The organism is Amycolatopsis rifamycinica (assembly GCF_000695625.1).
GTDB classification, from domain to species: Bacteria; Actinomycetota; Actinomycetes; order Mycobacteriales; family Pseudonocardiaceae; genus Amycolatopsis; species Amycolatopsis rifamycinica.
Genome location: NZ_JMQI01000002.1, coordinates 112,092 through 156,060, shown reverse-complemented (window position 1 = coordinate 156,060; position 43,969 = coordinate 112,092). Strand labels below are relative to the sequence as shown.

Below are 43,969 nucleotides of genomic sequence, written 5' to 3'. Positions count from 1 at the left end.
GTCTCCGCCTACCACTCCGCCGCCGTCCTCGTCCCCGACGCACTCGGCGCACTCGACGACGTTCAGGTCGGTCGCTGATGACCACCATGAACACGCGCACGGCGGCCCGTCCGCTCGCCGACGTCCTCGGGTGGAGCAAGGGGCTCGTCGACCCGGCGCTGCGGGCGGCCGCCGGGCGGCTGCCGGAGGCGATGCGGCGGATCGCCGCCTACCACTTCGGCTGGCAGGACGCGGCCGGCCGGCCGGCGACCGGCGACGGCGGCAAGGCGCTGCGGCCGGCGTTGGTGCTGCTGTGCGCGGAAGCCGCGGGCGGTGAGGCGGCCGACGCCGTGCCGGCCGCCGTCGCGGTCGAGCTGGTGCACAACTTCTCGCTGCTGCACGACGACGTCATGGACGGCGACGCCACCCGGCGGCACCGCGCGACGGCGTGGACGGTGTTCGGCACCGGGCCGGCGGTGCTGGCCGGGGACGCGTTGCTGAGTCTGGCGTTCGAGGTGCTGGCGCCGAGCGGGGCGGCGAACGCCCGGCTGCTGTCGGACGCGACGCTGGCGCTGCTCGAAGGCCAGGCCGCGGACCTGGACTTCGAGCAGCGCGACGACGTCACCCCCGCCGAGTGCGTGCGGATGGCGGAAGGCAAGACGGCGGCCCTGCTGGGCGCGTCCTGCACGCTCGGGGCGGCCTTCGGGCCAGCCGGTACGGACGGCTTCGGCGCGTTCGGCCGGGCGGTGGGCCTGGCGTTCCAGCACGTCGACGACCTGCTCGGCATCTGGGGCGACCCGGCCGTCACCGGCAAGCCGGTGTACTCGGACCTCCAGAACCGCAAGAAGTCACTGCCGGTGGTGACGGCCCTGAGTTCGGGCACCTCCGCCGGCGCGGACCTCGCGAAGCTCTACGCCCGGCCCGACCCCCTGGACGAGCCGGAGCTGGCCCGCGCGGCTTCCCTCGTCGAGTCCGCGGGCGGCCGCCAGTGGAGCCAGGCCCAAGCGGACGCGTTGCTGGCCAAGGCCCTGCGTGACCTCACCACGGCGGCCCCGCCTTCCCGAGCCACCGCCGAACTGTCCGCCCTGGCCCGCCTGATCACCACCCGCACCCACTGAACCCCGTACCGAAAGGGTTTCACGTGGAGTTGCCCCGTGGGGCCGGACACCTTGAATCCAGACAGTGGTCTGGAGGGAGGATGTCCTGATGTCTTCCAGGTCGAAGTATCCGGAGCAGTTCCGTCGGGATGCGATCGAGTTGGTGAACTCGAGTGATCGGCCGTTGCGGCAGATCGCTCGGGAACTCGGGGTCAACCACGAGACCCTGCGCTCGTGGGTGAACACCGCCAAGCAGGCCGCCGAGGCCGGACCGGTGGAGGACCCGGCCGAGGCCCAGGAGCTGCAGCGGTTGCGTAAGCGGGTCGCTGAGCTGGAGAAAGAGCAGGAGATCCTGCGCAAAGCGGCCGCCTATTTTGCGCGCGAGATGGATCGATGATCTACCGCTACCGGTTCATCTCCGAACACCGCGCCACCTACGGCGTGAAGCGGTTGTGCCAGGTCCTGGGCTTGCGCCGGCAAGGGTTCCATGAGTGGGTCGCCGCCGAGGCCGTCCGTGCCCGGCGGGCGGAAGCCGAAGCCGAGCTGGTCACCTTGATCGCGAAGATTCATGCTGAACACCGCAGTGCCTACGGGGTTCCGCGGATCACCGCCGAACTGCACCGCCGCGGCCATCTGGTGAACCACAAGCGGGTGGAGCGGCTCATGCGCGAACACGGCCTGGCCGGGATCACCCGCCGCAAACGCCGCACCCTGACCCGGCCCGCGGCCGGTCCGCTCACCCCGGCGGCTGACCTGATCCGCCGCGACTTCACCGCATCGGCGCCGGGACTGCGAATGGTCGGGGACATCACCAGCCTGCCCACCGTCGAAGGCTGGCTCTACCTGGCCACCGTCATCGACCTGCACACCCGCGAGGTCGTCGGCCACGCCATGGCCGAGCACATGCGCACCAGCCTGGTCTGCGACGCGATCAACCTCGCGACTGCCCGCGGCCTCATCCGGCCCGAGGCGGTGTTCCATTCCGACCGCGGTGTCCAGTACACCTCCGGTCAGTTCCGCACCGCGCTGGCCGAGCACTCGATCCGGGCGTCGGTGGGGCGGGTCGGGTCCTGTTATGACAACGCCGTCGCCGAAGCCTTCTTCGCCACCCTCAACACCGAGATCGGCACCGCCATCTGGCGCACCCGAGCCCAAGCCCGCCAGGATGTGTTCACCTGGCTGCGCTACTACAACCACACCAGGCTGCACTCCACCAACGGCCACAACACCCCAGCCGAAACCCGAACCAACTACGCTCAGGCCCTCGCTGCCTGAAAACCCGTGTCCGCCTCACCGGGGCAACTCCACACCCGTGACTGGAGAGGCATCACGCGTGACTGGAGAGGCATCACGCGTGATTGGCGGGGCATCACGCCGATGCCTCCTCGATCACGCGTGATGCCCGCGGGATCACGGGTGATGCCCCGGGGATCACGGATGGTGCCTGTTACTCGCCGGGGCGGGTGAGGCCGGATTTGCCGGCGCCGAGGCTCAGGACGTTCTTGTCCGTGTCGCGGAGGGCCTTGGTGACCGGGTCGGACGGCGGAGATGTCGACAAGTCGATCAAGCGGATGGGGGCTTCCAGGCGGATCAGGGTCGGGATGTACTCGGCCTTGCCGACCTTCCAGCGGTCGCCGTCGCGGACGAAGCGGAAGCGGGCCGCCACGCCCTCTTCCGTGTCGCCCTTGGGTTCGGAGTGGCGGGCGACGCTGTTGCCGAGCCCGTAGGCCACCCACTTGTCGCCGATCTTCTCGAACGGCTGGACCACGTGGGCGTGGTGGCCGATGATCAGGTCGACGTCGTCGGAGGCCAGGATCTTCTTGGCCTGCGAACGCTGTTCGGCCGTCGGCTCGTGCTGGTACTCCACGCCCCAGTGCAGGCTGGCGATGACGACCTGCGCGCCGGCCTCGCGGGCCTTGCGCGCCGCCGCCAGCACGTCGTCGACGTCGATCTGGTTGGCCAGCCACGGTTTCCCGGCCGGCACCTTGATGCCGTTGAAGCCGAAGGAGTACGACACCTGGCCGACCTTGATGCCGTGGACGTCGAGGATCAGCGGCTTCGCGGCTTCGGCGGCCGACCGCGCCGAGCCGGTGTGCCGGACGCCGACGCCGTCGAGCTTGTCCAGGGTGCGGGTGACGCCCTCGGCGCCCTGGTCGATCGTGTGGTTGGACGACGTCGAGCAGGTGTCGTAGCCGGTGTCCTTGATCGCGTCGGCGATCTCCGGCGGCGCGCTGAACGACGGGTAGCCGCTGTACGGCCCGCCTTCCGCCGCCAGCGGCGTCTCGAGGTGGCAGATCCCGAGGTCGGCGCCGGAGATCAGCGGCTTGATCCCGGCCAGCAGCGGCCGGTAGTCGATCTTCCCGCCGCCGTCGGCCTCGGCCTGCTCGGTGAGCGCCGGGTGGATCAGGACGTCACCGGTGGCGACGACGCTGAACGATCCGGTGGGGGCGGCGGCACTCGAGGAGCCCGTCTCCGGGAAGGGCGTCGGCGCCGGCCCCGGCTGCTGCGACGGGCTGCTGCAAGCGGCCGCCAGGACGGCGATTCCGGCGAGCGCTGCGACGCGGTGCTTCGTCATCGGTCTCCCTCACGTGGTCCGGCCATCCTGCCAGCCGGGCGAACCGGGCCGGGAGGGCCTCCCGATCGCCTGAAAGTTCCACCACAGTCGACAACACCGATCAGAACATTCGCACGAGACAAAACCGGACAACGCCCAGCCCAGGGGCGAAAAAATACGATAAATCACCCTGATGAGTGGCACCATGGGACTACGGAGAGTAGGTCTCGCTCCGCTAACTGCGCCTTGACGCTCCACGAACGGGTGTTTTGTAATACGAGTCACGTCGCGACTGCCCCGACCCACTCGACCTCGGCCCCCATGGGAGCACTCGATGTCCACATACCCGCACAGGTTCCGGACCTGGAGCGTTGTTGGTTGTTGTTTGATTTCCGGAGCCCTGCTGGCCTCCTGTTCCTCCGGCAAGGACACCGCGGCGCCGCAGCAGCAGGCGCCCGCCAACGGCAAGATCACCCTCTACTACCTGCAGAAACAGGGTGACCAGCAGTACTTCGTCGAGCAGGCCCAGGGCGCGCAGGAGAAGGCGAAAGAGCTCGGCGTCGAGCTCAAGGTGGTCAACCTCGGCCAGGACGCCAACAAGGCGATCACCGAGCTCGACGCCGCCGTCGCCCAAGGCGCCAACGGCGTCGCCATCGTCGTCCCCGACCAGGCCATCGGCCCGCAGGTGATCGACAAGGCCAAGAGCGCGGGCATCCCGCTGATCGCGTCCGACGACGTCATCAAGGACGGCACCGGCGCGAAGGCGCCGTTCGTCGGCTTCAACGGCAGCCAGATGGGCGACTCGGTCGGCACCGAGGCCGGGAAGCTGTTCAAGGCCGCGGGCTGGGCCGCCGCCGACACGAAGATCATCAGCGCCTTCAAGTCGGACCTGACCGTGTGCACCGACCGCGTCAACGCCGCGAAGGCCGCGTTCGCCAAGTCCGCGGGCGCCGAAGTCCCGGTGATCGACGTCGGCACCGACAACTCCCCCGTCGACGCGCAGAACCGCTCCGGCGCGGTGATCGGCTCCAACCCGGGCGTCAAGCACTGGGTCGTCTGGGGCTGCAACGACGAGAACGAGACCGGTGTCGTGACCGCGCTGGCCAACTCCGGCGTGGCGGCGAACAACATCATCGGCGTCGGGCTCGGCGCCTACCTCGACTGCAAGGACTGGGCCGCGAACAAGGACACCGGCAACAAGGCCGCGCTCTACATCTCCGGCGCCGAGGTCGGCCGCTCGGCGATCCAGGTGCTGGTCGACAAGGTGAAGAACGGCAAGGAACTGCCCGCGGAGACGATCGCCAAGACCACGATCGTCAACAAGGACAACTACAAGCAGGCCGGCGTCAACTGCACCTGACCGAACTCCCCCGCCACTTTCACGTGAAAGCTCCGCTTTGTCCCGCAAAGCGCCACTTTCACGTGAAAGTGGCGGGTTCTCCGAAGGGGCCCGCACATGTCCTCCTCTCCTCCCGCGCTCGCCGTCGAGGGCATCGGCAAGCGCTTCTCCGGCGTCACCGCCCTCGACGACGTCTCGCTGGAGTTCCGCTCCGGCGAAGTCCTGGCCCTGATGGGCGAAAACGGCGCCGGCAAGTCGACGCTGCTGCGCGTGCTGTCCGGCGACCAGGGCCCCGACGAGGGCCGGCTGCTCCTGGACGGCACTGAGGCCGCCTTCGACACCCCGCGCGCGGCGATGGCCGCCGGGGTGCGCGTGATCTACCAGGAACCCGAGATCATCCCGCACGTTTCGGTGGCGGAGAACGTCTTCGTCGGCGAACTGCCCGCGAAGGCCCGGGTGTTCAGCCGCCGCACGCTCACCAAGGCCACGCACGACGCGCTCGCCGAGTACGGCTTCGAGGGCGTCCTCGACCCGGCGACGCTCGGCGTCGCCCTCTCGCCCGCGCAGCGCCAGCTCGTCGAGATCCTGCGCGTGCTCACCGCGGCCACGCCGCCGCGGGTGATCGCCTTCGACGAGCCGACGTCGTCGCTGTCGGAGCACGAGGTCGAGGCGCTGTTCCGGCTGATCGGGCGGCTGCGCGACAGCGGGGTCGCGGTCGTCTACGTCTCGCACCGGATGAAGGAGATCTTCCGGCTCGCCGACCGCGTCGCCGTGCTGCGGGACGGGAAGCTGGTGGGCGTCCAGCAGGCCGCGGAGACCGACGAGGCCGGCCTGGTCCGGATGATGATCGGCCGCGACCTGTCCACTCTCGAACGCCGCGTCACCCAGGACACCGGTGACGTCGTGCTGAAGCTGGACGACGTCACGACCGACGACGTCACCGGGATTTCGCTGCGGGTCCGCGCGGGCGAGGTCGTCTGCCTGGCCGGGCTGGTCGGCGCCGGGCGTTCGGAGCTGGCCCGCGCGATCGTCGGCGACCTGCCGATCCGGTCCGGGACCGTGGAGCTCGACGGCAAGCGGCTGCGCGCGCACAACCCGGGTGACGCCGTCAAAGCCGGGATCGGCTTCGCGCCCGAAGAGCGCAAGACGGACGCGTTGCTGATGCAGCGGTCCGTACGCGACAACGTGTCCATCGCCGTCCTCGACCGGCTTCGCCGCTTCCGGGTCGTTAAGCGCGCGAAGGAACGCGAGCTTGTCGAGGAGTACGTACGCGAGCTTCGCGTGCGGACGCCGTCGATGGAGCAGGAAGTCCGCAAGCTTTCCGGCGGCAACCAGCAGAAGGCCGTCCTCGCGCGCTGGCTCGCGCGGCGGCCGAAGCTGCTGATCCTCGACGAGCCCACCCGCGGCGTCGACGTCGGCGCGAAGGCCGAGATCTACCGGATCATCGACGGCCTCGCCGCCGAAGGCATCGCGCTGCTGGTCATCTCCTCCGACCTGCCCGAGGTGCTGACGCTGGCCGACCGCATCCTCGTCATGCGCGCCGGGCGCCTGGCGGGCGAGCTCGGCCGCGAGGAAGCGACCGAGGAAGCCGTGCTGACCCTCGCCATCCCCGAAACCGAACCAGCCGTGGACGACGCCCAGGAGATCGGCGCATGAGCACCCCCACCAAAGAAACGTCGGCGCCCGCCGCGCCGCCCCAGCCGTCGGCCGCGCGCCGGGTGCTCACCGGCATCGGCGTGCAGAACTCCAGCCTGATCATCACGCTGATCGCGCTGGTCATCCTGCTGAGCGTGCTGAACGAGAACTTCCTGCGCACCAACAACCTGCTGCTGATCGGCAGCGCGATCACCATCATGGGGCTGCTCGCCCTGGTGCAGACCCTGGTGATCATCCTGGGCGCGCTGGACATCTCCGTCGGCTCGATGGCCGGGCTGGCCTCGGTCATCTCGGCGATGGTGTTCACCTCGACCGGCAACGCCGAGGTGGGGATCCTCGCCGCGGTCGGCGTCGGCATCGTCTGCGGCCTGGTCAACGGCATGATCATCATCTTCGGCCGGGTCAACCCGGTGGTCGCGACGCTGGCCATGCTCGCCACCTACAAGGGCATCGCGCAGGTGATCTCGAACGGCAAGGCGCAGGGTTACACCGGCGGCGACGACCTGTTCATCTTCCTGGCCAAGGGATCCGTGCTCGGGCTGCCGGCGCTGGTGTGGGTGTTCCTGATCGTCGCGGCGCTGCTGCACTTCCTGCTCAAGTACACCGACATCGGCCGCAACGTCTACGCCATCGGCGGCAACGACACCGCCGCGCGGCTGGCCGGCATCAACATCAACCGGTACATCATCGGCGTGTACGCCCTGGTCGGCGTGGTCGCGGCGATCGCGGGCGTGCTGATCACCGCCCGCACCGGCTCCGGCCAGCCGACGTCCGGCTCCGAGGGCCTGGAGCTGCAGGCCGTCACCGGCGCCGCGCTCGGCGGCACGATGCTCAAGGGCGGCCGCGGGTCGATCGTCTCGACCGTGCTCGCGGTGGTCATCCTGGGCGTGCTCGACAACGGCATGTCCGGGCTGGGCATCAACCCGTTCTGGCAGAACGTCGCGCACGGCGCCCTGCTGGTGATCGCCGTCGTGCTGCAGCAGCTGCGCAGCGGGGAACGGCGCGTCGGCCTGCCCGAGTAGCGGTGAACCTCCACGCCCGCGTCGTCGACGAACTGGGCAGGCTCATCGTCGAAGGGGTCCTCGGGGACGGGCAGCCGCTCGTTCCCGAGGAACTCGGCCGCCGGTTCTCCGCGTCCCGGACGGTGGTCCGCGAAGCGTTGCGCGTGCTCGAGTCCAAGGGCATGGTGACCGCGCGCCCGCGGGTGGGGACCTGGACGCTGCCCCCCGAAGCGTGGGACGCGATCGACCCGGACGTCATCGCCTGGCGCGTCGGCGGGCCCGACGGCCACGAGCACCTGCGCGAGCTGTTCGAACTGCGGCTGGCGATCGAACCGCAGGCGGCGCGGATGGCCGCGCGGCACCGGCGGCCCGACGAGCTGGCGGCGATGGCGGCGGCGTACGCCCTGATGGCCGACGCCGACGGCCCCGCGGACTTCCGGGCCGCCGACGCGCGGTTCCACGCGGCGCTGGTCCGCGCCTCGGGCAACGCGCTGATCGCGCAGCTGCAGGTGCCGGTGGTGGCGGCGCTGCGGGCGCAGGGCGAGCCGGCGGACACGCTCGTCGCGCATTCCCGCGTGCTGACGCGAGTGCTGGCGAAGGACGCCGACGGCGCCGAGTCCGCGGCCCGCCGGTTGCTGGAAACCGTTGCGGCGTACCGCTGATCGGTACCTTGACACGGTTGCCGGGAGGCGCTTCACTCGCTGCGGATGACCGCCGCCATGAGCTGAGGAGGACGCTTTCATGCGTTTCCCGGGAATGCGCGGTTCCGGCGTGCTCGCGGCCGCGGCGGTGGCGGCCGGCCTGTGCACGGCTCCGGCGGCGACCGCCGCGACCTGCACGATCGCCGGCGAAATGGTGTCCGCGGGCAACTACTGGGTCACCAACGGGACCCACCTCGAAGCGCCGGACTGGCAGAACGCGACGTTCCACGTCGGCAACCTCGCACTGGTCCGGACCACCGGCCAGTCGAACCACAAGACGTTCCCCTGGGCGCAGGCCAACGAGTACCGGCTCCCCGACGACCCGCGGCGGCCGTTCTTCCCGGACAACCAGGCGGCCGGCGAGGCGTACCTGGACCTGTACACCTACTTCCACCCGGAAATCCCCCTGGATTCGATCCGCACGCGGATCCGCGACGAGGTGGCGTCCGTGCGGGCGGGCCACCGCGGCTACTGGAACTACGTCGACGCGCTGAACATGGCGATGCCGTCGTTCGCCCGGATGAGCCTGATCGACCACGATCCGTCCTATTTGGACGCCATGCACACGCTGTTCTCCGACACCGAGCACAAGCTGTTCAACGAGTTCACCGGCCTGTGGTACCGCGACGCGCGGTTCACGGGCTCCGGCGTGTTCTGGTCGCGCGGCAACGGCTGGGCCCTGGCGGCGGTGACGAAGGTGCTCCAGGTGCTCCCGTCCGACGACCCCCGGCGGCCGGAGTACCTGCGCGTGTACCGGAAGATGGCGGCCACGCTCGCGCTGGTCCAGCGGCGTGACGGCTTCTGGAACTCCGACCTGCTGAACCCGTGGGACCACGGCGGCCCGGAGTCCAGCGGCACGGCGTTCTTCGCGTTCGGCCTCGGCTGGGGCGTCAACGCGGGCGTCCTGGACGCGGGCCGCTTCCGCCCGGTGGTCGACAAGGCCTGGACGGCGCTGTCGACGAAGGCCCTGCAACCGAGCGGCCTGGTGGGCTACGTCCAGCCGGTCGGCGACCGCCCGGCCACCGCTCGCTCGACGGACACCGCGGCCTACGGCGTCGGCGCGTTCCTCCTGGCTGGCCAGGAAGTGGCGAAGCTGCAGGGCTGCTCGGCCGAGTAGCCCCCGGGTCAGCGCAGGCAGTCGCCGGGATCACCGCGGGTCAGGGCCGGATCGGTCTGGGGGAAGGTGCGGGCCACGCCCGGGCCGGAGGACCGGTGCTCGAACCGGACCGTCACCCGGCCGTGGCCCGCGCCCTGGACCCACCCCGTGCCGAACTCCGCGTGGACCACGTCGTCGCCCTGGCGCCACTCCGAAGGCGCCGCGGGGGCCGGCGCCGGCGCGGAAGACACCACCGTGGGCGCCGAAGGAGCGGCCAGGGTGAACAGCGCGTCCTGGTGCGGCACCGAAAGCCCGCTGTACGCGACGCCCGCCAGCCGGACGCCGCCGAACTCCGCCGGGTCGATCAGCAGGCGCTCCGCCGTCGCCGACAGCTCGGCCAGGTCGTCCGTCGGCGCCGAGATCGTCTCCGAGCGGGTCACCGTGTGCATGTCCGTGTGCCGCAGCTTGATCACCACCGTCCGGGCCACCCGGCCGGCCTTGAGCAGCCGCTGGTGGGCACCCACCGCGATCCGGCGGACCTCCGCCCGCAACGTCGGCAGGTCCTTGATGTCGGTGTCGAACGTCGTCTCGGCGCTGACCTGCTTGGTCTCGGCGCGGCCGGCCACCGGGCGGTCGTCGGCGCCGGTCGCGAGCCGCCGCAGGTCGCGGCCGACGACGCCGCCGAGGGTGGCCACGGCGTCCGCTTCGGACAGTGCCGCCAGCTGGCCGAGGGTCTGGACGCCGATGAACCGCAGCTTGCCCTCGGCGACCGGGCCGATTCCCCACAACGCGCGGACCGGCAGCGGCGCGAGGAACTCCCGTTCGGTGCCCTGGGGCACCACCAGCAGCCCGTCCGGCTTGGCCTCGTCGGAGGCGATCTTCGCGATCTGCTTGCCGTTGCCCGCGCCGATCGACGCCACCAGGCCGGTTTCCGCCCGGATCCGCGCGCGCAGCGAGGCGCAGAACTCCGTCACCTCCTCGAAGGACGCGCCGACGAGCGAAGGCGGTTCGGCGAAGGCTTCGTCGAGGGAGATCTTCTCCAGCACCGGCGCGACCTCGGTGACGACCGCGAAGACCTCCTGGCTGAGCCGTTCGTAGACGCGGAACCGCGGCGGCACGATCACGCCGTTCGCCGGCAGCAGCCGCCGGGCCTGGGCCATCGGCATCGCCGAGCGGATGCCGAACGCCCGCGACTCGTAGCTCGCGCCGGCGACGACCCCGCGCGGGCCGAGCCCGCCGACGAGCACCGGGCGTCCGGCCAGCGTCGGGCGGGTGAGCTGTTCGGCCGAAGCGTAGAAGGCGTCCAGGTCGAGGTGGATCACCCAGCGGCCCACGTCAGTCCCCGCCGGTGGCGTCCAGCAGCCGGTGGAGCGCCTTGGTGTAGCTCTCGAACGCGGCCCGGCCTGCCGCGGTCAGCCGGACCAGGGTGACCGGCGTGCGGTGCTCGTAGGCCTTGGTGATCTCGACGTACTCGGCGTCCTCGAGCTTGCGCAGGTGCGTCGAAAGGTTGCCGGCCGTCATGTCCAGCAGCTGCTGCAGCCGCGGGAACGTGATCTGGTCGCCGGGGCGCAGCCCGGCGAGCGCGACCGTGACCCGCAGCCGCGCCTGGGCGTGGATGACCGGGTCGAGCTGCGGCAGGTCGGTCATCGGCCGGTCTTCTCGCGCACGAAGTACACGATCGCGCCGAGCAGGAACCCGCCGCCACCGCAGACGGTGAGCACGAGGAAGTTCGCCGGGTACCCGACCAGCACGCTCAGCGCGGCCGACACGATCATCCACGCGCCGAGGCCGTACATCAGCTTGTCCTGCCACACCATGCCGCCCGCCAGGTACATCACGCCGGTGAGCAGCAGCCACGTGCCGGTCCACAGCAGCGACACCTGATCGGTCGAAAGCGCCTGGAACTGCGTGATCCGGATGTCGACGACCATCAGCCCGATCGAGCCGAGCGCCCAGCCGTAGCCGTACATCGCCCCGACCGTGCGGGACGGCCCGCGGATCCCCCGGCCGCTGCGGATGCTGGTGTAGGTCGTGTAGGCGACGGCGCCGAGGAACAGCAGCGGGACGACGATGCCGCCGCTGACCCAGCCCGGCACGCCGGCCCCGGGCAGCGTCGTGACGTACGTGAAGCCCCAGCCGACGATCCAGGCGAGGGCCCAGGCGGCGAGCATCCGCGCCGGGCCCCCGCCCAGTTCCCGGCGGGTCCGCCGGTTCTGCTGGGCGATCAGGTTCAGCGACTCCTCCGCCGACAACGGCTCGTCATCCACCTGGCTCGCCCTCCTCCCGTGCAGACCCCTCACCACTGCACGGAAGTTAACACGCGTTCAGAGCCGCGCCGTGTCCAGCCGGAAGCGGCGCACGACGATCAGCGCGGGGACGACCAGCCAGCCCGCGAGCACGACCACCGCGAGCCCCATCCCGCCGGCGTGCGCCAGCGGTTCCAGGCCGACGCGCCCGAGCCAGTACGTCGGGAAGAAGTGCGCCAGGGTCGCCATCCAGTCCGGGAGGACGTACAGCGGGATCCACAGGCCGCCGAGCATGCCCAGCGGCATCATCAGCGCGCCGGTGACCGCGCCGACCGTGTCCCCCTTGCCGAACAGGCCGATGGCCAGGCCCAGCACGGCGAACGGGAGGACGCCGAGCCAGAGCGACACCAGGACCAGGCCCCACTGGGCCGCGGTCATCTCGACACCCATCGCCAGCCCCGCGGCGAACAGCACCACGAGCACCGGCAACGCCACGGCCATCGCCGAGAGCACCTTGACCACCAGGTAGCCGGGACCGCGCATCGGCGTGAGCCGCAGCTGCCGCTGCCAGCCGTCGGTGCGTTCCTGCGCGACCCGGGTGCCGGTGAACAGCGCGCCGCCGCTCGCGCCGTACGCGGCCAGGCTGATCATGGTCTGCACGTTCGAGGCCAGGCCGTTGGGTGCCACGAGCTTGCCGAAGATCGACCCGAACAACAGGAACATGGCCAGCGGCATGCCGATGGTGAAGACGGTGAACTGCGGGCTGCGGACGATCCGCTTGATCTCCAGGCTCAGGTACGTCGTGTTCACGCGGCGGCCTCCTCGGCGGTCAGCGCCAGGAAGGCCTCTTCGAGGCCGAGCGCGGTGATTTCGATGCCGGACGCGTCCGGGTGCGCCGCCAGCAGGGCGCGGATCGCCGCGTCGGAGTCGGCGCAGGCCAGCTCGGCGCGGCCACCGCGCAGCTGCACGCTCGTGACGCCGGGAAGCGCGGCCAGCCCGGCTTCGGTGGCGCCCGGGACGACGGACCTGAGGACCCGGCCGGACACCGCGGCGCGGACTTCGGCGACCGGGCCGTCGGCGACGACGGCGCCGTGGCGCAGCAGCACGACGCGGTCGGCGTAGTCCTCGGCTTCGGCGAGGTAGTGCGTCGCGAACAGCACGGTCCGGCCGCCGGCGGCGAACTCGCGGATGGCCGCCCAGAACGCGCGCCTGCCGTCGACGTCCATCGCCGCGGTGGGCTCGTCGAGCACGAGCAGCCGCGGGTCGCCGGCCAGGGCGAGCGCGAACCGGACGCGCTGCCGCTCCCCGCCGGACAGCTTGCCGCAGCGGCGTTTCACGAGCTTGCCCAGGCCCGCCCGGGCGATCACCTCTTCGGCGGGCAGCGGCTTCTCGTGCGTCGAGACGACCAGGGCGACGATCTCGCCGACCGTGACGTCCGGCAGCAGCGCGCCGTTCTGCATCATCGCGCCGACGAGCCCCCGGTCGACGGCTTCGCGCGGGCTGCCCCCCGCGACGATCACCTCCCCCGCGTCCGGCTTGGTCAGGCCGAGCAGCATGTCGACGGTGGTCGACTTGCCCGCGCCGTTCGGCCCGAGCAGCGCGACGACCTCGCCGGGCGCGACCTCGACGGACACCCCGCCGACCGCCGTGACCTGCCCGAACCGTTTGGTGAGGCCGTGGAGCGCGAACGCCGGTCCCCCAGTCATGGCGCCCTCCTTTCGTGGACTTTGTATCGCAAAGTTGCTGGTCACTTTGTAACACAAAGTCCACGCGTCTTCAAAGTGCCCGGCGCCGGAAAGCACGAAAAAGGGGTGCCGGGCAGCGTGCCCGGCACCCCTTTCCCAGGGTGTGCGCTGGTCAGCCGGCGAACCGCCCGGCGACCACGCCCTGCGTCGCCGCGACGTCGGCCTTGGCGGCCGTGGGCGCCGGCGGCGTCGGCTGCGGCAGCGGGGCGCACTCGACGTCGGCCGTGCGGCCCGGCTTGCGGGCCGGGAGCGCGCCCGTCGCCAGGTAAGCCGCGATCTTGGTGTCGACGCACGCGTTGCCGCGCGGGGTGATCGCGTGGCTGGTGCCGCCGGGCTCCGCGATCAGCGAGGCACCCGGGAACCGGCTGCGGACCTCGAGGCTGCCCTCGAAGGGCGTCGCCGCGTCGAGCGTCTCGTCGATCATCAGGACGCTCTGCACCCCGCGCCCGTCGACCTTGACCGGCTTGCCCGCCTTGGCGGGCCAGTACAGGCAGGGCGCGTTGAACCACGCGTTCTGCCAGGTGAAGTACGGTGCCTTGGCGAAGGTCTGCCAGTTGTCGCGCTTCCACTGCGGCCAGCTCTGCGGCCACTGGACGTCGGTGCACTGCACGGCGAGGTACACCGCGTAACCGTTGTCGTCGCCGCGGCCGCCGAAGGCCTCGAAGAGCGACTTCCAGTTCTGCCAGTCACCCTGGTTGACGAACCGGGACAGCGCGTCGCCCAGCAGCGTCCACCGCAGCTGGTAGTAGCTCGCCTGCTGGATGACGTCGAGGATCTCGTCGGGCCCGATCACGCCGCCGGCCGGGGTGAAGGACGTCTTGAGCAGCTGCTCGTTCACCACCCGCCGCACCGCGGCCTGGGTCTTGCCGAGGTGGTAGACGTCGTCGTGCTGGGCGAGCCAGCCGAACCAGATCAGGATGTTCTGGTCGAAGGCGACGTCCTGGTTCAGGTTGGCGCGGTACCAGACGCCGCGCGGGTCGACGGTCGAGTCGAGCACCATCCGGCGGACGTTGTGCGGGTACAGCGTGCCGTAGACCTGGCCGAGGTAGGTGCCGTAGGAGTAGCCGTAGAAGTTCAGCTGCCGCTGGCCGAGCGCCTTGCGGAGGGAGTCCATGTCCTGGACCGTGTCGGTCGTCTTCATGTTCTCCAGCAGCGCGCGCGAGTTGTTCTTCGCGCAGGCTTCGGCGTACCCCTTGGAGCGGTTCAGCCAGGTCTTCTCCAGCTGCGGGGTGAACGGCGCGTACTGCGGCCGGTTGTAGTCCATGTAGTTCGGGTCGCAGCTCAGCGCGGGCTTGCTGGCGCCGACCCCGCGCGGGTCGAAGCCGATCCAGTCGTAGGCGTCGCCGGCGTGGCCGGGCACCCGGGATCCGCGGGTGGCCAGCAGCAGGCCGGAACCGCCGGGGCCGCCGGGGTTGGTCAGCATGACGCCCTGGTACTGCGCGTCGGGCACCTTGTGCTTGACGCGGCTGACGGCGAGCTGGACCTGTTCGCCGGCCGGCTTGCGGTAGTCGAGCGGCACGGCGAGGTAGCCGCATTCGGCGCCGGCGCCGGCCAGCGTGGCATCGGTGCACGGTCCCCAGGCGATCGACGCCGGTCCCGCGGGCGCGGCGCTCGCGGCCGGGGCGGCCACGAGCGCGGACGCCACCGATGCCGCGGCGGCCACGGCGGCGAAGAGGGCACGTCTCACTGATTTCTCCCTTTCCCAGCGTCTTCGAGCGGGAGAACCCTAGTCCCGGCGCGGGGTCCGGCGGGACAGCCGCGCAGGAACGCCCTACGAAAGGGGGAAATCGGGTGGCGAGGACGTTCTTGGACCCCGTGCGGTCGCTAGGCGTGGCGGCGGACGAACGCCTCGATCAGCTCCTGGCGTTCGGCCGTCGTCGCGCGTTCCAGCTCGACGGTGTCGCCGTCGATCGTCACCTTGATCCGGTGCCGGCCCGCCTGGCGGCCCAGCCACTCGCGCAGGGTCTCGACCAGGCCGGGGAACACCCCGCCGGCCGCGCTGAAGGCCACCATCAACGACCCGATCGTCACCGGGTCCGCGGCCTTCGCGCCCGGCGGCAGCTCTCCGGGGACCGGCAGCACGTCCACGTCCAGTTCGCCCAGCTCGGCGCGCAGGCGGCGGGCGAGCAGGTCGGACTCTTCGGCGTCCGCCTCGCCGTCGGCTTCGAGCCGGACCAGGGCCCGCGTGTCCGGTTCGGTCATGCGGGCCATGGTCCGCCCGGAGCACGCGGCTGGCAAGGGCCGATCAGGCGCGGATCTCGTTGAGGTAGTTGTAGATCGTGTACCGCGTGACGTCGAGGCGCCCGGCCAGGTGGTCGACCGCGTCCTTGATGAGGAAATAACCGGCTTCGTCGAGCTCCCGCACGACCGCCGCCTTGTGGCGCTTCTTCATCAGGTCCACCGGGATGCCGGCCTTCGTCACCGCCCGGTCGACGAGGAACCGCTGCAGGCTGTCGACGTCCGGTGGGAAAGTCTCCGGCTCGCCGTGGCCGCCGGGCGACGCGGCCTCCTCGACGCTGTTGACGCACAGGCAGCCCACCGCGACCCCGTCGGCGTCCCGCAGGAACAGCGTCGAAGAGCGGATCGGACGGCCGTCCGGGCCGTGCGTGCGGTAGTTCGTCAGGTCCTGGGTGGTGCCGCGGCGGACCAGGCCGAGCAGCAGGTCGGTCATCGGGCCGCCGACCCGGCGGCCGGTGAGGTCGCCGGCGATGGCGATGATCGAGTCCGGCAGCCGGCTCAGGTCGTGCAGCAGGACTTCGTTGCCCGGGCCGAGCATCGCCGCGAGCCCCGGGATGGCCGGCACCAGCGCGGTGAGCACCTCGTGCGTCGTCGCGCCCGCGGCGGGGACGACCGTCGGACGGCGAGGCGCGGTCAGCGTCTCCAGTGCTTCCCGGAGCAGATCGGCCGCGGCCGCCGGAGTCGATGCGTGCGGCGAGAGGCGGACGTGCTCGGGCCGCACGGTCGCGGCGATCCCGGCGTTGGCCAGCGCGGCGCCGACCTGCTCGGCGGGGTGGCCGGGCAGGGTGAACGCGAGGATCCCGGCCCGCCGCTCGGTCGCCGAGACGACTTCGGCGCCGCAGGACGCCAGTACCTCCTCGAAGGCGCCGATCCGCTCGGCGATCCGCGCCGCGATGGCGCCGGGCCCCGCGTCCTCGACCAGCTCGAGGGCCTCGGCGAACGCGCCGGAGGTGATCGGGCTGAGGTTGGAGATCGACCAGGCCTGCGCGGTGGCGTCCGGCGGGTGGATTTCGTCGTCGAACAGGCCCGGGTCGCGCGCGCCGGTCCAGCCCGACAGCACCGGGTCCATCCGGTCCAGTGCGCGGTCGGACAGCACCGCGAAGCCGGTGCCCCAGCCCGCGCGCAGCCACTTCTGCCCGCCGACGACCAGGACGTCGGCGACCTCCCACGGCTCCTCGACGACGCCGAAACCCTGGATGCCGTCGACGACCAGGAGCCGGTCGCCGACGACGTCGCGCAACGCGGCGAGGTCGGCGCGGTAGCCGGTGCGGAAGTCGACGGCGCTGACGCTGACCGTCGTGATCTCCGGCGTCAGCGCGTCGGCGACCCGCTCGGGCGTCACGTACCCGCTGCTCAGGCGGCGGACGCGCAGCCGGCCGGCCTGCTCGGCCCGTGCCCACGGGTAGGTGTTGGCCGGGAACTCCGACGCCGGCACCAGCACTTCGCCGGAGCTGTGGAACGCCGCCTGGAACAGGCCCAGGCTGGTGTGGGGCAGCAGCACGGTGTGGTCGGTGTCCGAGCCGGACAGCCGCGCGGCGGCGGCCTTGGCCCGGATCTCCTGCCGCATCAGCTCGTCCACTGTGGACGGCCCGGCCGTGGTCGCCTGGTCGAGCAGGGCGGCCGTCGTGTCGAGCACCGCGTGCGACGGCGGGCCGAACCGGGCGAAGTCGAGGTAGCCGGTGGGCTCGTCGAACTGCAGCAGGTACCGGGGCGAAATTCGCGTCACGCGAGGATCCTCGCCAGGAACTGCCGGGTGCGGTCGTGCTTCGGCGCGCTCAGCACTTCCGAAGGCGGCCCCGTCTCGACGACGGCGCCGTCGGCCAGGAACACCACCTCGTCGGCGGCCTCCGCGGCGAAGCTCATTTCGTGCGTCACGACGACCATCGTCATCCCCTCCCCCGCCAACGTACTCATGACTTCCAGTACCTCGCCGACCAGCTCCGGGTCCAGCGCCGACGTCGGCTCGTCGAACAGCATCAGCTTCGGCTTCATGGCCAGCGACCGGGCGATCGCGACCCGCTGCTGCTGCCCGCCGGACAGCTGCGCCGGGTAGGCGTCGGCGCGGTGGGCCAGCCCGACGCGGTCGAGCAGCTCGAGCCCCTGCTTCCGGGCGTCGTCGGGCCGCACGCCGAGCACCCGGATCGGGCCTTCGACGACGTTCTCCAGCGCCGTCCGGTGCGCGAACAGGTTGAACCGCTGGAACACCATGCCGATGTCACGCCGCTGGCGCGCCACCTCGCGTTCGCGCAGTTCGTACAGCTTGCCGCCGCGCTGCCGGAAGCCGATGGGCTCGCCGTCGACCCAGATCTGGCCGGCGTCGATGGTCTCCAGGTGGTTGATGCAGCGCAGGAACGTGCTCTTCCCGGCGCCGGACGGGCCGAGCAGGCAGACGACCTGTCCCTTGTGGACTTCGAGGTCGATGCCGCCGAGGACTTCGGTGTGGCCGTAGGACTTCCGGACCCCGACCGCGCGCAGCAATGGCTCAGACACGGGCACTCCTCACCAGCGGCACGCCGCGCAGCGCCTTGCCCGCGCGGGCGAGCGGCCCGCGGTCGGCCTGCCCGAACGCGCGTTCCAGGTAGTGCTGGCCGACGCCGGCGACGGTCACCACGACCATGTACCAGACGGCCGCGGCCAGCAGCGTCTCCATGACCAGCAGGTTGTTGGACGAGATGTTGTTGGCCGCGTGGATCAGCTCGGTCACGCCGATCACCGACGCCATCGACGTGCCCTTGAGCATGTTGATGAAGTCGTTGCCGGTGGGCGGGATGATCACGCGCATGGCCTGCGGCAGCACGACCCGGCGCAGCGTCGCGGCCGGGGTCATGCCGATCGACTTCGCCGCCTCGGTCTGCCCGCTGTCGACGCTGTTCAGGCCGGCCCGCACGATCTCCGCCATGTACGCGCTCTCGTTGAGCGCCAGGCCGAGGAACGCGGCGGTGAACGCGCTGATCAGCACGTTCGTCTGCTCGTGGACGACGAACGGGATGTCGATGACCGGGAAGACGAGCGCCAGGTTGTACCAGAGCAGGATCTGCAGCAGCACCGGAAGGCCGCGGAAGATCCAGATGTAGCCGGCGGCGAACCACCGCGCGACCGGGTTGGCGCTGCGGCGCAGCAGGGCGATCACGATGCCGAGCACGATCGCGACGGCTTGGGAGAGCACGGCCAGCACGACGGTGTTGAGCAGGCCGGTCGCCATCACCTTGTAGAAGACGAAGTCCGGGACCTGGTTCCACGCGATCTGCGCGTTGCCGAGGGCGACGCCCAGCAGGACGAGCAGCGCGACGATGATCGCGGCGGCGACCCAGCGGCCCCAGTGCCGCAGCCGGACGATGGGCAGCGGTTCACGCTCCACCATTGACGGCGGCCTCCTTGATCGCACCCTGCTCGACGCCCCAGGCCTGCAGGATCTTGCCGTAGGTGCCGTCGGTGATCAGGGCCTGCAGTGCCTTCCGCACCGCGTCGCGCAGCGCCGTGTTGGTCTTGTTGACACCGATGCCGTACGGGCCGCCGTCGATCGGCTCACCGGGGACGACCTCGAAGAACTTGCCCTCGCCCGCCGTGCGCGAGATGTAGACGGCGCTGGGGAGGTCGTTGAGGATCGCCTGGACGCGGCCGGTGCGGAGCTGGTTCTGGTTCTGGTTGTCGCTGTCGGTCGCGGTGACGGTGACCGCGGGCTTGCCGGCCTGCGTGCACTTCGCGCTCTGCTCGGTGGCGAACTTCTGGTGGCTGGTGCCCTGCACGACGGCGACGTTTTTGCCGCAGAGGGTGTCCGGGCCGGTGATGCCGTCGGGGTTGCCCTTCCGGATCATGATCGTGATGCCGGAGGTGAAGTAGTCGACGAAGTCGATCTGCTGCTGGCGGGCCTTCGTGTCGTTCATCCCGGCCATGGTCAGGTCGATGCGGCCGGACTGGAGGCTGGTGATGAGCGAGCCGAAGGCCATGTCCTGGTGGGTGACGGCGACGCCGAGCTTGGCGGCGATCGCCTTGGCGAGGTCGACCTCGTAGCCGATCGGGGTCTTGCCGTCGGCGGCGTAGAAGTTGTTGGGCGCGGACTGCAGGTTCGAGGCCAGGTGCAGGCCCGCCTGCTTGACGGTGTCCGGCAAGGCGGCGTTGAGCTGGGCGTCCTTCTGGACGCCCTGGACGATCGCCGCGGTGTCCGGGATACCGGACGCGGGGGCGCCGGCGGCCTGCGACGTCCCGCCCGCGCCGTCCGGACCGCCACCACAAGCCGTCACCAGGACGGCGAGGCTCGCGAGCAGCACTGCCTGTGCGGCACGAGAACGGGACATAACGGACCTCCACTGTTCGGCTGGCCGGAACGCTACAACTCGTTGTTGAAGAGGTCAACTGGGAGTTGAAATGTCGTTCGGTGCTAACTTCGCGCCATGAGCCTGCGGATCGGCATCCTGGGGGCGGCCCGCATCGCGCCCGCGGCCTTGATCAAGCCCGCCGCCTCGGTCCCCGCGGTGTCGGTCGACGCGATCGCCGCGCGGTCACCTGAGCGCGCGCAAGCGTTTGCGACCAGGCACCGCATCCCTCGGGTGCACTCGTCGTACGACGAGCTCCTGGCGGATCCGGACATCGACGCGGTCTACAACCCGCTGCCGAACGGCCTGCACGGGCGCTGGACGCTCGCGGCCCTGGCGGCGGGAAAGCACGTCCTGTGCGAGAAGCCGTTCACGGCGAACGCCGCGGAGGCACGGGAGGTCGCCGCGGCGGCGGCCGCCTCCGACCGCGTGGTGATGGAGGCGTTCCACTACCGCTACCACCCGCTGGCCCTGCGGGTGGAGGAGATCGTGGCGTCGGGCGAGCTGGGCGGGCTGGAGCGCGTGGAGACGGCGTTGTGCTTCCCGCTGCCGAAGTTCTCGGACATCCGCTACGACTACGGCCTGGCGGGCGGGGCGACGATGGACGCGGGCTGCTACGCGGTCCACATGGCCCGGGTGTTCGGCGGCGAGACGCCTGCGGTGGTGTCGGCTTCGGCGAAGCTGCGTTCGCCCACGGTGGACCGGGCCATGACGGCGGAGTTGCGGTTCCCGTCGGGCCACACCGGGCGGGTGGAGTGCTCGATGTGGTCGTCGTCGCTGCTGAAGATCAGCGCGAAGGTGATCGGTTCGCGCGGCTCGCTGTCGGTGGTCAACCCGGTGGCACCGCAGGCGTACCACCGCCTGTCGGTCCGCATCGGCGACGCGCGCCGCACGGAGAAGTTCCCCCGGCGCGCGTCTTACGCCTACCAGCTGGACGCCTTCGCGGCGGCGGTCCTGGACGGCGCACCGGTGAAGACCTCGGCGGCCGACGCGGTCGAGACGATGACCGTGATCGACGAGATCTACCGGGCCGCCGGACTGCCGCCGCGCGAGCCGAGCTGAGCCCGCACATCCGCGAAACCGAAAAGCCCGCCACGCGGGGGCTTCTCGACTCACCGAGTGCGTCGGCCACCAGGTCGGCCGGATTCGGTCGACCGGGCTCTTCGGCGACGCGGCCGTCGGCCGGAAGACTCGGGGTCAGGAGCTGTCCTGTGAGTCATCGGAGCCAGAGCACGATGGCGGCGATGGTGAGTTCGGCCTGGTAGCAGGCGGCACGCTTGGCGTAGCGGGCGGCCAGGTCGCGGAACTGCTTGAGGCGGTTCAGGCAGCGTTCGACCACGTTGCGCTGCTTGTAGACCTCGGTATCAAAGGCCGGTGGCCGCCCGCCGACACCGCGGACGTTGCGGCACGAAACGGGCGACGTTGATGCCGTCCAGTAATGGCACCAGTTGGGGATTGTCGCCCGCTTGGCCCGGTGTGAGCAGGAACGTATCGGCAGGCCACGCCCGTCGACGGCGAGGTGAATCTTGGTGCTCAGTCCGCTGCGGGACCGGCCGAGTCCTTCCCCGTCGCAGGCGTCCACAACCGCAGCCGCTCATGCGCGGTCTTCCACGGGCCATACCGTTCGGGCAGGTCACGCCACGGAGCACCGGTGCGCAACTTCCATAAGATCCCGTTGATCACCTGACGGTGATCCCGCCACCGCCTTGCTGCGGCGGCAGCAACGGCTCGATCACCGCCCACGCCTTATCCGTCGACTCACCGCGACCAACCACCGCGCATAGCCACCAGAGGTGCAGCTCAAACACCTACAGGACACGCCCTAGTCGGCCGCGGGTCCGGCGGCGCAGCCCCCGGATTCCACGCTACCGCAGGGCACCGACAATTGTGGGTCGCTCGGCACGCCTCCCAGCGTCGGCCTCAGCGACAGTGGGAGCCGGCGAATCCACCGCCCAGCCTCGGTTCCCTGACATGAAGCCGCCCGCGGTCCGGCGGCGATCTCCCCACTCACCAGCGGGTTGTGGACAGACAGAGCCGCTGCGCTCCGCGGAAAGCAGAACTGTCGGCGCCCTGAGCTAGCGTGGATTCGGGGGCTGCTCGCCCCGGACCGATCACGCTCGGCGTCGCGACGGTCAGCCCCACCCGAACCGCTGTCCAGCGTTCAGAGCGCGGGTCAGCTCCTCGGCACTGCGCGGGTGACCGGTCATGCCGCCGGTCTCACGCACGAACCGGCCGCCCCGCACCCGGAACAGGGCGAGGCGGCCGGGACGAACCTACGCGGCCACGTAGTTGCCGCTCAGGATGAGCAGGACCTGGATCGTGATGCCCGTTCCGTAGTAGTCCGTCGCGTCCGGGGTCCAAGACGAGACCGCCGTCCACAGCTTGTCCAGCCAGGCCTGGCTGCCCGGGTCCGTCATCGCCGCCACCGCGAACGGGGCCGTGAAGCACGGGTGCCGGCCGCTCTCGGTCTTCGCACCCGACAACGAATACCCGCTCTGGATCTTCGCCGGGTCGCCGCCCGTGGTCGTCTTGATCCACGTGTTCATCTTGCGGACCTGGTTCGCCGCCGGGCTGCCGGCGAACGAAATCGCGTCCGCGCCCAGGCGCCACGGGTCGCGGCAGGCGTTCCAGCTGTACTTGCCGTCGTACGGGCCCTCCAGGAACTCCGCCGGGGCGGGCTTGGGCGTCGAGTTCGTGTTCACCACGAAGTCCGGCAGCAGCCCGGTGTTCGGCGCGTACGACGACTGCAGCTGGCTCACCGCCGCCTCCGAGCGGGTGCGGACCTGGTCCCAGAAACTGTCCCCGGTCGCCGCGGCGAAGGCGCGGAGGTGGCCCGGCATCCAGTCCGACGAGCGGGAGCTGTTGCGGTACTCCGCGTCGTTGCCCCAGTCGCCCAGCAGGGTGAACTTCGTGGTGCCGTTGACCTCGCTCTTCTTGATCGCGTTGATGATCCGGACGGCCTCGGCCTTGTAGTTCACCGAACCGCCGCTGCCCCACTTCCTGTCCGCGATCAGCAGGCCGTAGGCGATCTCCAGGTCGCCGTCGGTGGCGGAGTCGCCGCCGTTGACGCTCTTGCAGTTCGCATCCTGCTCGGCCGCGTGCAGGTCCCGGTTGTTGACCGACGGGTGCGCCTTCACGAACTTCAGGATCCCGTCGACGATCGAGCGCGCCTGCGGGTCCTTCTCCGCCATCATCGCCGAGATCGTCATGCCGTACCCCTCGCCCTCGGCGACGAAGGAGTGGTCGGCGTCCTTGGACAGCACGGCGTAGGTGCCGGTGCCGCACTTGGTGGTCAGGAAGTTCTTCTTCCAGAAGTCGTAGTACTTCTGGAGCGCCGCGTCCTGGGTGGCCTGCGAGACGGACGGCCGCAACGTTCCCGGCACGTACGGCGTGCCGGCCGCGGACGCGGACGTGGGCACGCTCACCAGCCCCGCGGCGAGCGCGGCCGAAACCACCACCGCCCGGACGATTCTCTTCATGGCTCCTCCGTAACGACATCGTTGGCTGCGGCGAAGGTGAGCGAAGCGTGGCAGACGGTTCAAGACCAGGTCAAGAGGGTTAGGAAACTTTCCTTACTATTACGCTCAGTGGGTCCTCCGCCGTTCGCGCACCCGGACGGACTAGCGTGGACGGCATGACGATCGACCTCGGCGGCCGCGGGCCGGACTTCCGCGCGTTCTGGACCGAGCGCCACCTGGCCACGCTGACCACGGTCCGCCCGGACGGCACGCCGCACGTCGTCGCGGTCGGCGTGACCGTCGACTTCGAGGCCGGCCTCGCCCGGGTGATCACCTTCGCCCCGTCGGTCAAGGCCCGGCTCGTGCGCGCCGCGGGCCCGGACGGCATCCCGGTCGCGGTCTGCCAGCTCGACGGCCCCCGCTGGTCCACTTTGGAGGGACGAGCGGTCCTGCGCGAAGACCCGGAATCCGTGCGCGACGCCGAAAACCGGTACGCCGCCCGCTACCGGCAGCCCAAGCCGAACCCGCGGCGGGTCGTCATCGAGATCACCGTGACCCGGGTGCTCGGCAACGCCTAACCCGCTCGTGAGCGCACCAGCCGGGTGTACTCCCCCAGCAGTTCCGCCAGCTCGCCGTGCTCGCCCGCCGACGCCAGCTGCTGGTGGCCGACCAGCACCGCGAGCCCGAGCGACGTCAGCGTGCGGGCCAGGGCGCGGTCGCCGACGATGCCTTCGACCACCTTGCCGACCGTCCGCACCCGGGCGTCGTCGACGCGCTTCTGCGCCGCGCGCACCGTTTCGTCGTTGCGCGCCCACGCCCGGATCGCCGCTTCGGCCTCGTGGGGCAGGCCGAGCGTCAGATCCATCAGCGCGGCGAAGTCCGCCGACGGGCCGCCGGTGCCGAAGTTCCGCTCGCGCAGGATCAGCACCTGGCGGTTCTCCCAGTGCTCCAGCAGTTGCTCCACGAATCCCGGCCAGCCGCCGAAGTGGTGGTAGAACGAACCGCTCGTGACACCCAGCGCACGGCACAGCGCGCCGACGTTCAATCCGGTGAAACCGTGCTCCGCGAGCACCTGCAGCGCAGCCTCGAAGTACTCGCGACGCGAGGCCATCAGACGTTCCGGTCCCGGTCCCGCCAGTAGGGTTCGCGCAGCGAACGCTTGAGGATCTTGCCGGTGGCGTTGCGCGGCAACGCGTCCACCACGTCGACGCTGCGCGGGCACTTGTAGTGGGCCAGCCGTTCGCGGCAGAACTCGACGATCTTTTCGGCGTCGAGCTGGTCACCGGCGACGACGGCCTTGACCTGTTCGCCCCACTTCTCGTCCGGGACGCCGATCACGGCCACCTCGGCGACGCCGGGGAACTCCGCCACCACCCGCTCGACCTCGGGCGAGTAGACGTTCTCGCCGCCGGTGATGATCATGTCCTTGACGCGGTCCTCGAGGAACAGGAACCCGCCGTCGTCGAGGCGCCCGACGTCGCCGGTGCGGACCCAGCCGTCCACGATGGTCTCCGCGGTGGCCTCGGGCTTGCCGAGGTAGCCCGCCATCCGCTGCTCGGTGCGCACCCACACCTCGCCGACCTCGGCGTCCTGCGCCGTGACCGGGTCGACGATCCGGATGTCCACTCCGGACAGTGCGGTTCCCGCCGAGGCCAGCCGTTCCGGACGGGTGGTGTCCCGGTGCGCCTCCGGCGTCAGCGCGGTGACCGCGCCGGACAGCTCGGTCATGCCGTAGACCTGGGCGAACTTGACGTCCGGCCAGGCAGCGAGCACCGTGCGCAGCAGCGGGAGCGGCATCGGCGAAGCGCCGTAGCAGAGGTACTTCAGCCGGGAGAACGCCTTGAGCGCGGCCTCGCCGGCCTGGGCGATCCCGGCCACGACCGCGGGCACCAGGAAGGCGTGGGTGATCCCGGCCCGCAGCGCCGCGAACAGCGAAGCCGCGTCCGGTTCGCGGGTCAGGTAGGACGGTTCGCCGTAGAGGAACCCGGAAACCGCGTAGCAGCTGCCGCCGACGTGGAACAGCGGCATCGCGACCAGGTTGACCTCACCCGGGCCGATCGGGAACGCGGTCCCGGCGGCGAGGCCGTGCGCGAGGACGCTGCGGTGGGTCAGCACCGCGCCCTTCGGGAAGCCGGTGGTGCCGCTGGTGTACATGACCAGCACGCCGTCGTCGGTGGCCACGTCGGTGCCCCCGTGCGGCGCGGCGGAGGTCAGGAAGGACTCGTACTCGTCGGCGTCCCCGCCGACGACGATCACGCGTTCCAGAGCCGGCAGCCGGTCGCGGATCGCGTCGAGAGCGGGCAGGAGTTCGGTGCCGGCGAAGACGACCTTCGCGCCCGCGTCCTCGAGCACGTAGGCGAGTTCGTCGCCGGACAGCCGCCAGTTGACCACGGCGTTGGCCGCACCGAGCCCGGCCGCCGCGAAGGTCGTCTCCAGGCAGGCGGGGTGGTTCTTGTCGACGAACGCGACGCGGTCGCCGCGGGTCACTCCGGCCGCCGCCAGCGCCCCGGACAGCCGCCGGACCCGCTCGTCGAACTCCGCCCAGGTCCACTTCCGGTCCCCGAAGATCAGCGCGGTGTCCGCCGGGCGTTCGGCCGCCCAGTGCGCCAGGAGCTCGCCGAACAACCGGACCCGGGGGCGGACGTCTTCGGGCATGGGAGTTCCCTTCGGGCCGGCACTGGACCATAGACCGCCCTATGGTGCGCCGCGGCCCCGCGGGCGTCAACATCGGACAACCGCTCTCCGGCCGGCCCGCCGGTCGGTGTCTTTGTCACGCCGTAAGCCGGCGGAACGCTCATCGGCGGGCGACCGCCGCTCGCGTGCGGTGGCCAGGCCGGGCGGCGAGAGGCCGCCGTGACAGACTTCGTCGACCACGACGCCAGTCAGGGGAGCACGACGCATGACCGATCGCCCGGCCCGGCGGACGCAGGAGCAACGACGCGCCGAGACCGAGCGGCGCGTGGTGGACGCGGCGATGACGCTCATCGCGCGCAGCGGGTCCCGTGCCGTCACGCTCGCCGAGGTCGGGGAAGCCGCCGGCTACAGCCGCGGCATCGTCTACCACCACTTCGGCAGCCGGGAACGGCTGCTGGAAGCCGTGGTCGACGAGGCACAGCGGTTCGACGTCCCCGAATACCAGGGTGACGGCCTGGACCACCTGGTGCGGATCGTCGAGGCCTACCTGCGCAACGTCGTGCGGCGGACGCCGGCGGCGCGCGCGTTCCTGCAGCTGTGGGGCGAGGCGATCGCGGCCGACCCCGTGCTGGCCCCCCTGTTCGCCCGCCGGGACGCCGACTTCCGGCAGCTCCTGGCGAACGTGGTCCGCCAGGGCGTCGCCGACGGGTCCGTCCGGTCCGACGTGAACCCGGCCGCGGCCGCCGTCCTGGTCGTCGCCCTGGTCCGCGGGACCGGGTTGCAGCTCATCGCCCAGCCTCCGGTGCGGGGCGTCCCCACCCTCATCCGCGAGGCGGCGCGCTCGGTGCGCGCGGCCTTCGCCGTCACGCCGTAGCTTCCGGCAGTGGTTCCCGGCCTCGGCCGCTGCTACAGTTACTTGCATACATGCACGCAAGTTGGGAGTGACCATGCCTGTTCCCTTGGTACTCGTGCACGGCAATCCGGAGAACAGTGGCGTGTGGGGCCCGCTGCTCGAAGTGCTCGGCCGGGACGACGCGGTGTCGCTGTCCCCGCCCGGCTTCGGGGTGCCCGCGCCGGAGGGCTTCTCCGCCACCGTCGAGGGCTACCGCGAGTGGCTCGCCGCGCGGCTGGAGCAGTTCCGGGAACCCGTCGACCTCGTCGGCCACGACTGGGGTGGCGCGCACGTCGCGCAGATCGCGATGACCCGCCCGGACCTGATCCGCAGCTGGGCGTCGGACGCGCTCGGCCTCTTCGCCCCCGACTACGTCTGGCACGCGCGAGCCCAGGTGTGGCAACAGGAAGGGGCGGGCGAAGCGTCGGTGAAGGAGATCTTCGGCGGCACGCTGGCGCAGCGGCTGGAGGTCGTCCGCGCGCTCGGGATGACCGGCCCGGCCGCGGAACGCGTGGCCGCCGGGATGGACGACGGCATGGGCCGGGCGGTGCTGTCGCTCCTGCGGTCGGCCGCCCAGCCGGTGATGGCCGACGCGGGCCGCGACCTCGCGAAGGCCCGGCAGCGGCCCGGCTTGGCCCTGATCGCCCTCGCGGACGCCGACCAGGCCAGCGGAACGCCCGCGCAGCACCGGTCCGCCGGCGAGGCCGCCGGCGCCGAGATCGCCGAACTCCCCGGCACCGGGCACTGGTGGCCGGTGACGGACCCGCACCCGGTGGCGCGCGCCCTGACCGCGTTCTGGTCCCGGTTGGACGGTTAGGCCCGGCGATCGGACGCGCGGAACCACGATGAGTTCGTGGCCCGGCCGGGTTCGCCGCTAGGCGAACAGGGAAAGGAGCCCTTCGGCCGACCGCACCACCACGTGCGCCGCCGCGCGTTCGGCGTGCGGGCGGTCCGGGCGTTCCGCCTCGTGCCGCCAGCGCCGCAACGCGTCCAGCCCGGCCTCGTAGATCTCGTTCGGGTCGGCGTCCGGCTCCAGCGCGAGGCGGTCGGCCGGGGCCGTCCCTTGCGCGCCCAGCAAGCGGACCGCTTCCTCGGCCGGCTCGCCGGACAGGGCCGTCCGGCCGCCGCGGATGTCGGCGATCAGGCGCAGCTCGCGGAAGTCGTGGGCCGCCGCGGCGAACCGCTCCACCCGCGAAACCAGGCGATCGCCGCCCGGACGGGGCTGGGCCGCCAGGAGTGACTCCAGCCGGATGATCGCCGTCCGCGCGCGCAGGGCCTCGGCTCGCGCCACGAAGCACCCGGACAGGGTGTCGCGCAGCTCGCCCAGCCCGCTGCGGCGCACCAGTTCCGCCGACAGCTTGACGCGGTCGTCGCAGCCGGTGCGGATCAGCGTGAGCGCCAGCCGGACGCCGAACATCCCGAACCGCACCACCAGCGACCGGCGCGTCTCGACCGGGATCGGGCCGGGGAACGCCGGATCGGTGAACGAATCCACCGACAGCACGTGCCGTTCCAGTTCCTCCCGCGGCACCGCGGCGAACGCCGCCAGCAGGTCGAACTCGTCGTCGCGCAAGGACCGGCCGCCGTAGGCGAGCTGCCCGGCGACGGCGATCACGCCCAGGAACCCGGTGCACAGCGGGTCTTCCCGCCACGCCCGCCGCGCGAGCTGCTTCGCGGTGAGCAACGCGTCGATCCGGCCCGCCCCGACCTCGTCGGCGCGCGACAGCACCAGCACCGAGTTGACCGCGCTCTGCCGCGCGAACGCCGAGCCGCCCGGCGGGTGCGCCGCCGCGAGCTCGTCCGGCTCGAGGTGGCGGACCAGCCGGACCGTCGCGTCCGGGACGTCGTCGCCCGGACCGGGGTCGTCCAGCAGCACGAGGTCGCGCAGGGCCCGCGTCGGCCATCCGCCCAGCGCGGCGGCCAGTGTCGTCTTCCCGGACGACGGCGCGCCCGTGAACGCGACACGCAGGGGCTGCTCCAGCCGATCGAGACAGTCGTGCAGCAGCGCCGAAGCGCGCGGGTCGTCCCGGTAGAGCCCGGCCGCGGCGTGCAGCAGGTCGCGGACGTCCTGGGTCACGCCGAAAGCTCCCGCCGCTGCTGCCGTCCGGCGATCGTGCCGAGTTCGCCCGCGCGCTGGTGCAGCGCGGCGAGCCGGTCGATCTCGCGCCGGATGTGCCCGGTCCGCCGCTCCCGCTCGGCCGTGCCGGCCAGGATCATCTCGCGTTCGTGCGTCAGCTCGTCGGCGAGTTCCTCGGCCAGCCCGGTGAAGTGGTCGCGCAGCCGCCGCTGGACGACGCGGATGGCGTCACGGCATTCCTTGCTGAACCGCAGGAAGACGTCGTCGACGTGCCGCTGGGCCGCCTGCTTGGCGACGGCCTGGCGCCGCTGCAGCCGCATCCCGCCTTCGTCCTTGATCGTCTTGGCGGCGAAGGCCGCGCCGGCGCCGATCGAGACCGGGTTGATCAGCGGCAGCCCGGCCAGGCTGGTGACCAGGCCGAACATCAGCACACCGCCGTAGGAACCGCGCAGGCCGGTGAAGGCCTGCTGGCCGATCTTGAACTTCTCGATCTTCGGCCGCCCGACCTCGTCGAGGTGTTCCAGGCCGGAGCCTTCGAGCCGCAGGTCCGGCAGCGCGCGGTCGTACTGGGCGCCGAAGCACGCCGCGACGGCCTGCGCGATCCACTCCGCCCGATCGGCCAGCCACGTGTAGTTGACGTCGACGGCCTCGGCCAGCGCGTTGTCCAGCCAGGGCGCGAAGTCGTCCCACACCTTCGCCGGGTCGCCCTCGTCGAAGGTCCGGTCGATGGTGGTGACGATCTTGCGGGTCCGCTCGCGCAGGTCGTACTCGGCATCGGACAGCAGGTCGGCGATCTCGTCGGACAGCAGGTTCTGCCACCGGGTGTTCTGCCGCCGCAGGTCGTCGGCGCGGCGCTGGGCGCGCTGCAGCAGTGCGGCCTGGCCGAGCCCGGCGTCCTGGGCGACCGAATCGATGCGATCCCGCAGCGACTCCACCAGCTCGGCGGCGGCGGCGCGGACGCCGACCGCGGCGAGCAGCGCGCGGGACTGCTCCGGCGGGCGCGCGGCCTGCTCGGCGATCCAGCCGAGCAGCTCCGGGAATCCCGAGCGGGCGTTGAGCTCCGCGTCACCGGACTTCGCGGCGGCTTGGCGCACCACGGCCGAAACGGGCAGGACGGGCGCGTCGACCCCGGCCTCGCCGAGCAGGGCGCGGTCGCGTTCGGCGACCGCGCGCCACCCGGGACATACGTCGATCTTCGTGAGCGCCAGCACGACGTGCGGGCACCACGTGCGCACGTGCCGGGCGAGCGCGAGTTCGGCGGCGCTCAGCGGCGCGGTCGCGTCGGAGACGAGGATCACCGCGTCGGCTTCGGCGAGCAGATCCAGCGCCGCCGCGGTGCGCGGTGACCGCGGGTCACCGACGGGTGGGGTGTCGACCAGGACGAGCCCGGCCGAGAGGAGTTCCCGCGGCACACCGACTTCGACGCGGCTGAGCGTGCCGGCGGGCCGGGCGCCGAGCTCGCCGGTGAGCCGTTCGACCGCGACGGGGATCCGTTCGCGGGAGCGGCCGACCAGGGTCGCGGCGGGTTCGGCGGAGTAGGCGATTTCCGTGGGCACGGCGGGCGTCGCGGCGTCGCCGACCGCGCACACCGGCGCGTTCAGCACGGCGTTGAGCAGGTAACCCTTGCCCTGTTTGGGGAAACCGAGCACGCCGAGCCGGGTCTGCCCCGGCGGGGCGTCCCGGCGTCTGCGCAGGCGCTCGGCGAGATCGGCGCGGCCGTGCGTGCGGCACGCGTCCAGCGTCTCGTTGAGCACTTCGAGCCAAGCCGGTGCGGTCACGATGGTCGAGTGTCCCCGGTTCACTCCCCGTACGCACACCGGGTGCCCGTCCCGCGGCTGCACCCAGACCGCGGGACGGGCACCGGTGACCGGTTCGGGGATCAGTGCCCGATGTGGATGTCGTTGTGACCGAGGTCGCCGACGTGGAGGTTGCCCAGCGCGTTGTGGCTGAGGTTGTCGGTGACGCCCGACACCACGTCGTGCACCGCGTCGACACCGTTGCTGCTGCCGATCTCGCCGACCACGTTGTGGTCGATCCCGGCCGCCCCGGTCACCGTGGTGACGGTGTTGTGGGTGATGTCGCCGATGCTGTGCTGGACCGCGCTGGTCACGTCGCCGCCGACGTGCTTGACGTCGAGGTCGCCCACGTTCTTCAGCGTGCCGGTGAAGTCGCCGATGTGGCTGGTGACGTCGGTCGCGCCGGTCACGGCGCCGGTGACGGCCCCGGTCAGGTCGCCGGTGTGCACCGGCGAAACGACGTGGCCCGTGACGCCGGTGACGACCTGGTCGGCCTGGCCGACCACGTTGCCGCTCTCGACGGCGCCGGTGACGGCGCTGCCCAGGTTGCCGAGCGCACCCGCGTCGATGCTCTGGGCCAGGTCGCCGCCCAGGCCGAGGGAGCTGGTGGCGTCGCCGGCGAGCGCGGTCACGCTCGCGACGTTGTTGGTGACGTCGGTGACGGTGCTCACGGAGTGGCCGAGCCCGCCGAGGCCCGGCAGGCCGAGGCCGCCGACGCCCGGCAGCTCACCGGTGCCCAGGTCGCCGACACCCGGGAGGTCCGAAACGGCCGGCAGGCCGAGGCCCGCGGTGAGGGCGGTGAGCTGGTCGATCGCGCCCTGGATGCCGGATGCGTCGGTGCCGACCGAGGTCAGGTCGCCGACGGCGGGGAGGCCGCCCACGGCCGGGAGGCTGTCGACCGGCACGTAGTCGAGCACCAGCGGGATGACCTCGTGCACGTCGGCGGCGCTGACGTCGCCGAGACCCGCGGCGGCGAGGCAGCCCTGCGGGTCCGTGCCGAAGGCCGCCAGGGCGGTCGGGTCGTTGAGCAGGTTCAGGGCGAAGTCGTGCAACGTCTGCACGGAGTCCATGGGGATTTCCTCTGGTCCGGTGGTTCGGGGACAGCAGCGACCGCGGGGACCGCTGCTTTCGTGATCAAGGTAGGGAGACCGTCCCCCAGCGCACATCGGGGATCACTCCGAGTCGCAGTCCGGTCAGCCGATAGGGGATCGATATGTCATCGTTAGGGAGTTAGGGGCTCAGCGGAGACGCGTTCAGTTGGGTTAAATCCCTCCAGACCCTTGCCTGACTAACCCGTTTGGGTGAGGATGCCCCGAACCCTAGGGGGAATTTCGTGCCCCCGATCGGCCGCGCGAGGTGAGGAGGAAAGCGCCGTTGCCCTACGTCCTCGGGATCGATGTCGCCCAGGGCCGGACCCACGCCGCGGCCTGCCGCCGACAGGGTCACGGCTGGAGCGAGCCCGAACCCCTCTGGCTGGGCGAACGCTCCCCCGCCGCGGCGTCCGCGCTGTTCCTCGACGACGAGGGGTACCTGCTCACCGGGGACGCCGCCGCCCAGGCGGGCGCCCGGGTGCCGTCGCGGCTGCTCACCGGCTTCCACCGGCGCATCGGCGACGACGTGCCGATGATGGTCGAAGGCGAGCCGTTCCCGCCCGAGACGCTCACCACCGTGCTCGTCGAAGGGATCGCCGAGCACGCCGCGAGCCTGTTCGGCGGCCCCCCGCACCACCTCGTGCTGACCCACCCCGGCGACTGGGGCGGCTACCGCCGTGACGTGCTGCGCCGGGCACTGGCCGACGCCGGGTTCACCGCGGTGACGCTGGTCCCGGGCTCGGTCGCCGCGCTCGGCGCGCACCTGCCCGTCCCCGGCCCCGGCGCCCAGGTCGCCGGGGTGTGCGAGTTCGGCACCGACGGCGTGACCGTGACGCTGGCGACGGCGAGCGGCGCCAGTGGCTGGCAGCCCGGCCAGAGCGCCGAAGGCGTGGCCCCGGCGGCCGCGCTGAGCACGCTGTTCGCCCTCGCCGGAGCGGCCTCGGCGTCCCCCAAGGGACTCGCCGGCGTGGTGTTCTCCGGCGACGTCCCCCCGCACGCGCTGCCGGTCCGGCCGCCGTGCCCGATGTTCGCGGGACCGGTTCCGCCGGCGACCGCCGCGCTCGGCGCGGCCGCCCTCGCGGCGCTGCGCGCCGACCACCGGGGGACGCCGCAGGAACCCCCCGCCGTCGAGACCACCCTGCTCCCCAAGGTGGACACGCTCGGTGAGCTCGGCGAGCGGCCGCCCCGGCCGCCGGTCGAGATCACGCCGTTCGAGCTGCCCGAGCGCACCGGCCCGTTGAACCTGTTCCGCCGCCGGCGTCCCCTCGCCGCCGCGGTCCTGGTGCTCGCCGCGGCCGTCTCGGCCGTCGTGATCACCGTCACCGCCCGCGAAGCCACCGCCGGCTCGCCCGTTCCCCCCTCCCCCGCCCCGAGCCACTGCGCCCCCTCCGGTGAAGGTCACTGTTGAACACACTGCTCACGCAGGTTCCCCCGCCGCACGCCGTCCTCGTGCACCCGGCGGCGCGGCAGCTGCTCGACCGCGTCGCCGCCGACCCGGCCGCCCCGCTGCGGCTGGCGATCGTCGCCCCCGGCGGCTACGGCAAGAGCGTGCTGCTCGCCGCGCTCGACCGCTGCTACCGCGCGGCCGGCGTCGACGCCGTGCTGGTCGACGACGCCGACCGCCTCGGCCCGGACCAGCTCGAGGACCTGCTCGCCGGCGCGGACGGCCCGATCGTCGTCGCGCACCGGCCGGCCGCGGTGGCGCCCGGCTGGACGCTGCTGCAGCTCGGCCCGCTCGGCGTCGGCGACGTGGCCCGGCTGATGGCCGCGGCGACGGGCGCGCCCGCCGACCCGGCGGCCGCGGCCGAGCTGCACGCCCGCAGCGGCGGGGGGCCGCGGCTGGCCGAACGCGCGCTGCTCGGGCGGCTGGAGGAGTTCCGGCCCGAGCTCGACGAGCTCGACGACGACGTCCTCCGCTACCTGATCGCGGCCGAAGCCGGCGCCGGGCGCAACCTCGACCTGCTGTGCGCGCTGCTCGACCGGAGTCCCGACCAGCTGCCGGCCATCGTCGAGGGTGCCCGGGCGACCGGCCTGCTGGCCCCCGACGACACGCTGCTGCCACTGGCCGCGGCGGCCGTGCGCGACTTCGGGCCGCCCGCGCGCCGGCTGACGACGGTGCAGCGGCTGGTCGAGCTGCAGCTGGCGAACGGCCTCCCGGTGCTCGACCTGGCCCGGTCCCTGCTCGGCACGGGCACCTCCGGCGCTTCCGCGGCGGCCGCGTTCGCCGCGGCGGCCGGGGAAGCGCTGCCTTCGGACGCGCGCCTGGCGACGCGGTTGTTCGAAGCCGCCGCCGAGGCGGGCGACCGCTCGCCGGCCGTCACGGCGGGCTGGGCGCGCGCGGCGGCGTTGTCCGGCGACCTCGACACGGCGCTGCGGCTCGGCGACGGGATGCTCGGCGCCGCCGACGCGGAAACCCGCGCGGCGGGCGCGGAAATCGCGGCGACCGTGCTGGCCCACCGCGGCGAGCTGGCCCGCAGCGCCGAGCTGTACCTCTGGGCGGGCCGCGCCGACGCGTTCTCGGCGACGGCGCTGGTGGGCACCGGGGACATCGAGGGCGCCCGGCGTCTCCTCGACTCCCCCAGCCCGGGTGTCGCCCCGACGCTGTTCGCCGGCGCGGCCACCCGGATGGCCCGCGGCATCGTCGATTCGGTGTCCGGCTGCGCGACGGAGACGTTGTCGACACTGCTCGGCGCGGCCACGATGCTGGAGCCGGCGCTGGGCGGGACGCTGCTGCCGGACAGCCCGGCGGCGCTGGCCGCGCTCGTCGCCCTGCACACGGGCGAGCTGGCGCTGGCGGAGTCCGTGCTCACCCGGGCGCTGGACGGCGGAACCGGCGGCGAACTGCTGGACGCGCGGCACCGGCTCCTGCTGGGCTGGGTGGCGATGACGGCGGGCGACCTGGCGACGGCCGCCGAGCACCGCGACGCCGTCGCGGGCCGGCCGCTGGAAGCGCGGGACGAGCTGTTCTTCGCGACCCTGGAGCTCGGCCTGGCGCGCCGGGCCAGCGACCTGGTCGGGCTGCAGCGGTCGTGGAACCGCGCGTACCAGGCCTCGATGCGGCAGCAGACGGACCTGTTCACGTTGCTGCCCCTGGGCGAGCTGGCGATCGCCGCGGCCCGCACCGGCGCCTTCGCCAAGCTGTCGGGCCAGTTCGAGCGCGCCCACGGCCTGCTGGCCCGGCTCGGCGAGCCTCCACTGTGGACGGTCTCCCTGGTCTGGCACGAACTGCACGCGGCCATCACCCTGGAGGACGCGGACGCGGTCAAGGCCCACCTGGCCACGTTGACCACCCACGCCCACTGCGGCCGCCACCCCCGCGCCCTGGCCACGGCGGCCCAGGGCTGGCTGGCGGTCCTGGGCGGAACCTTCGACCCGGACGCGATTTCCGCGGCCGCGGCGGAGCTGCACGACCTGGGCCTGCGCTGGGACGCGGCCCGCTTGGCCGGCCAGGCGGCAATCCGCACTTCGGACCGCAAGGCCATGGTCCAGCTCCTGGAGGCGGCCCGCCAGTTCCAGGGCACGGCGGCCCGCCGCGAACCGGGAACCACGTCCGAACCGGCGGCGGCGGGCACCGGCCTGGCGGCGTTGAGCGAGCGCGAGCTGGAGGTGGCAAGGCTGGTCGTGGAGGGGCTGACGTACAAGCAGGCGGGCAGCAAGCTGTTCATCTCGGGCAAGACGGTGGAGCACCACATGGCCCGCATCCGCGGCAAGCTCGGCGCGGCGGACCGGCGCGAGCTGCTGGCGACGCTGCGCGAGCTGCTGGCCCGCCCGGACGCGACCTAGCCAATGCCACCTGGCCGGAGGCACCTGGCCGGAGGCACCTGGCCGATGCCACCTGGCCGGCAGCACCTAGCCGGCAGCACCTAGCCGGCGGCCGCCGTCGCAGGCGGTGAACGGGGGTGCCGCGCGTCGTGGCGGCCACGTGGCCGTCGCGCCGTCGTGGCGGCCGCTGGGATTCCTGCGGATCGATGCCGCCGTAGAGCTCGGCAGGGCCCGCGCGTCCGTCGGGCCGGGCGCCGGATCGCGGGGCCTGCCGGCACGCCCGACCCCATTACCGCAGGCGCTGTCTTGGCACCGGGGCGCCCCGACGCAACCGCACCGCCACGGGCGACGCCCAGCCTCGATCCTGGCCGCACCGCTGCGGGCGACGCCTCGGACTGGCACGGCCGCCCCCGCCACCGGCCACACCTCAGCCCCTGGCACGGCCGCACCGGCCACGGGCGAGGCCCGGCGGCGGCACGGCCGGTCAGTCGCGGCTGGGGCCGAAGCGTTCGGTGCGGATGCGGTGCGGGTCGTGGCCCAGGGCGACCAGGATGTCCGCGACCGTCTCCACGAAGCCCGTCGGGCCGCAGACGAAGCACGACGCGCCGAACTCCGCCGGCCAGCCGGCCGTGTTGATCGTGGCCACGTCGATGCGGCGGGGTATTCCCGGGCGGCCTTCGGGCAGCTCGCGCGTGTACACGTACGTCACGTCCATGCCCGCCACCGGCGTGCGCAGCTCGTCCGCGTAGTACAGCTCGGCGGGCGTGCGCAGCGAATAGATCAGCTTGAACGGCGTGCGGACGCCCGCCGCGCGGCGGGCGCGGATCATCGCCATCAGGGGCACGATGCCCGAGCCGCCCGCGATCAAGAGGACCGGGGACGGGTCCGTGGGGCGCCAGGCGAACCAGCCGCCGATCGGGCCGCGGATCTCGACCGGGTCGCCGATCGCGTACGGGCCGGTGAGGTGCTCGGACACCTCGCCGTCGGCGACGCGCTGCACCGTCAGCTCCACCCGGTCGCCGTCCGACGGCGCCGCGAGGGAATAGCTGCGCTGCGCGCGGTAGCCGTCCGCGGCCGTCAGCCGGACGTCGACGTGCTGGCCCGCCAGGTGTCCCGGCCAGCCGGGCAGGTCGAAGACGAGCGTGCGCGCCGTCGGCGTCTCGTCGCGGAATTCGGCCAAGCGGGCGACCCGCCAGGCTAGTCGCCCTGATACCGCTGTTCGCGCCATGGATCCCCGTAGTCGTGGTAGCCGGCGTTCTCCCAGAAGCCCGGCTCGTCCCGGGTCTTCAGCTCCAGCCCGCGCACCCACTTCGCGGACTTCCAGAAGTACAGGTGCGGCACGAGCAGCCGCGCCGGACCGCCGTGCTCGGGGGTTAGCGGCTTGCCGCCGTACTCGTAGGCGATCCAGGCCTGGCCGTCGAGCAGGTCGGCCAGCGGCAGGTTCGTCGTGTACCCGCCGTAGGCGTGCACCATGACGTAGTCGGCCTCGGTGTCGAGGCCGCCGACCAGCGTGTCGATCGAGACGCCGCGCCAGCGGGTGTCCAGTTTGGACCACTGCGTAACGCAGTGGATGTCCACTGTGGGCTTCTCGCTCGGCAGAGCCATCAGCTCGGCCCAGCTCCACGTGTGCTTCTCACCCGTCTCGGTGGTGACGGTGAACTCCCACGTCTCGGTGCGCACGCGCGGGGTCGGCCCCGCCGACAGCACCGGGAAGTCCTCGGCCAGGTACTGCCCGGGTGGCAGGCGCGGGTTGCCGCTGCGCGCCCGGCCCTGGAAACCCGGTGTCACGACTCCCATGCGGCACTCCCCTTCCCGGTCGCGACGAGCCTACGCCCGAACCCGCAGCCCCAGCGACGTGACGAGCACCGCAGCCTGTTCGGGTGACACGATCGCGCCGGCCAGCTCGGCGTTCAGCGGGTCGAGCGCCGACAGGTCACTGCCCCGCAGCTCGGCCTTGGGCAGCTTGACGGCGTGCAGCATCGCCCCGGACAGGTCGACGTCGGCGAACACCGCGCCGCCGCAGTCCGCCCCGGTGAGGTCGGCTTCCCGCATCCGGACCCCCTGGAAGGTGACCGTCCGCAGGTCGGCGCCCGCCAGTCCGGCGAACGACCAGTCCCCGCCGGTGACCCGCAGGGGCCGCAGCTCGCACTCGGTGAACGTGGCGCCGACGAGCTTGCACCCGGTGAACTCGGCGTCGAAGAAGTTGCACCGCTTGAAGGCGCAGCCGGTGAACGCCGAGTCCGTGTGCCGCGACGCGTTGAAGCGCACGTTGCCGAACACGCAGTCGGTGAAGACCGAGTTCCGGGTGACCGCCTCCGAGAAGTCGGCCTCGTGGAACTCGCACCGCACGTAGTGCCGCCCGGTGATCTCCTCCCCGTACCAGTCGTCGCGGAAGAACCGCTGCTCCTCGACGGGATCTTGCGTAGCCTCGGACATCCCGCCAGGCTAGCGGCAGATCCGACGCCGGAGGGGCCGCCATGCTCGACGCCGACGCTGTCCGGAGGGCCGTGCCGATGCCGGCCGCGGTCGAAGCGGTGCGCGAGGCGTTCCTCGACCTCGCCGCCGGCCGTTTCGTGGTCCCGCAACGGTTGTCCTTCGCCGGAGCCACGACGCTCGTGATGACCGCCTGCCACACCCCGTCGTCGACGACCGTGGTGAAGACGCTCAACCTGGCCCCCGGCCGGACGCCGATGATCCTGGGCACGCTGGTGTGGAACACCGCCGCCGGTCAGGTGGTCGCGGACGCGGTCGAAGTCACAACCCTGCGCACCGGCGCGGTGTCCGGCGTCGCCACGGACCTGCTCGCCCCACCCTCGGCGACCCGGCTGGCGTTGCTCGGCACCGGAGCCCAGGCCGCCGACCAGGTGCGTGGCGTGGCGGCAGTGCGGCCGGTGCGTGCCGTGACGGTGTTCGGCCGTGACCGCTCGCGCGCTTCGGCGATGGCAAAGCGGTTGCGCGCGGAGTTCCCGGCGATGGTGGTGCGGGTGGCTTCGAGCGCGCCGGACGCGGTGTCCGATGCGGAGATCGTCTGTTGTGCTACTTCGTCCAGTGCTCCTCTCTTCGCTGTCGATGACTTGCCGGAACGCGTTCACGTCAACGCGATCGGGTCGTATCGGCCGTCCATGCGGGAACTGCCGGCGGAGTTGCTCGCCACCGCCGATTGCGTGGTGGTGGATCAGGCCGGCGCCGCCCTCGAGGAGGCGGGCGAGGTGATCCACGCCATCGAGGCCGGGGTCCTCGATCGTGGTGAGCTGATCGAGCTGGGTCCGGCCTTGCGGACGCCGCCGGTGGTGAGCGGGCGAACCGTGTTCAAGTCCGTCGGGCTCGCCGTGCAGGACTGGGCCATCGCCCGGCTGCTCGGCGAGGCTGCGCGCCCGATCGGATAAGGCGGGGCGGTGAATGCCGAGATGTACGCGCGTACCTGGACGGACGACACGTCGAGTTGCCCCGGTGAGGCGGCGCGGGATTTCCAGGCGGCGTGAGCCCAGGGTAGTTGCTTCGGGCTTCGACTGATGTGTTCTGGCCGATCGTGGAGTGCAGCCTTCTGTGGTTGTAGTAGCGCAGCCGGGTGAGCACGTCCTGATTGGACGCCGCGATCGGAGTGGAACACCGCCTCGGGCTGGATGAGGCCCCGGGTAGTCGGAAGGTCGATCGGGTCGTAGACCAGGTCGGTGCGCATGTGCTCGGCCATGGCATACCCGACGACCTCACGGGTGCAGGTCGACGACGGTGGCCAGAGAGCCACCCCCTCGAAGGTGGCAGGCAGGTGATGTCCCGACCATGCGCAGTCCCGGTGCCGATGTGGTGAAGTCGCGGCGGATCAAGTCGGCCACCAGGGTGACCGGGCCGGTCACAGGCCGGGTCAAAACTTCGGACGACACACGTACCTGGACGGATGACACGCGTATCCAGGCGGACGACACACGTGAGATTGTCCGGCCCGGCCGTGCTTGGTTGCTCACCGGAGGTGGTGAGGTGGAGGCGGAGAGCAACAATAGCGGCCGAACGGCGCAATCTCGGGCTTGGAGCGTTTGATCGGTCACCCGATCCGGGAATTTTCGCGGCATGTCTCCTTGGCGAACCACCACCAGACGGAACACGGCCGTGCGGGTCATCACGGCGATCGGCGCGATCTTCGCGGGGATCGAAGTTCTCTACATGATCATGGTGCTCGCCGGTGCGAACGCCGGCAACGCCTTCTTCCAGTTCATCAAGTCACTGGCGGTTCCTCTCGCGTTGTTCTGGCCCGGTCTGTTCCCGGTCGACAGCCCCAGCCTGGCCGTGATCCTCGACTTCGGCCTGGCCGCGGTGTTCTGGCTGGTCATCACCGGCCTCATCGCCCGCTTCGCGGGCCGGTGACCGGGAGCGATCCGCTCCCGGAGCCGGGAACCACCCGCCGTCGCCGCCGCTGGTGTCCGTGGGCGACACTGGACGGATGAGCGACGGCAGGTGGTTCGACGGCTGGTCGCCGTGGCCCGAGCTGGCCGGGCTGGCCGCGGCCGGGCGTTCGCTGCTGCCGAACGTCCCGGTCACGCCGGCCGCCTTGGCCCGCACCGTCACCGAACAGCTCGTCGGGCGCCGACTGACCGCGAAGGTGGGCGACCGCGAGGTCGGCTTCACCCTCGCCGAGCTCGACTACCCGGCCGACAGCCTTCGGCTGGCCACCGGACGCCTCGGCGACGTCCGGATCGTCGCCGAGGACGTCGATTGGCCGGAGCCCGACGCCGGAGAGAGTGCGCCCGAAAGCGTCCCGCTGCGCCGCGTCACCGTGCTCGCCGAAGACGTCCGCCTCCGCTCGCTGCCCACGCCGGCCGCCACACCCGCGCGGGTGCAGCTGGCGATCGCCGTCTCGGCCGACGTGCTGCGCGAACGGGTGGCGAAAGCCCGTCCCGGGATCGTCGCGAACCCGGCCGACGGCGGCTTGCTGCGGATCCACTGGGCCAAGCGGCCGCACTGGGGCCACCTGACCCTCCGCCCGCAGGTGGCGGACGACGGCATCGTGCTCGTGCCCCAGACCCTCCACATCGGACAGCGGCAGCTGCGGCCACCCCGCCGCTTCCGCCCCATCGTGCTTCCCCTGCCGGAACTCCCGCCCGGCCTGAAACTGACGAAGGTGGAGCCGCGGCACGAAGAGCTCGTGCTGCACACCGTGGCGCAGGAATGGCCGGAACGCCTTTCCCGCATTCCCCTGCCGGACCTCCTGAGCTGGTTGACCACAGCCGCGATGACGTTGACCCTGCCGAATCTCGGTACCCGTTCATGAACCCTCCTCGATGAACCCGACATCGAAAACGGTACTCGAACGCGCGTTCGAACATCATCACTCACAAGGGTACGACCGGAATCGGCCGCGAGCCGTGCGGACTGCGGAATGAAACAGCGGGTGACGAACGGGTTCAGGGCACCGGGAACCAGGTGCCGGACGCCCATTCCGTGTCGCCCCAGGCTTTCCGCTCGTCGGCCCGCGGGTCGAGCACCAGATCGGTGTCCTCCCGGAAGACCAGCACCGGCCGCAGTTCGGGGCCGTACGGCGGCCAGTCGGGACCGTCGGCGTCCGCGACGCCGTCCCGGATGAACCGCACCCAGGCGCGGTGGATCAGCACCGCCGCCCGCTCGCGCTTCGGGTTCACCTGCGTCGCCTCCGCGAACAGCGGCAGCGGCGTCTTCCACGCCATCGTCGTCTCGGTGCCGTGGCCGCCGTCGAGCTGCTCGGGCACCCCGGGCGCGGCGATGTCGATCCGGTAGCGGTAGACGGGAGCGTGCGCGGACTGCGCGTCGGCGAGCCGCTGCGTCGGGATGCCGTACCGCTCGTCGCCCATGGCGGCGATTCGCGCGGCCTTCAAATCGGGAACCCGGCGCAGGTATGTCTCGAGCAGGTGCGAAGCGCCTTCCTCACCCAGGATGTCCGTCAGCACCTCGGACGCCGGAGCCGTCGCGATCTCTTCGCCGAGCATCATCGCGTACGTGCTGCCCTCGTTGCTGTTGCAGCCGACCAGCAGCGGGATCCCGGCCGCGCTGCCCCGCCGGATCGGCTCGATCGGCACCTCCGGCAGCACGCGCGGGTGCAGGGTCGGGCGCCAGAGCCACAGCGCCTGGAACCCGCTCAGGATCCGTTCCTGCGCTTCGACGAACTCCTTGGCGGGCAACGAGCGCAGAGCCGCGATGTCCCGGCAGCCGACCTCGTCCAGCAGCCGCCGCGCCAGCGCCGTCCCGGCCTCCGGCGTCGCCACGTGGTCCGCGCCGCCGGAACTGCTGATCGCCTGCGCGAACAGCCCCGCACCGAGCGGGCTGCCCATCAGGTTGCCGACGCTCTTGGCCCCCGCCGACACGCCGTAGAGCGTGATCCGCGCCGGATCCCCGCCGAACGCGGCGATGTTGCGGCGTACCCACTTCAGGGCCTCGACCTGGTCGAGGAACCCGCAGACACCGGCGTCCGCTTCGGACTCGCCGAAGATCCCGCCGAGGTGCAGGAAGCCGAGCGAGCCGAGCCGGTAGTTGATGGTGACCACGACGATCCCGGCCCGCGCGAACTCCTCGCCGTCGCCCAGCTGCTCGCCGTGGCCGACGCGGTACCCGCCGCCGTGCAGCCAGAACAGCACCGGCCACCCGCCCGCCGGCGCGGGTCCTTCGGGAGTGCAGACGTTGAGGTACAGGCAATCCTCGTCACACACCGCGGACGGATTCATCGGATCCGGCGACTGCATCGCGTGCGGCCCGTACTCGGTCGCCACGTGCACCCCGCCCGACAGCGACGGCGGCCGCGGGGCCTTCCACCGCAGCTCGCCGACCGGCGGGCGGGCGTACGGGATCCCGCGCCAGACGCGGACGCCGTCACCCGCCAGCCCGACCAGCGCCCCGAGTTCGGTCGTGACCGTCGGGACGGAAGCCATCAGAGCGAGGCCTGCTCGACCGTCGGCAGGCAGATCTCGAACCGGGTGTTCCCGGGCTCCGATTCGACGCGCAGGTCGCCCTGGTGCCGTTCGACGACGATCTTCCACGAGATGTCCAGGCCCAGCCCGGTGCCCTCGCCGACCGGCTTGGTCGTGAAGAACGGCTCGAAGATCCGCGGCTTGATGTCCGCGGGGATCCCGGGGCCGGTGTCACCGACCTCGACGCGGACCTGGTCGTTCTCACCCCACGTGCGCAGCGTCAGCGTGCCTTCGCCGGCCATCGCGCCGAGGGCGTTGTCGATGACGTTCGTCCAGACCTGGTTCAGCTCGGCCGGGTACGCGGGGATCTTCGGCAGGCTGCGGTCGTACTCCTTGACGACGCGGACGCCGTCGCCGATCTTGCCGGACAGCATCACCAGCGTGGAGTCGAGGCCGTCGTGGACGTCGACCCACTGGTGCGGCGCCCGGTCCATCTGCGAGTACTGCTTGGCCTTGCCGACCAGCGCGGAGATCCGCGTGGTGGAGTCCTCGATCTCGCCCATCAGCATCTCGGTTTCCAGCGCGTAGGCGAGCCAGCGGACGGCACCGTCGATGAAGGTGTCGCCGACCTGCTCGAGGACGTGGTCCAGGTCGGCCGTGGTCAGCCCGGCGCGGACGTAGATGTCGGCGAGGTCCCAGCCGCCGTCGATGCCGCGGTCGTCGAACCAGTCGCCGATCTCGTCCTCACGGTCGGCCTGCTGCATCGCCGTCAGCTTCTCCGCCTGCGCGACCTGCTTGACCAGGCGTTCCTGGACGTCGATGAGCTGGTAGAGCAGCTCGGGGTCGATGTCCTTCTTGGCCAGGAAGGCGAGCTTGTGGCGCATGCCGGCTACGCGTTCGCGCAGGGCGGCCGTCGCCCGGACGGCGGCGGCGGCGGGGTTGTTCAGCTCGTGCGTCAGGCCGGCCGAGAGCTCGCCGAGGGCCAGCAGACGGCGGCGCGAACCGATCACCGTGTCGCTGTTGCGCCAGCCGAGGTACATGCCCTCCAGCAGGTGCGTCGCCATCGGGAACCACCGGCGGAACTCGAAGGAGAACTCCTTCGACGGCAGCGTCAGGAACGTGACGTCGGACAGCGCGCGCACCGTGGCGTTGTAGATGTGCTCGCTGTCCTGGTGCACGAAGAACTGCGTCGCGCCGAAGTACGCTCCGCGCTGGTCGGACCGGTTGGTCTCCACCTCCGTGCCGCTGACCAGCCGCGTCATCCGGATCGCGCCGTTGAGCAGGACGTAGAAGCAGGTCGCCTCGCCGCCCTCGCTGATGACGGTGGAGCCGGCCGGGTACTCCTCGAGCACGGCGTTGGCGGCGATCCAGTCGAGCTGGTCTTCGGAAAGGTGTTCGAACAGGAAGAGCCCGCGAAGCTCTTCC

General features: G+C 71.8%; 42 protein-coding genes and 2 pseudogenes (1 of these 44 running past the window's edge). 19 read left to right on the top strand and 25 right to left on the bottom strand.

What is annotated here, in order from left to right; genetic code table 11:
* The 4 genes from DV20_RS47260 to DV20_RS01585 all read left to right on the top strand — a co-directional run.
* On the top strand, positions 1-78 hold a 78-nt coding region (locus DV20_RS47260; RefSeq protein ID WP_407638308.1), incomplete at its 5' end, for a hypothetical protein.
* Positions 78-1,097: a family 2 encapsulin nanocompartment cargo protein polyprenyl transferase gene (locus DV20_RS01595; protein WP_043775641.1), complete on the top strand. Its 1,020-nt coding sequence runs from the start codon at positions 78-80 to the stop codon at positions 1,095-1,097. The genes DV20_RS47260 and DV20_RS01595, both read left to right, overlap by 1 nt.
* 88 nt (positions 1,098-1,185) lie before the next feature.
* The gene (locus DV20_RS01590; RefSeq protein WP_043775701.1) at positions 1,186-1,473 is read left to right on the top strand and encodes a transposase; all 288 of its coding nucleotides are present in this window, start codon (positions 1,186-1,188) and stop codon (positions 1,471-1,473) included.
* On the top strand, positions 1,470-2,351 hold the full coding sequence (locus DV20_RS01585; RefSeq protein ID WP_043775638.1) for an IS3 family transposase: 882 nt from the start codon (positions 1,470-1,472) through the stop codon (positions 2,349-2,351). Before DV20_RS01590 ends, DV20_RS01585 begins: the two co-directional genes overlap by 4 nt.
* Before the next feature lie 172 nt (positions 2,352-2,523).
* On the opposite strand, the gene DV20_RS01580 is transcribed toward DV20_RS01585, so the two are convergent.
* Positions 2,524-3,651, bottom strand: coding sequence for a CapA family protein (locus DV20_RS01580; RefSeq protein WP_043775635.1), 1,128 nt, complete (start codon positions 3,649-3,651; stop codon positions 2,524-2,526).
* A gap of 364 nt (positions 3,652-4,015) precedes the next feature.
* On the opposite strand from DV20_RS01580, the gene DV20_RS01575 reads away from it, so the two are divergent.
* The 6 genes and pseudogenes from DV20_RS01575 (at position 4,016) to DV20_RS01555 (ending at position 9,444) form a co-directional block, all read left to right on the top strand.
* The gene (locus tag DV20_RS01575) at positions 4,016-4,990 is read left to right on the top strand and encodes a substrate-binding domain-containing protein (protein ID WP_043775632.1); all 975 of its coding nucleotides are present in this window, start codon (positions 4,016-4,018) and stop codon (positions 4,988-4,990) included.
* 141 nt (positions 4,991-5,131) lie between these two features.
* A pseudogene (locus tag DV20_RS47255) lies at positions 5,132-5,602 on the top strand (ATP-binding cassette domain-containing protein); the annotation flags it as partial.
* Between the two features lie 102 nt (positions 5,603-5,704).
* Complete coding sequence (locus tag DV20_RS47250) at positions 5,705-6,625, top strand: sugar ABC transporter ATP-binding protein (protein ID WP_407638307.1); 921 nt, start codon at positions 5,705-5,707, stop codon at positions 6,623-6,625.
* Positions 6,622-7,647, top strand: coding sequence for an ABC transporter permease (locus DV20_RS01565; RefSeq protein WP_043775627.1), 1,026 nt, complete (start codon positions 6,622-6,624; stop codon positions 7,645-7,647). Before DV20_RS47250 ends, DV20_RS01565 begins: the two co-directional genes overlap by 4 nt.
* A 2-nt stretch (positions 7,648-7,649) precedes the next feature.
* A complete protein-coding gene (locus DV20_RS01560) occupies positions 7,650-8,288 on the top strand; it encodes a FadR/GntR family transcriptional regulator (RefSeq protein WP_043775625.1) in 639 nt (212 codons plus the stop codon).
* A 79-nt stretch (positions 8,289-8,367) separates the two neighbouring features.
* Positions 8,368-9,444: a glycoside hydrolase family 88 protein gene (locus tag DV20_RS01555; protein WP_043775624.1), complete on the top strand. Its 1,077-nt coding sequence runs from the start codon at positions 8,368-8,370 to the stop codon at positions 9,442-9,444.
* 8 nt (positions 9,445-9,452) lie between these two features.
* On the opposite strand, the gene DV20_RS01550 is transcribed toward DV20_RS01555, so the two are convergent.
* From DV20_RS01550 to DV20_RS01500, 11 genes are all read right to left on the bottom strand, one after another.
* The gene (locus DV20_RS01550; protein ID WP_043775621.1) at positions 9,453-10,757 is read right to left on the bottom strand and encodes a DNA polymerase IV; all 1,305 of its coding nucleotides are present in this window, start codon (positions 10,755-10,757) and stop codon (positions 9,453-9,455) included.
* 1 nt (position 10,758) lies between these two features.
* Positions 10,759-11,070 (bottom strand): transcriptional regulator, encoded by a 312-nt coding sequence (locus DV20_RS01545; protein WP_043775619.1) that lies wholly within the window; start codon positions 11,068-11,070, stop codon positions 10,759-10,761.
* Entirely contained in the window at positions 11,067-11,690 is a 624-nt protein-coding gene (locus DV20_RS01540) for a hypothetical protein (protein WP_043775616.1), read from the bottom strand. The genes DV20_RS01545 and DV20_RS01540 overlap by 4 nt, the downstream gene beginning before the upstream one ends.
* Before the next feature lie 57 nt (positions 11,691-11,747).
* Complete coding sequence (locus DV20_RS01535) at positions 11,748-12,479, bottom strand: ABC transporter permease (protein WP_043775612.1); 732 nt, start codon at positions 12,477-12,479, stop codon at positions 11,748-11,750.
* Positions 12,476-13,375: an ABC transporter ATP-binding protein gene (locus DV20_RS01530; protein WP_043775611.1), complete on the bottom strand. Its 900-nt coding sequence runs from the start codon at positions 13,373-13,375 to the stop codon at positions 12,476-12,478. Before DV20_RS01530 ends, DV20_RS01535 begins: the two co-directional genes overlap by 4 nt.
* Before the next feature lie 151 nt (positions 13,376-13,526).
* Complete coding sequence (locus DV20_RS01525) at positions 13,527-15,101, bottom strand: alpha/beta hydrolase (RefSeq protein WP_043775609.1); 1,575 nt, start codon at positions 15,099-15,101, stop codon at positions 13,527-13,529.
* A gap of 137 nt (positions 15,102-15,238) precedes the next feature.
* Positions 15,239-15,616, bottom strand: coding sequence for an effector-associated constant component EACC1 (locus tag DV20_RS01520; RefSeq protein ID WP_043775607.1), 378 nt, complete (start codon positions 15,614-15,616; stop codon positions 15,239-15,241).
* 43 nt (positions 15,617-15,659) lie between these two features.
* Positions 15,660-17,378 carry an aminotransferase class V-fold PLP-dependent enzyme gene (locus tag DV20_RS01515; protein WP_043775605.1) on the bottom strand — a complete coding sequence of 573 codons (1,719 nt, stop codon included), beginning with the start codon at positions 17,376-17,378 and terminating at the stop codon, positions 15,660-15,662.
* Positions 17,375-18,142: an amino acid ABC transporter ATP-binding protein gene (locus tag DV20_RS01510; protein WP_043775700.1), complete on the bottom strand. Its 768-nt coding sequence runs from the start codon at positions 18,140-18,142 to the stop codon at positions 17,375-17,377. Before DV20_RS01510 ends, DV20_RS01515 begins: the two co-directional genes overlap by 4 nt.
* Complete coding sequence (locus tag DV20_RS01505) at positions 18,135-19,013, bottom strand: amino acid ABC transporter permease (RefSeq protein WP_043775604.1); 879 nt, start codon at positions 19,011-19,013, stop codon at positions 18,135-18,137. Before DV20_RS01505 ends, DV20_RS01510 begins: the two co-directional genes overlap by 8 nt.
* Positions 19,000-19,947, bottom strand: a complete 948-nt coding sequence (locus DV20_RS01500; protein ID WP_043775603.1) for an ABC transporter substrate-binding protein — start codon at positions 19,945-19,947, stop codon at positions 19,000-19,002. Before DV20_RS01500 ends, DV20_RS01505 begins: the two co-directional genes overlap by 14 nt.
* Before the next feature lie 96 nt (positions 19,948-20,043).
* Here DV20_RS01500 and DV20_RS01495 point away from each other — a divergent pair, with 96 nt between their 5' ends.
* Complete coding sequence (locus DV20_RS01495; protein WP_043775602.1) at positions 20,044-21,027, top strand: Gfo/Idh/MocA family protein; 984 nt, start codon at positions 20,044-20,046, stop codon at positions 21,025-21,027.
* A 154-nt stretch (positions 21,028-21,181) separates the two neighbouring features.
* Here DV20_RS01495 and DV20_RS46950 read toward each other — a convergent pair whose 3' ends face one another.
* The 3 genes and pseudogenes from DV20_RS46950 to DV20_RS01485 all read right to left on the bottom strand — a co-directional run bounded on the left by DV20_RS46950 (position 21,182) and on the right by DV20_RS01485 (position 23,444).
* The gene (locus DV20_RS46950) at positions 21,182-21,304 is read right to left on the bottom strand and encodes a hypothetical protein (protein WP_268747378.1); all 123 of its coding nucleotides are present in this window, start codon (positions 21,302-21,304) and stop codon (positions 21,182-21,184) included.
* A 117-nt stretch (positions 21,305-21,421) separates the two neighbouring features.
* A pseudogene (locus DV20_RS46330) lies at positions 21,422-21,740 on the bottom strand (transposase); the annotation flags it as partial.
* 498 nt (positions 21,741-22,238) lie between these two features.
* Positions 22,239-23,444 (bottom strand): glycosyl hydrolase family 8, encoded by a 1,206-nt coding sequence (locus DV20_RS01485; RefSeq protein ID WP_043775600.1) that lies wholly within the window; start codon positions 23,442-23,444, stop codon positions 22,239-22,241.
* Between the two features lie 155 nt (positions 23,445-23,599).
* Between DV20_RS01485 and DV20_RS01480 the strand changes: the two genes are divergently transcribed.
* Positions 23,600-24,001 carry a PPOX class F420-dependent oxidoreductase gene (locus DV20_RS01480; protein WP_043775697.1) on the top strand — a complete coding sequence of 134 codons (402 nt, stop codon included), beginning with the start codon at positions 23,600-23,602 and terminating at the stop codon, positions 23,999-24,001.
* Here DV20_RS01480 and DV20_RS01475 read toward each other — a convergent pair.
* Together DV20_RS01475 and DV20_RS01470 are read right to left on the bottom strand one after the other, a co-directional pair.
* Positions 23,998-24,534, bottom strand: a complete 537-nt coding sequence (locus DV20_RS01475; protein WP_043775598.1) for a TetR/AcrR family transcriptional regulator — start codon at positions 24,532-24,534, stop codon at positions 23,998-24,000. The genes DV20_RS01480 and DV20_RS01475 overlap by 4 nt on opposite strands.
* The gene (locus DV20_RS01470) at positions 24,534-26,078 is read right to left on the bottom strand and encodes an acyl-CoA synthetase (RefSeq protein ID WP_043775596.1); all 1,545 of its coding nucleotides are present in this window, start codon (positions 26,076-26,078) and stop codon (positions 24,534-24,536) included. Before DV20_RS01470 ends, DV20_RS01475 begins: the two co-directional genes overlap by 1 nt.
* 244 nt (positions 26,079-26,322) lie before the next feature.
* Between DV20_RS01470 and DV20_RS01465 the strand changes: the two genes are divergently transcribed.
* Positions 26,323-26,931, top strand: a complete 609-nt coding sequence (locus DV20_RS01465; RefSeq protein WP_043775593.1) for a TetR/AcrR family transcriptional regulator — start codon at positions 26,323-26,325, stop codon at positions 26,929-26,931.
* Between the two features lie 73 nt (positions 26,932-27,004).
* Positions 27,005-27,766, top strand: coding sequence for an alpha/beta fold hydrolase (locus DV20_RS01460; protein ID WP_043775590.1), 762 nt, complete (start codon positions 27,005-27,007; stop codon positions 27,764-27,766).
* 57 nt (positions 27,767-27,823) lie between these two features.
* On the opposite strand, the gene DV20_RS01455 is transcribed toward DV20_RS01460, so the two are convergent.
* The 3 genes from DV20_RS01455 to DV20_RS01445 form a co-directional block, all read right to left on the bottom strand.
* Complete coding sequence (locus DV20_RS01455) at positions 27,824-29,026, bottom strand: GTPase (RefSeq protein ID WP_043775587.1); 1,203 nt, start codon at positions 29,024-29,026, stop codon at positions 27,824-27,826.
* Positions 29,023-30,804, bottom strand: coding sequence for a P-loop NTPase family protein (locus DV20_RS01450; RefSeq protein WP_200876330.1), 1,782 nt, complete (start codon positions 30,802-30,804; stop codon positions 29,023-29,025). The genes DV20_RS01455 and DV20_RS01450 overlap by 4 nt, the downstream gene beginning before the upstream one ends.
* 101 nt (positions 30,805-30,905) lie before the next feature.
* Positions 30,906-31,892, bottom strand: coding sequence for an IniB N-terminal domain-containing protein (locus DV20_RS01445; protein ID WP_043775584.1), 987 nt, complete (start codon positions 31,890-31,892; stop codon positions 30,906-30,908).
* 304 nt (positions 31,893-32,196) lie between these two features.
* On the opposite strand from DV20_RS01445, the gene DV20_RS01440 reads away from it, so the two are divergent.
* On the top strand, positions 32,197-33,321 hold the full coding sequence (locus tag DV20_RS01440) for an Hsp70 family protein (RefSeq protein ID WP_043775581.1): 1,125 nt from the start codon (positions 32,197-32,199) through the stop codon (positions 33,319-33,321).
* The gene (locus tag DV20_RS01435) at positions 33,318-35,696 is read left to right on the top strand and encodes a helix-turn-helix transcriptional regulator (protein ID WP_043775580.1); all 2,379 of its coding nucleotides are present in this window, start codon (positions 33,318-33,320) and stop codon (positions 35,694-35,696) included. The genes DV20_RS01440 and DV20_RS01435 overlap by 4 nt, the downstream gene beginning before the upstream one ends.
* A 463-nt stretch (positions 35,697-36,159) precedes the next feature.
* On the opposite strand, the gene DV20_RS01430 is transcribed toward DV20_RS01435, so the two are convergent.
* The 3 genes from DV20_RS01430 to DV20_RS01420 are packed head-to-tail and all read right to left on the bottom strand — an operon-like array spanning position 36,160 to position 38,111.
* The gene (locus DV20_RS01430; RefSeq protein WP_043775577.1) at positions 36,160-36,903 is read right to left on the bottom strand and encodes a ferredoxin reductase; all 744 of its coding nucleotides are present in this window, start codon (positions 36,901-36,903) and stop codon (positions 36,160-36,162) included.
* A complete protein-coding gene (locus tag DV20_RS01425) occupies positions 36,873-37,472 on the bottom strand; it encodes a sulfite oxidase-like oxidoreductase (RefSeq protein WP_043775574.1) in 600 nt (199 codons plus the stop codon). The genes DV20_RS01430 and DV20_RS01425 overlap by 31 nt, the downstream gene beginning before the upstream one ends.
* A 30-nt stretch (positions 37,473-37,502) precedes the next feature.
* Positions 37,503-38,111, bottom strand: a complete 609-nt coding sequence (locus tag DV20_RS01420; protein ID WP_043775571.1) for a pentapeptide repeat-containing protein — start codon at positions 38,109-38,111, stop codon at positions 37,503-37,505.
* 41 nt (positions 38,112-38,152) lie between these two features.
* Between DV20_RS01420 and DV20_RS01415 the strand changes: the two genes are divergently transcribed.
* From DV20_RS01415 to DV20_RS01405, 3 genes are all read left to right on the top strand, one after another.
* A complete protein-coding gene (locus tag DV20_RS01415; protein ID WP_043775569.1) occupies positions 38,153-39,061 on the top strand; it encodes an ornithine cyclodeaminase family protein in 909 nt (302 codons plus the stop codon).
* A 718-nt stretch (positions 39,062-39,779) separates the two neighbouring features.
* Positions 39,780-40,034 (top strand): hypothetical protein, encoded by a 255-nt coding sequence (locus DV20_RS01410; protein WP_043775566.1) that lies wholly within the window; start codon positions 39,780-39,782, stop codon positions 40,032-40,034.
* A 76-nt stretch (positions 40,035-40,110) separates the two neighbouring features.
* Positions 40,111-40,938, top strand: coding sequence for a hypothetical protein (locus DV20_RS01405; protein WP_043775560.1), 828 nt, complete (start codon positions 40,111-40,113; stop codon positions 40,936-40,938).
* A gap of 133 nt (positions 40,939-41,071) precedes the next feature.
* Here DV20_RS01405 and DV20_RS01400 read toward each other — a convergent pair whose 3' ends face one another.
* Both DV20_RS01400 and DV20_RS01395 read right to left on the bottom strand, forming a co-directional pair.
* A complete protein-coding gene (locus DV20_RS01400) occupies positions 41,072-42,565 on the bottom strand; it encodes a carboxylesterase/lipase family protein (RefSeq protein WP_043775557.1) in 1,494 nt (497 codons plus the stop codon).
* Positions 42,565-43,969, bottom strand: partial view of an ATP-binding protein gene (locus DV20_RS01395; RefSeq protein WP_043775555.1) — the 3' portion only. 17 nt of this gene lie beyond the right edge of the window; the window shows 1,405 of its 1,422 coding nt (coding positions 18-1,422); its start codon lies beyond the right edge, outside the window; the stop codon is at positions 42,565-42,567. Before DV20_RS01395 ends, DV20_RS01400 begins: the two co-directional genes overlap by 1 nt.

Bases quoted from the DNA above. Each gene is read 5' to 3' on its own strand.
- DV20_RS01595 (WP_043775641.1), top strand. From the start codon at position 78: ATGACCACCATGAACACGCGCACGGCGGCCCGTCCGCTCGCCGACGTC.
- DV20_RS01590 (WP_043775701.1), top strand. From the start codon at position 1,186: ATGTCTTCCAGGTCGAAGTATCCGGAGCAGTTCCGTCGGGATGCGATC.
- DV20_RS01585 (WP_043775638.1), top strand. From the start codon at position 1,470: ATGATCTACCGCTACCGGTTCATCTCCGAACACCGCGCCACCTACGGC.
- DV20_RS01580 (WP_043775635.1), bottom strand. From the start codon at position 3,651: ATGACGAAGCACCGCGTCGCAGCGCTCGCCGGAATCGCCGTCCTGGCG.
- DV20_RS47250 (WP_407638307.1), top strand. From the start codon at position 5,705: ATGAAGGAGATCTTCCGGCTCGCCGACCGCGTCGCCGTGCTGCGGGAC.
- DV20_RS01565 (WP_043775627.1), top strand. From the start codon at position 6,622: ATGAGCACCCCCACCAAAGAAACGTCGGCGCCCGCCGCGCCGCCCCAG.
- DV20_RS01555 (WP_043775624.1), top strand. From the start codon at position 8,368: ATGCGTTTCCCGGGAATGCGCGGTTCCGGCGTGCTCGCGGCCGCGGCG.
- DV20_RS01545 (WP_043775619.1), bottom strand. From the start codon at position 11,070: ATGACCGACCTGCCGCAGCTCGACCCGGTCATCCACGCCCAGGCGCGG.
- DV20_RS01530 (WP_043775611.1), bottom strand. From the start codon at position 13,375: ATGACTGGGGGACCGGCGTTCGCGCTCCACGGCCTCACCAAACGGTTC.
- DV20_RS01520 (WP_043775607.1), bottom strand. From the start codon at position 15,616: ATGACCGAACCGGACACGCGGGCCCTGGTCCGGCTCGAAGCCGACGGC.
- DV20_RS01505 (WP_043775604.1), bottom strand. From the start codon at position 19,013: ATGGTGGAGCGTGAACCGCTGCCCATCGTCCGGCTGCGGCACTGGGGC.
- DV20_RS01500 (WP_043775603.1), bottom strand. From the start codon at position 19,947: ATGTCCCGTTCTCGTGCCGCACAGGCAGTGCTGCTCGCGAGCCTCGCC.
- DV20_RS01495 (WP_043775602.1), top strand. From the start codon at position 20,044: ATGAGCCTGCGGATCGGCATCCTGGGGGCGGCCCGCATCGCGCCCGCG.
- DV20_RS01485 (WP_043775600.1), bottom strand. From the start codon at position 23,444: ATGAAGAGAATCGTCCGGGCGGTGGTGGTTTCGGCCGCGCTCGCCGCG.
- DV20_RS01480 (WP_043775697.1), top strand. From the start codon at position 23,600: ATGACGATCGACCTCGGCGGCCGCGGGCCGGACTTCCGCGCGTTCTGG.
- DV20_RS01475 (WP_043775598.1), bottom strand. From the start codon at position 24,534: ATGGCCTCGCGTCGCGAGTACTTCGAGGCTGCGCTGCAGGTGCTCGCG.
- DV20_RS01470 (WP_043775596.1), bottom strand. From the start codon at position 26,078: ATGCCCGAAGACGTCCGCCCCCGGGTCCGGTTGTTCGGCGAGCTCCTG.
- DV20_RS01465 (WP_043775593.1), top strand. From the start codon at position 26,323: ATGACCGATCGCCCGGCCCGGCGGACGCAGGAGCAACGACGCGCCGAG.
- DV20_RS01460 (WP_043775590.1), top strand. From the start codon at position 27,005: ATGCCTGTTCCCTTGGTACTCGTGCACGGCAATCCGGAGAACAGTGGC.
- DV20_RS01445 (WP_043775584.1), bottom strand. From the start codon at position 31,892: ATGGACTCCGTGCAGACGTTGCACGACTTCGCCCTGAACCTGCTCAAC.
- DV20_RS01430 (WP_043775577.1), bottom strand. From the start codon at position 36,903: ATGGCGCGAACAGCGGTATCAGGGCGACTAGCCTGGCGGGTCGCCCGC.
- DV20_RS01425 (WP_043775574.1), bottom strand. From the start codon at position 37,472: ATGGGAGTCGTGACACCGGGTTTCCAGGGCCGGGCGCGCAGCGGCAAC.
- DV20_RS01420 (WP_043775571.1), bottom strand. From the start codon at position 38,111: ATGTCCGAGGCTACGCAAGATCCCGTCGAGGAGCAGCGGTTCTTCCGC.
- DV20_RS01415 (WP_043775569.1), top strand. From the start codon at position 38,153: ATGCTCGACGCCGACGCTGTCCGGAGGGCCGTGCCGATGCCGGCCGCG.
- DV20_RS01405 (WP_043775560.1), top strand. From the start codon at position 40,111: ATGAGCGACGGCAGGTGGTTCGACGGCTGGTCGCCGTGGCCCGAGCTG.
- DV20_RS01400 (WP_043775557.1), bottom strand. From the start codon at position 42,565: ATGGCTTCCGTCCCGACGGTCACGACCGAACTCGGGGCGCTGGTCGGG.